Here is a 57,671-nt window from a genome sequence, read left to right as displayed (position 1 = left end):
AATCATTTACCCATGTATGAGCAATATTAAGATTTACATTTACATCACTAATTACGCCACCTGATGGAATATTCAAAGTAGAAGTAACTGTAGGTGTTCCTGAAGCAGAAATAGCCACGGGCACATTTGTAGAAGCTACATTACCACAATTTACAGAACCAGTAGTAAATTTAAATGCACCACTAAAAGTTCCATTACCACATGGGATGTTTTTAGGTAATACTCTCCAAAAGTAATCCGTATTTATATTTAATCCTGTTGCTGAATAACTTGTTGTAGTAACATTACCCGAACTAACAATAGTTGTAAAGGTATTACTTGTGGCAACTTGAACATCATAGGAAGAGGCATTAGGATTTGCAGCCCAAGTAAGTGACAATGTAGTTTGTTGATTTGTTGCATTATTAGCAGGTGATGTTAAAGTCATGGCAGGAAATGCTGCAAATAAATCCAAATAGAAAGGAACTGTTTTAGTAGTAGCACCAGATGTTGCAGTTACTAGTATAGAATAAAACCCTGCAGGACTAGATGCTGTGTTGCTTATTGTCATTACTACAGTACCGTTTGCACTTATTGAAGACGGAGCAAAAGTTGCTGTTGCACCTGCTGGCAATCCAGAAGCTGTAAATGTTGTTGCAGCACTAAATCCTCCAAGTGCTAAATATGAAATATCAAAAGTAACATTTGTCCCTTGACAACTGGCTTTGTTTTGTTGTTCTGCAACTCCTGAAAAAGCAGCTGAAAAAGTTGCTGGTGCAGCTGTAATAGTAAAGTTAGTATTAGAAATATCATAAAAAATATGCTTGTATCCTCTAATCATTATTCTTTTAGTAGTTCCAGCATTATTAGGAACAGTTATTGTTTCAGAACCATCATTAGGCACTTTACTAGCTAAAATAATTGGATAAGTATTACCGCCATCATTAGATAATAAAATATCTACAAAAGCAGCATTGATATTGTTAGCAGTGGTTCCTGCAACTGTCCAAGTAACTGTTTGATTTGATCCAGCAGCCCATGAAACAGCAGTATTTGGAACATTAACTAAGAATGGTCCAACAGCAGCAGTTGTTACAACCATATCATCTCTATTAGTTTGTCCACCATTTGGAGATCTATTATCTCTAACTGTTAAAGCAAAATTCATTGTTCTTGCAACAGATGGCACAACCTCCCATGTTGGTGTTAAATTATTAGCAATTACACTAGTTAATACTGGCATATATCTTTGAGGCGAAGCAATTGGATCTTTAGATCTAAAATTAGGTCCAGAAGTAGAAGTTGCTATAGGAGATTGAGTTGAAACTTCATTATTTGTTTGTTCCCAACAATACGTTAATGAATCATTATTTGCATCAGTTGCAGCTCCAGTAAGTATAAAAGCTGTTGATCTTGGAATCGTGTAATCTAATCCAGCATCAACAACAGGGGCAAAATTACCGTTAGCAGTTGAAACTGGACATGATGTCCCTTGAATAACTGCTTGTGCTTCCGCTAAACTAATGAAGCTAAAATAGTCATCAGAATTTGATTGTACATCTTGTGGCGCACATAACCCTGCATAACCCATTACTGTCGAACCACTACCTGGTTCTACGGCAGTTCCATTATTTCTGTTTCCAAAGCCACATTCACCCTGATCTCCATTAAAAGTATGGTTACACCCAAATTGATGCCCCATTTCGTGTGCAACATAATCAATGTCAAAAGGGTCTCCAACAGGAGCTGGAGAACCAGTAATTCCGCTTGCTTTTTGTGAATTATTACATATTACACCTAAACCAGCTAATCCACCACCACCAGTACTTACTGTGTGACCAATATCAAAGTTTGCAGAACCTATGATATTAGTAATTGTAGTTTGACTTTGGGTAATTAATGTTCCTGCATTGGTGTTATCAAATGGGTCAGTCGTGGCATTTGTATATATAATCGAAGTGTTATTAGCCACTAAAACTAACCGAACTGATAAGTCACGTTGGTAAACTAGGTTAACTCTGTTAACAGTAGTAACAATAGCCGCTTGTGCTAAAGCAACTGTTCCACCATAAAAAGCAGCATATTCTCCAGTACAAGCCACCGCTAATCTGTATGTTCTAAAAGTACTGTCGTTTGTTCTTTGAAGAGGCATATTTCTCTTAGAAACAGCATCAATTGTTTTAGCACTTTCTTCATTAAATTCACATTGGAAAATTCTTGAAGCAGTGATATCAGACTTTCTATAAACTATAAAATTATTTAAATCTCTAGTATAGGTGTCAATATATACACTACTTGACTTTCCAGAAAGTGTCATAGCATGTAATCCAAATGCTGTAAAGCTAATTCTCATACTAGCAGTAGGATCATCAATCCCAAAAGCACTATAGGTTTTAATATCTGGGAATTGATCTGCCAATCCTTTTTCCATGATTGGTGACTCATAAAATGCATATCTATCAAATCCACCGTCAGGGTTTGGAAAAGATAAAATAACATTTGAATTTTGTCCCGAACTGTCTAAAGGCGCAGCAACTAATTGATTTTTTAATGAATTCAAATTAAGAGAATACAATTGGTATTTACTTGGCATACTGGCACGATCCATTTTTGGCAAATTATTTATTTTACTTTGTGAGACTTTTTCCCAAAGCGAATTTTGCCCATTACTGTTAGTGAAAAATAAGACAGCAATAAATGTTAATAGTAACGTTTTTTTCATAATATTATTGGTTTGTTATAAGCTTTCAAAGATAGCTATCTTTTAATTATTTGCAAGTTACGATGCTGTTTTTTAGATTAAGACCTATAAACTTTAACAAATTCCTATTTATTCGTGTTTTTTAGGTGAAAATTATTATATTAAATTTCTAAAACATATTTTTGCCGAATACATTTTACCTTTGAAAATATTCAATTCCATAAAGTCATTCAATGCCGTTAAGCCAACAATTGTAACTATTGGCACCTTTGATGGTGTACATCTAGGACACAAAAAAATCTTAGCGCAAATTACCAAAAGCGCTTATGATTTAAATTGTGAGAGTTTGGTTCTTACTTTTTTCCCGCATCCCAGAATGGTGCTTCAGGAAGACACTGAGATGAAACAACTCAACACCTTAAATGAAAAAATCGAACTACTTGATAATTTAGGAATTGACAATCTCGTTGTGCATCCATTTGATAAAGAATTTTCCAGACTAACCGCTGAAGAATTTGTCAAAGAAGTTTTAGTTGATGTTTTCAAAATCAAAAAAATAATTATTGGTCACGACCATCGTTTTGGTAGAAACAGAACAGCCAACATTGATGATTTAATTAGTTTTGGTGAAACCTATGGTTTTGAAGTAGAACAAATATCGGCAGAAGAAATTAATGAAGTTTCTATTAGTTCCACCAAAATAAGAAATGCGCTTTTAGAGGGAAATATTGAATTGGCTACTACTTATTTGGGCTACAATTATTCGCTAAGCGGAATCATTTCTAAAGGCAAACAATTGGGAAGAACTATTGGCTATCCAACAGCAAACATCAAAATAGAAGAAGAGTATAAACTCATCCCACTAAATGGCGTTTACATTGCCCAAAGTATCTTAAACGAAAAAACTGTTTTTGGCATGATGAATATTGGTACTCGACCAACTGTAGATGGGACGACTCAAACCATCGAAATTAATTTTTTTGATTTCAAACAGAATCTATACGGACAAAAAATCACGGTTTCTCTTTTACACCGAATGCGCACTGAACAAAAATTCGAATCTTTGGACGCATTAAAAAGCCAATTAAGCAAAGACAAAATCAACGCCCAGAGTTATATCCGTAAAATACAATAATCGAATAATTTCTTATTTTCGGTTTGTCATTTTTTTCCTTTTTTGTTAAATGATTAAGATTGTAAAAGATAATTTCTTAAATTTGGTAGACTACTATAGTATTCACTTAAACGCTACCAACATGAAACTGCCAAAAGAACTTATCAATGCAATTATAATATTTGCCGGAATTTCTATTTATTTCTTAGTTATAGATTTCTTAGGATTATCAGACGTACTTTGGTTGAGAATGGTAAACGTCCTTTTTGTATTTTATGGGGTTACCCGAACCCTGAGTTCTAACATAGCTGAAGGAAAAACAGGATATGTTGCCAACTTACTTTCTGCAGCTACAACTGCGTTTGGAGGCGTTTTCTTAAGTGTCATAAGCTTAGTAGCTTATATCCATATAAGAGGTGGTGATGAATATGTTAGTAATCTTTCGGCAGACCTACTATTTGGCGGAAAACCAGCAGCCAATCAGTATTGTATCGGGATTTTGTTTGAAGGTATTGCTTCTGCCTTAATGGTTGTTTTTGTTTCAGTACAGTTTTGGAGAAGAAAAATGGCTGCCCAAGACTAAAAAATACAATCCTATTAATGTATTACAAAATTGTAACTTACATACAATTTAACTACTTTTGGTGCACGATAAAATTGCATCTATGAGCATCACAAAACACAATTGGACTAAAGAAGAGATTATTGCTATTTATAACAAACCTTTGATGGATTTGCTGTATGAAGCAGCAACAATACATAGAGAACAACACGACCCAAATGTTGTTCAGGTTTCCACTTTACTATCTATAAAAACTGGTGGTTGCCCCGAAGATTGTGGCTATTGCCCACAAGCTGCTCGTTATCATACCGATATTGAAGGCAATGATTTAATGTCGGTAAGCCAAGTAAAAGCTCAGGCTTTACGTGCTAAATCAAATGGTTCATCTCGTGTTTGTATGGGTGCTGCATGGCGTAATGTAAAAGATGGTGAAGAATTTGACCAGGTTTTGGAAATGGTACGCACCATCAACAAGCTTGATATGGAAGTATGTTGTACATTGGGAATGATAACCGAAAATCAGGCGCAACGTCTGGCGGAAGCGGGTTTATATGCCTATAATCACAATTTAGACACATCCGAAGATTATTATAAAGAAGTAATTTCCACCCGAGGTTTTGAAGACCGATTGGAAACTATCGAAAATGTTCGTAAGACCAATGTTACGGTTTGTAGCGGTGGAATTATCGGAATGGGAGAAAGCATTGAAGACAGAGCCGGAATGTTAGTGGCACTTTCTACTTTAAACCCACAACCGGAATCCGTGCCAATAAATGCTTTGGTAGCTGTAGAAGGAACTCCGATGGAAAATGAAAAGCCAGTTGAAATTTGGGAAATGATCCGAATGGTAGCTACTACTCGAATTGTAATGCCTGAAACTCAGGTTCGCCTTTCTGCCGGAAGAATGGAAATGTCTCGCGAAGGACAAGCTATGTGTTTCTTTGCCGGAGCGAATTCTATTTTTGCAGGCGATAAATTATTAACTACACCAAATCCGGATGTAAATGAAGACATGAAGATGTTTGAAACTTTAGGTTTGGTAGCTCAAAAACCATTTATAAAAATCATGCAACCTACAACTGTAGAAGCGGCAGATTCTCAATATCAGGCTTTGGGAGAAAAACCAAAATGGTCTCGACCTGGTCATGCGATTGAAAGAAATTTAGAAGCCTCAACAAAAGGAAAGTAATATTACCTACTCTTTTTAAGCTTTTCAAATAAAAAAAACGGTCTCGTTATTAGTAACGAAACCGTTTTTTTTATTCTTTGTTCTTTTCTCTTTGTTCTTTTCTCTACTCTTACAGAATAATTTTTCTTGAAATCGTCACACCATTTTCCAGCTTAATTTTGACAATTAATGTTTGTTGTTTTGCGTTAATAATGGACGTCACAAAATTAGTGCTGTTTATGGCTTTTGCGAAGAACAATTGTCTACCTAATACATCATATACCGTTACCTCATCAATGTTTTCAATATAAGACTTGATAGTCATTTCACCATGATTGGTGGCTAATGCAACACTACTGGCAAGATTTCCAAAATCCGGATTACCCAATGCAGTGTTAGTGTATCGCAATACAAATCTATCGTTGATTATCCCTGCAGCAGAGGTGAAACTATATGGGCTTTGTCTTAAATTATAAATTATATTTAATGCTTTATCTTCTAAATAAATTGGTTGGTCATGTTCAAACAATCCATCAACAGCAGCTATCCCTATTTTATAGTCTCCGGCTGACATAATACGAACTCCCATTGGGACTTGATCATTTTGGTCAAAGGGCATTGGACGCCCTTGTATAATTAAAGTAGAATTGTCTACTAAAGTATAGATGCTCTTTTCGTTATCGATATTTTTAAATGCATCATACATTCTGTCTAAGCCTAACGTAGCTTCTGCTGCGTAACCAACTAAAGCGGAAACGGAATTGTTATCTACATCTATTAAATCAAGCCAAATTCTGTGTTTCTCATATTCTAAAGCACTATCGCTATGTGATGAATTTTTATAAAACTGAGAATTATCATTAATAACATTAGTCGTTTTGTCTTTGCGCATGGTGTTTTTAAAAATAACTGTTTGATTGGCAAGCGGGTCTGGTGCGCCCGGTCCGTCAACCATGCTGACAAAGAAACTTTGCCCAGCAGCTATTTTACCATTAAATCCAGCTGGACTAGAACCCAGGGCATTGTATGATATATAGCCGTTAGTATTATAATTACTAGTAGAAGTTCCGTAAAATACATTACTTACCGTTGTTGGGGTAGAGTTGTGCCTCCATAACCATACAAATCCGTTTAGAGTTAAATTACTGTTATCGGCTAAAAAACTCAATGCATCAATCGCTGATGGATACGGATTTGCAACTAGATTCCAATTATCATCAAGATTAGTGATTGAAGCTAAATTTATTCCTGTTTGACTTGCTATTGTATTACCACCCCTTGATATAGGAGTCAAAATCTGTCCATTGTTCGGAATACCTGTGAAAACAGCAGGTATATTCGTTGCCACCATTCCATAAGAACTTGACCCTCTTATTATATAGCCTGTTGCAGGAGTCATTAAACCAGATGCTGGTCGCCAATTTCCTGATGTACCTGTACTTAGTGTATTGATATTTGCCCATATAGGATTCCAAAAATATTTATACCCAGGTGATGGGCTACTATATATCGTACTTATATCCTGCCCTGTCACTGGTGAGCCCCAGTATACATAATCGTAACCCTTAATGGATGAGGCTGTTCTATTATAAATAATATTACCGGTATTACTGCCATTATAAATGTTGGCACCATTTACAATATCATCAACTTGAACCAGTTGTCCTTTGTCCTTAATTTCAAAAGTAGCTCCTGTTGCTGAGGCGACAGTAACCGCTTTTTTTACCTCAATTACTTCACTTGTTTTTATCACTAAATTACTGGCATTTACATTCAAATTACCAGTCAAAACAGTAGGTGTGCTTAATAATGATTTTGTGCCTGTGCCTGATATGGTTACATTATTGTAGGTCATTGCTACTCCTGAGTTAATGACATTTATAAACGTTTGATCTGCCCCCCCATATTCAACAGTGCCTGTTGTGTTAACCACTGCATTCATAGAAAATCTTGGAAGTGCACCGGTTAGTTTCAATGTACCAGCTATAGTCAAGGTACCAGCTCGAGAACCTCCAGTCCTTTGAAATACATTTGTTCCTGCTGTCGAATCCGCGCTAGATATCAAGGTGGTCCCAGCTCCTATTGTTACATCCCCTACAGCAATTGTTCCAGTATCCGCGCTTATTAGTGCGCCGGAAACTGTTCCCGTTACTAGACTGAATGAAGTGGTTTTAATATTGGTTGCGAATGTAGCTATTTGACTATTGTTTGTCATATTAATTTCTAGTGGAAATACCCCTGAAGATGAATTAGTTATAGACGCACCCCATTCTCCAGTATTTAGAACCGTTCTTGTAATTCCTACAATACTCACTTTGCCGGTTGTTGCTAAAAATGGATAGCCATAATAGCCATTGCCTTGATTTGTACCTGGAACAGTTCCAACGGTGCCCCAGTAATCTCTCATCTTTCCATTAACACTTAACCCAAAAGAAGCGAGGTCGATTTTGCCGGGAATTGCTGTCATTGACACTCCCACTGTGGCTCCTGAAGCTATATTCAAATCATTGCACGCTTCATTTTGTGTTAATGTTACAGTGTATCCGCTTTGAATATATACCGTATTATAAGCATTTGGTGTAAGAGTTGCATTTCCCCAACCTGTTGAACCGTTTACAGAACTTTCCCAAGTTGTGGCTACATTCCAATTCCCCGATGCTTTACTTCTATAAAAATCAGTGTTATTTGTTATCGTTATATTGCCACTAGTATCAGTAGTCAAACTTCCTGAACTTGTGATTAAAGTATAAACGGTCGCAGTATCAAATTGTGCGGTGCTAAAAGTAGCTACTCCCGCAACAGCAGCAACAGTCAACGTTCCGGATAAAATCCCAGATCCTGTCACAATAGCAATAGTTATATTCCCGGTAAAGGAAGTATCTACAGAATTATCCGTTCTCCGGGCTTCCACAGTAAAAGAGGCTATAGGAACCCCTACATAACCCGTTGCCGGCACTCCAACAAATGCCAATTTTGAAGCCGGTGGTAACACAGTAAATAAACTACTGGTTCCTGCGGTCAAAGTGTCTCCGCTTGTTCTAGTAGCGGTAAGCGTTACTGTATTTACTGCACTTGCAGTAGGAAGAATTACGCCTGTTACTGTAATAGTACTTGTTCCTGCCAGGATTGTACCGGTTATAGTTCCTGCAATTGCACCTGCAGCACCGTTTGTACTTAAGGTAAAAGCAGTATTAGCGGCTACATTTGAAAAATCGTTATAAACATCCTGAGAACGAACCGTTACGCTAAATCCGATACCGGCAGTTGGCGAGGTTGGAGATATAGCTGTAATTACCAATTTGGTTGCAACGGATATAAACGCATTGTCTTTACCAATAGCAAAATATTGAGTTCCTGTTGTTAAATCGCTCGGCGAAGTGTTAGCTGTTGATGTTGCAGTAAATGGATTGGAGCCTGCTAAAGTTGCCCCAACTTGTGACCATGTTGAACCATTGTAAAATCCAATATAAGGTGTCGTTGCTGCTGCAAAACCGGTATCGGGTTCGCCAGTATTATACTGTGCAACCACTGATAAGATGCTATTTCCAGCAACTGCTTCAGTCGTTACCCAACTTCTTTTAACTGTTTTTGTATTACTTGATCCTGTGGTGATAGCACCATCAAGTACTCGAACCCCATAAGTATCAGACGTTCCTGTGTTGGTAAAAGTAATTGGATTATAAGCTGAATTTCCAACAGGAAACAAAACTGCACTTCCGCCAACAATTTTTTTAAACTGCCCTGTGTTATTGGTTACCACATAATTTGAAGTAGTAGCTCCGGAAACAGTTCCAACAAGCGTCAAATTGGATGTGCCTAAAGTAATTTTACCCGAAGTAAATACTAAATTTTGATTGACAGTTATGTTGTTATTTAATGTTAATCCACCCGTTCCATTCATGGTTACAAAATCAAAGGCAGTTGCACCTGTAAGGGATTGTGCTGATGAACCTATAAAATTTACGGTGCGAGAATTTGGCGTAAAGGTTCCTGTTCTGGTCCAGTCGCCACCTACAAATAAATCACCATTAAGAGCATTCCCTAAAGATAAATTCCCTGAAATCGTTATATTTCTTCCAACTGTTAATGACCCACTCTTGTTAAAACCACCATAATCCATGTAGAGGAAAGAGCCCGCGTCAATAGTTAAATCTCTATTCAAACCAAGATTAGAAGAAAATGCTGCCGCTCCTGTGTTTGGGAAATCTAAAGTAGTAGTATTTGTGATTTGAATATCATTAGGATAACCGGGAGTGGTTCCTATAGTCCCTGCTGTGGTTGTCCATTCAAATCCTCTTCCATAAGTACCATTAATATTGTATCGCAATAATGATGAGGCACCATAAATAGGAGAATTATTAAAATATCCTCCTGAATTAATCTGACAGGTTCCGTTGAGAGTCAATGTAGAAGAAGTCAAAGTAACCGCAGCTGCGGTAGCGAAAGTTCCGGAAACTGCCCTGCTGGCGGAGTTCATAGTTAAACCACCTTGCAGCACATTCACATTTACCGGGCTATTGCTTGAAGGCCAAAAAACGTCTGTATTATTTACCGTGTAGGCTGAACCCGCATTAAAATTTAACGTTCCTGCAGCTCCATAAGTAAAATTAGTACCGTTACCTGTAGTAGCCCAACCGCCTGTTTCTATTTGAAAAGTACCATTTACAGTAGTTGCTGCATCACTGCTATAAGTAAAAGCTCCAGTTGATAAACTTCCGTTTATAACGGTTGTTTTTGTACCTCGCGAGATAGTAGCGCCGCTAGTAACATTGGTAACAGTGTGATTAACTATAACATTATCAGCGTTGGTTGGTACAACCAAACCTGTCCATGTGTTGGTATCATACCAAGGTCCATTTTGTTTGGTAATTTTAGCAGTTGCAGCAGTTGTCCCATTTAATTGAACATTGACAACGCTAATGGATACATCAAAACCTCCGCTACCTGCAGTTGCTGTTGCCCCATAACCATATAATCTAAAGGTAGTGACAACTGTTATATTTGTTAGTCCAGATATGGTTATAGTGTTACCTGTGGTTATTGACGCTGCTAATCCTGTAACAGCTCCTAAATCAGCTACATAACCATCCGCAGAGGAACGAAGCGCTAAACTATTTGGACCAGTAGCTGAATGATCCCAACCAAAGACTAATGAAGTTGGTGTAAAAGAAAATCCGGCATTTGGTGTTACAACAAATTGAATATAATCATTACCTGCTATAGACTCTGCCAGAGTTGTGGGATTGGTGTCTCCTGTATCAAACCAGTTTGTCCCACCAAAGCGGTTACTATTTGCAGCTGTTGTAACACCTGCTCCTAATGTTAAATTAGCAGCAGCAATATTAGCGTCATTAGCAACACTTGGTTCAGTAGTTTCTGTTCCTAAATTTCCAAAAGTGTTCCATTGCAATAATTGAGCACTGGAATAATTAAAGTTTAACAAAGCAAAAAGCGCAACAAGTAATTTTTTATAATTCATAATATGATATATCGTATTTATTTCCATAGTATTATCGTTTCTTTTGAGTGCGCAAAAAAAGGTCAAGACATTTTAGTAGAAATGGGGAAACAAACTTACATGTAAATTACTAAATTACAATGGGTTTAAGTTATTAAAACATTATGATTTTAAACTATCTTTTATTAATTGACACCAATTCTTTGAAAGAAGACTTTATAGTTCAGATTTTCTTTACTAAAAATGACCTCCGATTTTATAAACAAAATCTTAAAATAGTATTTTCTTAGTAACTATCTCATTGTTTTCCAAGGTTATTTTTAGAATTACGGGTTGATGATTTATGCTAGTTAAATTAACCGTAACTTCCTGATTATTTAAATCTATTTCTTCGTCTATTGCTCTTCCCAACATATCAAATACTTTGATGTTGGTTATTTTTTCTGAATAGGAATACGCTGTAATTGTATTTTGATTGGAGTAAACTAAGACTTTTTCAATAGTAATATCGCTTGGTTTATTCTCTTGTGATTGATTACGGTTTTGATAACGCAATTTGAATCGGCTTGTGAATTTTCCGGTTTCTGAAGTAAATACATAAGGTGCTGCTTTTAAATCATGAATAATACCTGTCATAGTATCCTCTATGTATATATTTTTACCAGCACTTTCGAATAAACCATCAATAGCTCCCAAAGCAATAGAATGGGTTCCTGCAGAACTAATTTTAACACCAATAGGAACTACATCGTCCTTTTTAAAAGGTACTGGTCTTCCCTGAATATCCATCGCTTCCTCATTTATCATCGAAAAAATACTCATGCTGTTTCTCACTTGAAAAAAAGCATCATATAATCTGTCCTTTGCTAAAGTTGCTTCTGGTATGTAACCCACTAAAGCTCTACTAGACTTGCTTGTACTAGTATTGATAAGGTCAAGCCAAATTCTTCCTTTTTGATTAGAAAAGGAATTGTTAGTATTATTTCTATAAAAGTAAGAGTTGTCATAATAAGTGTTTGCTGTTGCTACAGTTGCTCTCAATGAATTATTGAAGGTTACTTTTTGAGTAGTATCAGCGGGACCATCATTCATAATTACAAAAAAACCTTGGCCCGAAGCAATATACCCATTGAAAGCACTTGGCCCACTACTTGCGCCGGTAACGTTATAAGTAATGTAATCACTTGGTTCATAGTTGTAAACGAAGTTTCCATAAAAAGGATCTAATACAGCAGCACTTGGCAATGTACCATGAGTCCATAATCGGATATTGCCATCAATATTGGTGTTAAGTGTCAAAAACTTAATGGCGTTGATGGAACTGGGGTATGGATTTCCGAGTAAGTTCCAATTATCGTCCTTTATAGTCCTCATAATTCCATTCGGTCCAGCGGAACCGGCATTAGTATCATTACCTCTGTAAATAGTTGGTTGGCACTCTCCGTTAAAAGGAGTTCCGGTAAATGTAGCCATGTAATCAGCCGCGGTGGTATTATTATAACTATCAGGACCGCGTACAATGTAGCCTTTGCATTCCTGCATTGTTTCATTGGTGTTTTGCCAGTTGCCTTCTCCACCATTAGAATTGATTTGTGTAGTGTTCCATTTCCAAATAAGGGAAGCGGGAGAACCTGGCGATATGCTTTGAACTCCGAATCCTGAAACCGGTGAAGACCAATACACGTAATCAGTTTTCTTAATTGTTGCCACTCTCTTTACATCAATACTTCCTGAATTAACTCCAGAATCATCTATCTGAATTAATGAGCCATTGTCATTTACAATAATATTCCCTGTTGGCTTTACCGTTAAATTATATTGGATAGCTACATATTGATTAGCAGTAATCGTAAGTGTTTTTGCGGCCTTAACAATAAGGCTGCAAGCTTCAAAACTGCCGTTTGAGGTCGTATTATAAGCGCCGTTAATAATAGTTAATTTAGACAGTGTCGGCGTTCCGTTAGACCAAGATGTCCCGTCCCAAGTAGTTGAAGAAGTCGGGGTATAATTGTAAATGCCGATATCTGAGTAATCATTTGTTGAACAAGCTCCGGAACCAGTACCTACCCAGTTTATTACAGTCCAGTCAGAATTACTATAAGTGGTGCTTGGTAAAGTTGTAGCAGTGGGATTTCTTCTAAAATCAGCGCCTTCAGTACTAATGCCTAAAGAAGAGGACCAGTTACCGGTGGCATCGCCCCAGCTGTCTATTTTTGTAATGCCTTTGTAAAGAACTATTTGGTCATCTGCACCGACCCCAAAATTAACGCCATTTACAGTAGTAATTAAATTAGCCAGAGAGCCATTTCCTCCTGTTATCCCGCATTGAGAGGCACTGGGTGCTGTACTTACCGTATAGGTTTGATCGTTGGCAAGCATCCCGGAAAAAGCGGGAACTCCACTAAGCCCTGTTGTGGCGTATGGAGAACTTGCACCGTTAGAATAAAATTGTAAATTATAAGAAGAAAGATTAACCGAAACTCCGGTTCCGTTATAAATTTCAATATAACTAAGTCCACCATAATTTGTATCTGTAACCTCACTTATTATTAAATCCGAAAGAACTCCGCAGGCTGATGCAGTTGACAGAACAGTAAAAGTTGTACTAGTTGAGCAGGGTTGTGTATCAGTAATAACTAAACTTCCTGAAGTAGCACCTGTAGGAACGATAACGACCAATTGAGTAGCAGAACTTGAAACAGTGGTTGCAGCTACGCCATTAAAAACAGCTGTAGCTCCACTAAGACTGCCTGAACCAGCAGTAATAGTAACCTGACTGCCAACAATTCCTGCAGCTGGTGATAAAGAAGCAATGGTAGGTGGAGTGCACGAAGCAGTTGTTGTTCCGTTTAGGGTTACATTGACTATATTAGTGCTAATATCAAACCCTCCCGTACCAGAAGTACCTGTAGCGCCATAACCATACAATCTGAATGTAGTTGCAACTCCGATATTAGTTAAACCTGAAATAGTGATAGTGTTGCCTGTAGTTATTGATGCCGCTAAACCCGTAATCGTACCTAAATTAGCTGCATAACCATCTGCAGAGGAACGCAGTGCTAAACTACTTGGGCCGGTAGCTGAACGATCCCAACTAAACACAAAAGAAGTTGGGGTAAATGTCGCGCCCGAATTAGGTGTAACAATAAATTGAATATAATCATTACCTGTTATAGACTCCGTCAGCGATGTAGGATTAGCGTCTCCGGTATCAAACCAATCGCTACCTCCTAGTCTATTGGCATTACCTATTGCAGTTATAGAACCTATTGTTAAATCAGACGCACTGACATTAGCATTATTATAGATACTAGATTCCGAGGTCTCTAAACCAGTATTCCCATAAGTATTCCACTGTAATAACTGAGCATTTATCTCACTAGAACAAAGGACATTAATCAAAAGCGTAATAAAGAATATTTTTTGTTTCATTATAAAATGAATTATGTTATCTCGTTAATTATCTAAGCAATAGCCCTTATTTTTATTTCGCAAAAAAAGGTCAAGACATAAATAGTAGAATTTGGGACAACAAATTTACATCTAAATTACTAAAACACAAGTAGTTTACCTTAATAAATTATTAATAAAACGCTATGTTTATTAATATTCACGGCTAATTGCATATAAAATGATGTTTTTATTTACGTTATCTTTATTTATTTAGATTTTTAAAGCACTGTTTCCGTGAGTTTAATCCTAATTACTATTTTAGCATGAAAGTATTCAGGGCAATTCCCTAACTTTGTTTTTGAAATTTGTACCCAAAAATGAACGAAACATTAACACTAAAAGAAGCCCAACTCAAGCTAGAATATTATTGTTCTTATCAGGAACGTTGTCATCAGGAAGTGGTTCAGAAAGCAAATGATTTGGGTATGAAATCTAATGAAACGGACGCTATACTGGTTCACTTAATTCAACATAATTTTCTAAACGAAGAACGTTTCGCCCGAAGTTTTGCTAGAGGAAAACACCGCATCAAACTATGGGGCAAAAACCGAATTGTTAACGAACTCAAACAGCGTCACATTTCGGCACCCAATATCAAATACGCTTTAACCGAAATCTTGGATGAAGAATACCAAGAAACTTTTGACAAACTAGCCGAAAGGCATTGGGAAACTATCAAAGAAACCAATGTTCAAAAAAAGAAAAAAAAGTTTTGTGATTACCTTTTGCGTAAAGGTTGGGAAAATAGTTTGATTTATGGGAAGTTGAAAGAGTTGTCTTCGACAAGCTAAGAATAAATCTTCGACATCCCGAAGCTTCGGGACAGACTGAAACCGCGATGGCAATTGTATCAAGCATTGTCACACTGAGCCTGTCGAAGTGCATTAAATCATACACAACATAAAAAATATTTAAGTAATTTAGTACAAAATAAATTTCACTATGAAAACATATTTTGTCTATATCTTAAAATGTAGTGACGATTCATACTACACTGGCTTTACAAATAATCTTGAAAGAAGAATGCAAGAGCATCTCTCGGGGAGAAATAAAGATTGCTATACTTTTGATAAAAGACCTTTGAAATTAGTTTGGTTTGAAAATTTCAACGATGTATTAAATGCCATTGCAGTAGAAAAACAAATAAAAGGCTGGACGCGAAGAAAAAAAGAAGCCTTGATAAAAGAGGACTGGGATAAATTAGTGTTATATTCTAAAAACTACACTCAGTTTGGGTCTTCGTTTGGGTCTTCGACATCCCGAAGCTTCGGGACAGACTGACATTGTGCATCTTGATTGTGTCTTCCTTAACGTTGTCACACTGAGCTAGCTTGTGCTGACGAAGGAAGTAAAGTGCAATTTGCTTAAAGAGATTGTCTTCGACAAGCTCAGACTGACAAACCTCTGTTTAATTGTAATCCCGGAAAATAGAATAAGAAGCACATTCCTCCAACCATAACAACAAATAGAATAAGAACTACAATTGTCACACTGAGCCTGTCGAAGTGCTCAACAAAATACTCACCGCATTACCCCCAAATCCAACCGCATTTATCAGAACGTTTCGAATCGCTTTGCGCGGATTTTGTTCGGTAACAAAAGGAACTCCGATAAACTGTTGGTGTTGCATCATCAAAAGCGCCATTTCAATATTAAGCATTCCGGAAGCACCAAAAGTGTGGCCTACTTTCCATTTGTTGGTCGTTACCATTGGAAGGTTAGCCTGTGCTGAGCTGGTCGAAGCACCGAAGACTTTTTGTATCGCTTTGTATTCAGATTTGTCTCCTTTAATCGTTCCCGGCGCGTGCATCACAATTACGTCAACTTCGTCTAATGTAACATTTTGCAACGCCATTTTCATTGATTTCTGAAAACATTCTGCTTCATCGGTGATGGATATACTGTGTTGTAAATCGTCAGTGGCATAACCAAATCCGGTAACATAACCTAAGGCATTTTTTTGTTCTCCGATTTCCAAACACGCCATTGCGGCGCCTTCTCCTAATACCATAGCGTTTTTGGTTTTCTCTAAATCCAATGCCTTACATGGATAATATAAAAGGTCTTCGACAGGCTCAGACTGACATTGTGCATCTTGATTGTATCTCTCCTTATCATTATCACACTGTCCCGAAGCTTCGGGATGTCGAAGTGGAGCATAAATCTTCAACGCCTGCATTTGAGCAATCGTAAACGTAGTTAAGGGTGCTTCACTTCCGCCAACCAAAAAGGCATCTGCCATGCCGGCTTGTAGCCAAGCGATTCCGTTTAACAAAGCATGAAGTGCTGTGGAACACGTTATCGAATGGGACAATTCCGGGCCATTTGATTTTAAATCATGAGCCACCCAAGTGGAAATGTTTCCTAAAGTTGTTGTTGGCGAAGCTAGCGTTGGTGTCTTTCCGGTTTCTAAAAATTCCTGATGATGCTTTTCGAAAAGTTGTGTAGCACCACGCGAAGAACCAATGTTGATGCCAAATTTTGAATCGTTCCAACCCGCTTGTTTCACCGCTTCTCTGGATGCCAAAATAGCATACAGCACCGAATTGTCAAGGGATTTATACTTTACATCCGAGTTTCGCAATGCCTGAACTTCTTTAGCCAAAGTTTCCGATAATGGTGCAACCAAAGCCGAAATATTCCCTAGTTGCTTTTCGACAATCAACGATCTTGGATTCAGATATTCCTTCCAAACATCGGCAGTGGTTTTTCCTAATGGAGAAAAAGAAGCAATGGAAGTTATGGCAATGGGTCTTTTCAATGTTTTGTTTTATTTAACCGCAAAGGTCGGGAAGTTTTGGGTTTGTTTCACAGAGATTCACAGAGAAAAAATGAAGATTCACAGAGTTTTAATAAATTATTTTTCTCCATGTATCTCTCCAAAACCTCTGTGCATCTCTGTGTAACTTAAACTATTTCGAGTGCTTTTTCGATTGTAGCGTATACTTTTTTTAATTGTGAATCTGTAATAATATAAGGCGGTAGAATGTAAACGATATTCCCAACAGGGCGCAGAATTATTCCATTTTCAATAAAGAAATTGTAGAGTTTATTGCGCATCGTTCCATAGTAACTTTCCTCATTTTCGGTCTTAATTTCTAAAGAGAAGATGACTCCGAGCACACGAGTTGTTTTTACTTTGGGATGTAATTTTATTTTGGATTCAAAAGCCAAATGCAATTGGTTAATTCTGGCGATATTGTCTTGCATTGCTGCAGTCTGCAATAAATTAATACTTGCCAAAGCTGCTGCGCAACCGGTTGGATTTGCGGTAAACGTATGTCCGTGAAAAAAGGCTTTATTGGTGTCATCGTCATAAAAGCCCTCAAAGATCTCTTGGGTAAAAGTGGTAATAGCCATAGGGATTGTTCCGCCAGTCAGCGCTTTTGAAAGACACATCATATCGGGTTTATTGTCCAGATAATCTGCGGCAAAAGTTTTCCCAGTTTTCCCAAAACCTGTCATCACTTCATCGGCAATGGTAAACACCTTATTTTGGTTGCAGATAGCAATCATTTTATCTAAAACTTCTGGAGAATACATTACCATTCCCGCCGCGCCTTGCACCAACGGTTCAAAAATAAATGCGGCAAATTCATTGGTTGCAACCAAATTCTGTAATGCTTTCAAACCCCGTTCTTCATTGCCATTTGTCGGTACCGGAATACGGATTACTTCAAGCAACGAACCTTTGAATGCTTCTGTAAAAAATGTAATGCCACTACTCGCCATGGCTCCAAAAGTGTCGCCATGAAAAGCATCTTCAAAAGCAATGATTTTTGTTTTTTTGATTCCTTTGTTATAATTGAATTGCAGGGCGCATTTCAAAGCGACTTCCACCGCAGTGGAACCGTTATCAGAATAAAAGAGTTTCTTTTGGTTTTTGGGTAAAATGGTCATCAACTTTTCAGCTAATAAAACAGCTTTGTCATGCGTGAAACCACCAAACAAAACATGCTCCAAAGTGGTTAACTGTTTGTAAATAGCATCCGCAATAACTTTGTTAGAATGCCCATACGGATTCACCCACCAAGAAGCAATCGCATCGATATATTCGGTGCCGTTTTCGTCCCAGAGCAAAGCACCTTCACCTTTGACAATCGCCGGAAAGTTAGCAGCGGTTTTGTGTTGCGTGTAGGGATGCCAGTTATATAGTTTGTCTCTTTCGGAAAGGGTCATTTTTTTTAGATAATAGATGATAGACTAAGAGATGATAGATGACTATAGATAAAATGTCTATTATCTATCCATCTATTATCTCTCATCTCTACAAATTTAAAAGATTGTCACGAAATTTATCCGCATAATATCGAATAACATTTTGGTCAAAATAAGGTTCGTTATCAATACGCCCAATGAATTTAACACCAGTTTTATTCAATATAATTTCTTCTGTCGCTTTGTTTTCGTCGCCTGAAAATATAATTCCGGCTACTTTTATTTTTCTGTTTTGTAATGCTTCTATTGTCAGCAATGTATGATTTATACTTCCCAAATAATGACGCGAAACAACAATAACTTTATAGTCTTTTTGGATTATATCAATAATACAATCCTTGTCATTTAAAGGAACTAGAACGCCACCTGCACCTTCAATAACCAGATGATTATCAGTTTTTGGTTCTTTGATTTGTTTTAAACCGATAGTAATCCCGTCAAGCTGCGCGGCCAAATGTGGACTTGCTGGCGTGTTTAGTGCATAAGCATTTGGATGTCCTTTCGACTTTCGACTTTCGACTTTTGACATAACCTTATGGCTATCCGAATTGTCTAGATCTCCGGCTTGTATGGGTTTCCAATAGTCGGCTTCCAAAGCTTCGACTACTATTGCTGATGCTATCGTTTTCCCGACATCGGTTCCAATTCCTGTGATGAATAGTTTCATTTTTTTAATTCTGTAATCTGGTTTCTGGCAAAAGTTTTAATTTCTTCATCTCCAAATTGAATAGTTTTCTCGTAATATTCAATAGCCTTGGCTTTATTACCTGTTTGTTTGTAACCATTAGCAATATTTGATAAAACAATGGAATCTTTTGGATTGATTTTTTCTGCCTTAAAAAGCGCGTCCAGACCTTTATCAAATTCTCCCCATAGGAAATAGGTAACTGAAAGATTGGACAAACTTTCGACACTCTCAGGATAATATTTTAAGATTGTCAAGGCTATTTCTCTCATATTAGGGAGTAAGTTATCATTTTCAGTGTCATAAATCTGCACCTGATAACTTTGGAGTGATGCTAAAAAGAACTTCTTTCCATCGTCTTTTTTTATGTTATTTGTCCAGGTCCAATTGTTTTGGTTTGTTGCCGAATAGTTTACTGCCTTTATAATTTCAGAAGTGAAATTTGCCCAATCCTCAACTTTTCCAAGAGCATAAATTTTTCCAAATCTCATGTCAAGCCTATCCGGATAAAGGCTTATTCCTTTATCGATTTTAGCAAACGCATTTTTTAAATCTGTGTCGCCATAGTTTATAGTACTGCCTAAATAACCCTCCGTTTGGTTGATGCTGTCTTTCAAAATCAAAGCTTCCCCTTCAGGCTCTTTCTTAGTTAAACTTAAAATTTCTCTTTTTGATTTTTGAAAATAGTAATTAAAATAAGAAGTGAACAATTCTGCATCATTTGGTCTGGCTTGTTCCCATTTTAGAAGTGTTTCGTTTTGCTTTATAATATCCTTTTCCTGAAAATATTTTCCAAAGTCTGATTTATAATCTTGTGAAAATGAATGGCTCGTAAGCAATATTAAAATTAATGCGAGAAGGTTTTTCATAATGTTATTTGCATTTAATCAAATTCGAATTTACAGTTTTGACATTTGTATTTATACTTTGAAAAGAATTGAGCGAACGCACCAAGAATTGCAATCTGAAAAAAGGATTTTACACCATCAATAGAAGTTTCCATATCCACTTGTTCGGCACCACATTCCGGACATTTCATGAGCTCATTGTCATCATCAACAGAATAAAGACTTACGTCACCCAAGATTTCATTAGCCTTATCAAAATCTTCTGTTTTGACAAACATTTTCACGCCACCAACTGCATTACTATACAACGGATTGGAATCAACAATATTGTTGTCTCTCATAAACACTTCAATACCTTGGCTTTCTAATTTACCTTGGTAAATTATAGCTTCACTAGAATATTGAAATCGGCGTAAAAATGTAAATTTTTCTTCTTCCATAATTAGAAAACATTTCTGTTTTAATTTTTTGAACACAGATGACACAGATTTTTTAAGTTTCACAGAGATGCACAGAGGTTTAGCAGAGATTCACAGAGTTAATTTATTGCTCAGTGTATCTCCTTTTTTCTCTGTGTGTCTCTGTGTAATCCTTATTTTTAATTTATATCGAACACAAAAGTACTTAACAATTCCAAGACATTAGCAATTTCGGATTCCGAATTGAAGCTGTGTAGACAAAAACGCAAACGCTCTTGTCCTTCGGGAACCGTTGGTGAAAGAATTGGTCTGACATCAAATCCCTTTTGCTGAAGTTGGTTTGCAATATTTTTCACCCTTTCATTTCCCGGAATGATAGCGCATTGAATGGCAGATTTGCTATAAACAAACATTGGTTTCAAACCTAATCGCATTTTCTCTTGATTGAAGAATATGATGTTGTCTTTCAATTTTTGTATGGCATTTTTTTCTTTTGTCAAATTTTTATACGATTGCAAAATAGTAGCAACGCTATGGGGCGAAAGTCCTGTGGTGTAGATAAAACTTCGAGCAAAATTGACCAAATAACTTTTCAGATTTTGACTTCCTAAAACTGCCGCACCATGACAGCCTAATCCTTTTCCGAAAGTCATAATTCGGGCAAAAACTTTGTCTTGCAATCCTAAACTTTGGACTAATCCTTCGCCATGTTGACCAAAAACTCCAAGCGCATGCGCTTCGTCAACGACTAAATAAGCGCCATACTTTTCGGAAAGATTTGTAAGCTGTTCCAAGTTAGGGCAATCGCCATCCATAGAGAAGACGCTTTCGGTTACTATATAGACTTCGACAGGCTCAGTCTGACATCGCTGTAATAAGCGCCCTAAATCTTCAAAATCATTATGCTGAAACTTATAGGCTTTGGCATGGCTCATTTGGAGACCATCTCGAATAGAAGCGTGACATAATTCGTCGTACAAAATCACATCATTTCGTTGCGGCACTGAGCTGAAAAAGCCAATATTGGCATCGTAACCCGAATTGAAAATGAGTGCGGCATCAGCGTGATGAAATTGGGCAATAAAGTCTTCTGCTTCAGTATATAAACCATGATTCCCCGAAAGTAGGCGCGAACCTGTTGCTCCATTTACTTTTATATTTTTATCTAAAAGAAATTGGTGCGTTTCATGAAAGAGGATTTCGTTTTTGGCAAAGCCGATATAATCATTGGAAGCAAAATCGATTAAATCATTGGCAACAGGCAATTGGCGTAAAGCATTGTTAGCTTTGCGTTGCTCGAGTTTTTGTTGGAGTGATTTTGGGAGTTTCATTACTACAAATATAAGGAACGATTTTTTATATAAATTCAAATTAATTATTGTTTTTAGAATATTTATTATTGTTTATCAATAATTTTTATATATTTGCTGTCAACTAAAACTATTTTACCATGAAAAAATTACAAATTTTAAAGAACCTATTGGATCTATTTTGGCTGTTGTCTATGATTAGTTTATTAGCCATATTGCTTTTCGTTCCTTTTTTACTAACCGGAAACATCGGTGATTATCCGGTAAAAATAAAAGGACAAGAAATCTTGAGTACCGATTTTTTTTCCAAAACTGTTATTTTAGTTAATGTTGTTTCTGGAATTTTATTCATCTATAGTGTTTATTTATTACGAAAAGTGGTAAACCATTTTCAGCGAAGAGATATTTTTAACGAGGAGGTGATTCGCTATTTTAACTTAATAGGTAAATTAATCATTGCTTCTTCATTAATTAGCAATGTAAGCTTATCTGTTTTTAATGCAGTAAAAAGAAATCATATAGGATTGTCTTTAGATTTTGGTGGCTATGACTCATTTATTTTATCCATTTGCTTAGGATTGTTTTTTATGGTTATTAGTGAGGTCTTTAAAATTGCCAAAAACATAAAAGAAGAAAACGAATTAACTATTTGATTATGCCTATTATCTTAAATCTTGATGTGATGCTGGCCAAACGCAAAATGCGTTCCAATGAACTGGCAGAAAAAATAGGAATTACAACTGCCAATCTTTCCATACTTAAAACCGGGAAAGCCAAAGCCGTTCGCTTTTCTACGCTCGAATCCATTTGTGATGTATTGGAATGTCAGCCCGGTGATATATTAGAATATGTAAACGAAATAAAATAGTAATTATGAAAAAGGAACTTATCTTATTAGTACTTGGAATGCTCTTGGTTATAATTGGAGCTCTATTAAAGATTTGCCACTATGAATTTTCAAAATTTGTATTGATTGCAGGACTGGCGATTGAGGCATTAGTATTAGCCTCGTTAGTGATTAAGTCACTAAAAAAAGTAAAATGATTTTAGCCCGGATGGCAGCGGCATCCTTTTTCTTTTTTGGAAGAAAAAGATAGAGCGAACAGCCGGAATAGCTTCTAATAAAAAAAGCCCAATCTCGTTTTGTGACGAGACTGAGCTTTCTTCTTTTATTTTACTGCGTACAATTCGCTACGCTTGGGTTGAATTGTCTTAGTCTGCTAATACAATTACCTTATTGTCTTTCATTTCAATAGTTCCTGAATTGATTTCCAAAAGGTAGTTTTGCTCGTTTACTTTGGTAAACTTGGCTGCTACTTCTTTATCAAATTTAAAACTTGCCGCCTCGATTTTTACGACGCCATGTTTTAAAATAGAAACTATTGGTGCGTGGTTATTCAAAATTTGGAATGAACCTGTTACGCCTGGCAAAGAAACCGAAGTAACTTCTCCTTTGAATAATGTAGCTTCTGGTGATACTATTTCTAAAATCATAAATTTATATTTAGGATTCAGGATTTGGGATTTAGGAATTAGTTAAATCCTAATTCTTAATTCCTAATTCCTAATTCTATTACGCTTCCGCTAACATTTTTTGTCCTGCTTCTATAGCTTCTTCGATTGTGCCTTTAAGATTGAAAGCAGCTTCTGGCAAGTGATCTAATTCTCCATCAATAATCATGTTGAATCCCTTGATTGTTTCTTTAATATCAACCAATACTCCAGGAATACCTGTAAATTGCTCTGCCACGTGGAAAGGTTGCGATAAGAAACGCTGTACTCTACGTGCTCTTGATACGGATAATTTATCTTCTTCTGATAACTCTTCCAAACCAAGAATTGCGATGATATCTTGAAGTTGAATCCAATGGATCCACCGCAGGATAAATACCAAGCTCAGCAATTTTACGTGACAATACTGTTGTTGCATCTAAGTGAGCAAACGTTGTTGCCGGTGCCGGATCCGTTAAGTCATCCGCAGGAACGTATACCGCTTGTACCGATGTAATCGAACCTTTGTTTGTTGATGTAATTCTTTCTTGCATCGCACCCATTTCTGTTGCCAATGTTGGTTGATACCCTACCGCAGATGGCATACGACCTAGCAGCGCCGAAACCTCAGAACCTGCTTGTGTAAAACGGAAGATATTGTCAACGAAGAAAAGTACGTCTTTACCTTGATCTGAACCTGCACCATCACGGAAATATTCAGCGATAGACAATCCTGATAAAGCAACACGTGCTCTTGCTCCAGGTGGCTCATTCATTTGTCCGAAAACGAAAGTAGCTTTAGAATCTCTCATTCCTGGTTTATCCACTTTAGATAAATCCCATCCTCCATTTTCCATAGAGTGCATGAAATCATCACCATATTTTATAATTCCAGATTCCAACATCTCACGAAGTAAATCGTTTCCTTCACGTGTTCTTTCACCTACTCCTGCGAATACAGAAAGTCCACCGTGACCTTTAGCGATGTTGTTAATCAATTCCTGAATCAATACTGTTTTACCAACTCCAGCTCCACCGAACAATCCAATTTTACCACCTTTTGAGTAAGGCTCAATCAAATCGATTACTTTAATTCCGGTGAATAACACTTCTGTAGAAGTTGATAGATCTTCAAATTTTGGTGCCTGACGGTGAATAGAAACTCCGTTAGCTCCGTCTTTTGGCAAATCTCCTAAACCATCAATGGCATCACCAATTACATTGAACAAACGTCCGTAAATATCGGCACCGATTGGCATTTGTATTGGAGCACCTGTAGCGTTTACAGCAGTTCCTCTACTCAAACCATCTGTTGAGTCCATAGAGATTGTACGTACTGTGTTTTCACCAATATGTGATTGCACTTCAAGTACTAATATTGAACCGTTTTTGTTAATGATTTCAAGTGAGTCATAGATTTTTGGTAGTTCAACATCTTTAGTATCAAATACTACGTCTACTACTGGGCCAATGATTTGGGAAACTTTTCCTATTGCTTTTGACATTGTTTATGTATTTATTAAATAGCTGTTTAGGTTTGAATAAAACATTCTTTTTTCAGAGCGCAAAGATAATTTTTATAAATCGAATAATCAATAATTATTTTATAAAAAAAGGAAGATTTTTTGAATCGTCATAAAAACAAAAAGCCATCCCAATTAATCGGGATGGCTTTTATAAATTTAACTAATTTAATTTTTATAAAACTGGAGGGAACATAATTCTAAAATCTGAAAAATTATACCCTTTAAAATTAGAACCATATCTGAGATTTATGGCTTTTAAAAATTCATTTGCAATCAAAGAATAACCTCTTGGACTTGGATGAACTCCGTCAAGAGAGAAAGCACCGCCTGTTGCATAGGTTGAATTTACTGTATAACCACCATTGGATATCCCAAAATTTGCAACTTGATTTAAAATCGCATTGGCGTCTACGAAAGCCAAATTCTTAGCAGTTACTGATGCTAATGACTGAATAGTAGTATTATAAGCAGTAGTTGCTGTTTTTACCTGCAAAGTTTCGTCTGCTGTTAAAGTAGTTGAATCTTTCATTGGATAGGTAACACCAATAACACTAAATGAAGCTGGTACTGCAGGTTGTGTTGTTCCAATTACAGTTCTTGCCGTTAATAAAATATAATCTCTGTCTCCAACTGTCTTTCTGGCATGTCTTGCTCTTCCATATAAATTTCCCAAATATCCAGCGGTTGGAGCTCCTAAAGCTGGAGTTAGCGCTCCTGTGATGTATGCTGCCAAATTAGGTAAAGATTCATCAACAATTAATAGTGGATTTTTTTCAACTGTAGCAGAATTTCCATCGTCTGAAACCAAAACTGAAAATCTACTAGGCTGACTTAAAGCAGTTGTTATTTGATTTATAGCGCCAAACAATTGATTTAGTTGCGCAGCACTTGCTGGTGCTAATCCTGGTATTGGATCAGTTGGAACCGTAGTAAAGAAAGGTGCAGAGGTTACGTCTGGTATATTCGCTACAACACCTCCAGCACCGTTAGCGGTTAATCCGTCTAACAATGTGGAATAAACATTTGCAAATACAGTCGGATCCGTAATGTCGTTAGCACCATAGGTTGCTGGATTATAATTCCCTAATTGATTTACACCTGTACCACCAGAAGTAGCGTAGGCTAAAACGTCATTATTTCCAATCCATAAAGAAAAGAATGTTGGGTCTTGCGCCACAGCGTCACCTAAAACAGATGCTGTTGGGGAAGAAGCAAATCGAACAAAATAAGGATTTGCTTGTCCGGTTAAAACTCCGGCAACATTACCATATCCTGACGCTAATAAGTGAAAACTTTTTGCTCCAGGAACTCCCATATTATTAAAGGGTCCAGTTAAAACATTTGTGATTTCAGTAGTTACTGTTCCTGTAACTGATGTTGGAGTAGGCGAAGCTCCAGGTGCTGAAGGCGGAGCTAAGTATAATCTAGGCCCTTGAATTTGGAATCCTCCAAGCAACAAACCTCCAATATTATCACTAGTGTAAGGGATTTTGAATTCCCCACCACCAACTAAAGCAAATTGTTGGGATAATAAATTAGGATAGGAACCTTTTTGCCCTTCCATAAAAAGCGCGCTATCAGAATAACCTGCAGTTAGAGAATTTCCTAATGCAACATATTTAGAAAAGTCGGCCGTACCTGCTGTTAAAGGCAATCCATCTGATGAGTTAGTTTCAACAACCGTTTCATCATCACTGCTACATGCTACAAAGGTTAGCGAAACCAATAATAGCCATTTGAAATTTTTTATCATAATATTTTAAATTTATTAGTATTGATTTTTTAAGGCGTGATTGTTAAAGAAACAAAATATTGTTGTCCAATAAGTCCTGATCCTATTACCTGTCCGTATTCTTTTCCACCGATATTTGTTGCTCCAACTTTAAGTATTGATTTCAATGATTTTATAGTATAGTTCGCTTGCACATCAATAACAGTTGCTTCATCTATCATTCCATCGGCAAAAGAAGATTCCCATAAATATTCTGAATTCCATCTTGCACTAACTGAAAAACCTAAATTTCCAAACAATTTATCATTGCTTAAAGAACCCTTTACTCTGTGTTTAGGTGTGTTGAAACTTGACTCAAAATTTGGGTCTTCAGCTTGATCAAAATCAAACGCTGAATAATTGTAGTTTCCACTAAGTTCAAAATTCTTGTAGATTTTTTTTGTTAATCCTAAACCAAAACCATATGATTTTACTTCCACATCGGTATTAGTATATAGTTGATACTCTCTCGAATCTCTGTTAGCAAGCGCAGCTGAAGCCGAGCCTGCTGAAACATCTGCCGGATTCGTTTCTGCAATTCCATAATAAGGTGTGAAAACATTCACATTCCCAATAAAATCATTGTAAATATTATAGTATCCATTAATATCTAATGAGAATCCTTTTACGTTGGCTCTATATCCTAAATCAAATGCTTTTACTTGTTCTGGTTTTACTAAAGCTACATCTGCTTTTACTAACAAGTCTGCTGCTGCATCTATTCCTGCAGGAGGTCCTGATCTATAGGCAGCATCAAACAATAAATAAGATTCTTTTGTAAATGAATTATGATAAGCCATATCACCATTTAAGGTTGTTGTACCACCACCACCAGCAGGAGAGATTGTCAATGTTTCCGTAAATCTTAACAAGTTGTCTGGCGCAGAACCTATTAGCACTCTGCTTCCAATATTAAATCCGATGTATTGATCTTGTGTAGTTGGGTTTCTGAAACCTGTTTGGAAGGAACCTCTAAGGTTATGGTTTTTCTCTTTATCTAAAGCATAAACAAATGAAAGTCTAGGCGAAAAATTACCGTCGAAATTTTTTGCTTTGTCATATCTGACAGATCCTGTTAATTTCAATCTGTCTTCCATTAGCTTTTTCTGAACTTGAGTATAAACCCCATATTCATTGTAATTGATTGCACTTTCTGCATCAGTATAAATTCTTCCAAAAGAGTTCAACTCATACACTCTGTAAGAACCTCCTACTTGGATTTCGGCTGGTTTAAATAAGTCTTTGAAGTTATAATTGGCATCTGAATGATAAATTTTTGAATTATCTACTAGTTTAGATCCTGTTAATACACTTGGATCTGCTATTACCTGATTGAAGGCGTCTTTGAATTCTTGAGTTCCCGGTCTTAATCTTCCAATGTCAGCTCTGCTTCTTGCGTATGCGTGTGCCTCAGCAGGAGTTGTTCCAACGCCGGGAACAAACCCTAAAGTTGCAGCCCCAAACGCACCTCCATAATCAGCAAACCATTGTTGATCTGACTTCCATAATCTATTGATATTGATTGCGGTAAATGTCATATCGTATGATTTCCCACCATCCTCAGAAGTTGTATATCCTCTAAGAAAGAAGTTCTTCCCTTTAAGCTCAATTTTATGTTGCTGCATGAAGAAACCATTCAAATTATATCTACTTGCACCTTGGTAAACTGAATTTCCAAAACCAAATTTAGATTGCCAAATAATTTCGATATCGTTTGCCCAAGGTTTAAAATGTAAAGAGAAATCAATTTTTGCATTTTTAACCTTACTTTCGGTTAAATCAGTTTCGTTATATCCTGTTCTAGAAATGTCGAAGTTAGGCAAAATATTATATGCTGATGATCCAAAAGCATTTCTGCTTTTAAGATTAACGGCAACCTCATCTCCGTAGATGTTTATACCGTTATAGCTTGGGTTATTTCTGTCTATTCCTGAAACTTCATCGCCGTTTGCGTCAATACCATTATAATTAGTAGCATACCAGTCTGTACCTTTCATAAATGTAAAGTTGGCTTTCCCGGCAAAATGTTTTGAAAATGCATGAGCCACTCTTATTCCGTAATCATAAAAATTATTTACTCCCGCCGCTTTTTGTGATGTTTGCCCGAATTTAGCATAAGCAGTAATTCCTTGATTTGTCCATGGATCCCGACTATTCATAAATAGAATTCCGTTAAATGCATTCGCACCATATAATGCTGAAGAGGCTCCTGGAAGCAATTCTACACTTTGAACATCTATTTCTGAAATTCCTATAAGGTTCCCCAAAACAAAGTTTAATAGCGGAGAAGCATTATCCATTCCGTCAACTAACTGTAAAAATCTTGTGTTGGCAACTGTAGCAAATCCACGAGTATTAATCGATTTGAACGACAAACTACTCGTATTCATTTGAACTTCTTTTAGATTTTCCAAACCGTCATAAAAGGAAGGAGCTGCCGCTTTTTTGACATCTTTTATAGTAAATCTTTCAATAGTAACTGGCGACTCTCTAATTCGTTCTGGTGCTCTAGATGCCGAAACAACGATTTCATCTAGTTTATTTTCTTCATCATCTAATGCTACACTAACATTTTGATTGTTTGATGTGACGTTAACCTTTTTGACCCCCAACCCTACACTCGAAATTTCGACATCAAAAGGAGGCTTTTTTGTGGTTGTTAATGTAAAATTTCCATCACTGTCCGTCACTGTTCCTAAATTTTCGCCAGCTACTTTGACATTAGCCCCAGGAACTGGTTGGTTCTTACTGTCTTTTACCGAACCCGATATTGAAGTTTGCGCAAAGGTTATGCCGCAAAAAAACAATGAAACGATAAATAAATAAATCTTCATTTGGTTATAATTTTGTTGGTTTATGATGCCAAAGTACAAATATTTTTTTTACATTATCAAAAAACCTTTGGTATTTTTATTAATAATTTATTTTTTAGTTTTCTTAGTGATAATATGGCATTGGGGCGTTTTTTAAGTTTTTATTAACGATTTAGCATTATTACTAAAAAAAATACTATGCACACATACAAAATGAAACTTTCATTAAATTAATCCTAAAATTTTAAGCAAAAAAAAGCGAGACAATGTCTCGCTTTTTAGCTATTTTATGTTGATAACTATTCTACCGTAACCGATTTTGCCAAGTTTCTTGGTTGATCCACATTGCATCCTCTCATTACAGCGATATGGTAAGATAATAATTGTAAAGGAATTGTTGTAATTAGTGGTGATAATGCATCCGAAGTTTCAGGAATTTCAATAACGTGATCCGCTAATCCTTTTACCTGTGTGTCACCTTTGGTAACAACAGCAATGATTTTTCCACTTCTTGATTTAATCTCTTGGATATTACTTACCACTTTGTCATAATGCCCTTGTTTTGGTGCAATTACAATTACAGGCATTTGTTCATCTATTAAGGCAATTGGCCCGTGTTTCATTTCAGCTGCAGGATATCCTTCAGCGTGAATGTATGATATCTCTTTAAGTTTCAATGCGCCTTCCAAGGCTACTGGAAAATTATAACCTCTTCCAAGGTACAAACAGTTGGTGGCATCTTTAAATTTTGCTGCTATTTCTTTTGCTTTTTCATTAGTTGATGCTAATGCTTCCGCTACCTTCTCCGGGATAACTTCTAATTCTTGCAAATAACGATGAAAGTCAGAATTTGATAATGTCCCTTTGGCTTTTGCCAAACGCAAAGCTATCATTGTTAATACTGTTATCTGAGTTGTAAAAGCTTTAGTAGATGCTACCCCAATTTCTGGTCCGGCATGAGTATATGCACCTGCGTTTGTTTCTCTTGAAATAGAGGAACCAACCACGTTGCATACTCCAAATACAAAAGCCCCTTTTTCTTTGGCTAACTTAATTGCTGCCAAAGTATCGGCTGTTTCTCCCGATTGTGATATGGCAATCACCACATCATTTTTATTGATTATCGGATTTCTATATCTAAACTCGGAAGCATATTCAACCTCAACAGGTATTCTTGCAAACTCTTCTATAACATATTCGGCAACTAATCCGGCGTGCCATGATGTACCACAAGCTACGATTAGGATTCTGTCGGCATGAAGAAATTTTTCTAAATTGTCTTCTACACCTGCCATTTGAATAATACCTTGATTGGCCAAAAGTCTTCCTCTATAAGTATCCTTTATAACATTAGGTTGCTCGTAAATTTCTTTCAACATGAAATGATCATATCCGCCTTTTTCAATTTGCTCCAAATTCATTTGAAGTTCTTGAATGTATGGGTCGACCAAAGAATCATCTTTGATTTTTCTAATCTTCAATGGTTTGTGCAATCTTACAATAGCCATTTCCTCATCCTCTAAATAAATAGCATTGGAAGTATATTCAATAAAAGGAGAGGCATCTGATGCAATAAAAAATTCATCTTCTCCAACTCCAATTGCAATTGGGCTTCCCAATCTTGCCACGATAATTTCGTCTGGATTTTCTTTGTCAAAAACACAAACAGCATACGCCCCAACAACTTGGTTTAAAGCAATTTGAACCGCTTTTCCGAGTTTAATTTTTTCTTTCTTTTTTACGTCTTCAATTAAGTTAACCAAGACCTCTGTATCTGTATCTGAAGTAAAAGTATACCCTCTTTTTAGTAATTCTTTTTTTAATGGCTCGTAATTTTCAATGATTCCATTGTGAATGATTACTAAGTTCCCTGAATTGGATACATGCGGATGTGAATTGATATCATTTGGAACACCGTGAGTTGCCCAACGAGTGTGTCCCATTCCAATAGTAGCTTTAGAGGAAGCAATTGCCTTTGCCTTTTCTTCGAGGTCAGAAACCTTTCCTTTGGTTTTAACAATTTTAAGGTCATTGCCATCACATAACATGACTCCGGCACTGTCATAACCTCTATATTCTAATCTTTTTAACCCTTTTATTACAATTGGGTACGCTTCTCTAAATCCGATATAACCAACAATTCCACACATAACATTGAATTAATTAGGTTTTGTATAATAAATTTTTAGCTTCAATTTTTTATCATCTGGAACTACAGGGCTAGTTCCGTATAATACAGTTCCTAGCTGATTCAATACCGACATTGAGGGTGCGCTATCGAAGTTAGTGTTTGGAGTTCTTAGCTTAGAAAGGCCAATACTGTTGATGTTTTCGGTAACAGATAATCCCAAACGAACATTGGTTGAATCATTTTTAATTAAATTTCTAACATAGTTCGTTATTCTTATTCTATATCTTTTGCCTCTGGCTCCTCTTCCATCACTTACATCTTCAGTATGAAGAATTCCGTCATGAATAAATTTACTGAATTTAGGAGAACTCCCGTTACTTGTATAATCATAAGTATAATCTACCAAGACATTTTTATTTGTCAGGTCATATAGAAAAATACGATTCGGTTCCACAGGCAGATTAGTTGCCGGGAAATTGTTTGACATTGCTGCTTTATCTACATAAAAAGTTAGATTTGCTTCATTAATTAACCAACCATTAAATTTAATGTCATCAATCTCATCTGAAATACCATTTGGTCCTGTGAGGTTATATTTAGGATTGGTAGCACTAATCGGAAGATTCTCATTATAACTGTTATTAAGAACATATCCTTTCAAATCAGTTGAACCAAATAAATCTATAAAGGCCATTGCCCCTTCTCCTCCTTTTAAATATAGTCGCGACGCTTCTTGTGAACTATTGGCGGCATTCAAATAATCAATATTTTCATTAGAATTTTGTAATAAACTAATCGTATTTCCACTTAGGTTTAACGGAAATGATTTACTTACTCTTTCCTTTCTGTATTCATTTACATCCGGCGTAGTTACATTATCAGGAGTAATTTGGTCTTCTTTGTAAAATATAGTAATTTTCCCTGCTTTGAAATTAATCATAGACATGTTGCCAGGACTTCCGTTTTCAACTTTAAAATAAATCCCTCTAAAATAATTTTTAAATAACGCATTGTTAGCCAATTGACCTGATGGAGCATTTAAAATTTTATCATGAAAAACATCTGTTCTCAAATGCAGTCGCATTGAAGGCACTGATCTTGGGCTCGGAGTTATCTTGGTAACACCATCCGATTCATAGGTTGTTAATGCATGTTCTCTTTTGTCGAAATAAAAATTCTCGTTTTCACGCCCATCGGCATTATGTGTTCCTTCAGAGCCAACAGGCGGATCCGTAAGAGGTGCATTGTTCAACAAAACCGGAATTTTATTATTATCAATCAGACTGTTTTGATCGGTATAAAACAATTGTTGTTCTGCTAAAGATTGATTGGGATCCAAATCTCTCAAGTAATAATTAGATTGATAAACACTCAACTTAAACTTCGAATTCGCCGTAGCAGAAGTTTGATCATATGGTTTTGCTCCATAAATTGAATCTAACTCATAGTCATTAGTGTTATTAGAATTCGCTGTTTTTAAGGTTTTGAAATACGGAATATCCATAACCACACTATCAATAACTGGAAGATCTTCATAAAGTGTAGTATCGGTGTTGTTGAAAACAGGATTAATACTCGAGAGTTCTAACTGAGTTACAACGTTGGCTTGTGTATTCCCAAAAGCAGGATTCGAATAAAAACCAAGTGGATTTATAGGTAAATTATTTGAGGCAATAGCGCCAAGTTTTTGATTGTATGCTTTTACGGTCAAAGTACTGTCAACCTCAAAACCGAAGTGGTTATCACCCACAATGTCAGTTCCTAATTCATTAAAATCTTTATCGCAAGAGGCGAAAATTATAGTTATTATTCCAACAATTAAAATTGGGCGTAAAAATGTTTTTTTGTACATAAAAATTATCTATTTTTTAAGAAAGCATCCCTTTATAAAAGTTTGTATATGCTTCGATCATTTTGTCTTTCGGGGTGAAAGATAAAAAAGGTTTTCCTGAAGATTCTATAAATTTTGTTAAACTTGACGACACATTTTCAGAGGCAATTATAACACCATCTGAATGGTTTACAGCAGATTTAATTAGGTTTTCATAATTAGGCAATTCTAATTCCTGAATAGCATTTTGAGGTACGCCGTCAAACTTTATTTTGTTTATCATTTCTGTATCTAAACTACCATCAAACGACTGGCTGTATACTGAAGTAACGATTTTAGTTTCAGAAAACAAAGCTTCATCTTTATAATAATGCTTCATGTAAATAGGCAACAAACTCGCCATCCAGCCGTGAACATGAATAATATCCGGAACCCAATTTAATTTCTTAACGGTTTCTACAACACCTTTGGCAAAAAATATCGCTCTTTCGTCGTTATCAGGATATAACACACCTTCTTCATCACTAAAAGTGGCTTTCCTCTTGAAATACTCATCATTATCTATAAAATAAACCTGAATTCTTTCTTTAGGGATAGACGCTACTTTGATTATCAAAGGCATGTCCAAATCATTCACTACTAAATTCATTCCCGACAAGCGAATTACCTCGTGTAATTGATGTCTTCTTTCATTAATATTGCCATATCTTGGCATAAAAATTCTAATCTGTCCTCCTTGATCATTTATCATTTTGGGGACATCATATGATAGTAAAGAAACCTCATTTTCAGCCAAATACGGCACCACTTCAGATGATACATACAATATCCTCTTATCTTCCATAATCTAATCTACTTTATTTATTGGCAATAAAAAACAGGCAAAAGTACAAAAATTTATGCAGTTATTTATGAAAATGGTAAGTTTGCAACTCATTTACCGAAAGCCAATGCTCCTTTTTAACACTCAAAACGAATTAGTATCGCATCTTAATTCTGTTTCCAACAAACAAACTTCTATTGGTTTTGTGCCTACAATGGGTGCGCTTCACGAAGGACATCTTTCTTTAGTGGCAGAAGCGCTTCAACACAATTCATTGGTTGTCGTAAGTATTTTTGTCAATCCAACACAGTTTAACAATGCTGAGGATTTGACAAAATATCCCAAAACATTAGACAAAGACATCGAAAAAATAAAAAAGGTTTCCAGTGACGTTATCGTCTTTGCACCTAGCGTCGATGATATTTATGAAGGGAAAACAGTTTCACAACATTTTGATTTTGATGGATTAGAAAATCAGATGGAAGGTAAGTTTCGTCCCGGACATTTTGACGGTGTTGGCACTATCGTAAAACGACTTTTCGAAATAGTAAAACCTACCAATGCCTACTTTGGCGAAAAAGATTTTCAGCAGTTGCAGATTGTCAAAAAAATGGTGGAAAAAACCAAGATGCCTGTCACTGTAATTGGTTGCTCAATTCATAGAGAATCCAATGGTTTAGCCATGAGTTCGCGCAACGAAAGATTATCAGATGCTGAACGAAAAGAAGCAGCTGTCATCTACAAAACTATTTCGCAAGCAAAGAATTTATTCAAAACCAAATCGGCTAAAGCTGTAACCAAATATGTTTTAAAAACATTCGAGAAGCACAGTCATTTTGAATTAGAATATTTTCAAATTGCCGACGAAGCAACCTTATTGCCATGTGTCAGAAAAAACAAATCCAAAAAATATCGCGCTTTCATCGCAGTTTTTGTTAACAAAATCAGATTGATTGATACGATTTCATTAAATTAATTTACTTTAGCGCCATGCAAATTGAAGTAGTAAAATCTAAAATTCACAGGGTAAAAGTTATTGGTGCCGATTTAAATTATATTGGAAGCATCACTATTGACGAAACTTTAATGGAGGCAGCTAATCTGATTGAAGGTGAAAAAGTTTCCATTGTAAATGTCAATAACGGAGAACGTTTTGATACGTATGTTATCAAAGGCACAAAAAATTCGGGTGATATTACACTTAATGGTCCGGCAGCACGAAAAGTTCACAAAGGCGATATCATCATCATTATGTCGTATGCTTTAATGGATTTCGAAAAAGCAAAAAATTTCAAACCTTGGTTGGTTTTTCCAAACGAAACTACTAATTCCCTGACCTAAAATCTCTTGAAAAAACAAATCGGCAAATGGTTGACTATTCTCATTCCTCTTTTGATAGGAATCGGAATCATATACTATCAATTTACGACTTTGACTGCTGAAGAAATTGAAAAGATAAAAATCAGTTTTGAAAAAGCAAATTACTATTATATTTTACTCTCACTTATGATTGCCTGTGTGGGCTATTGGTCGAGAGCTTATCGTTGGAAATTTGCACTAAATCATTTGGGTTACCAAACCAAATTCTCCAACAATTTATCTACCGTTTGTATTTCTTATTTGATGAATCTGACTGTTCCTCGCTCTGGCGAAATTTCGCGTGCTGCCTTATTAAAAAAATATGAAGATGTCCCTTTTGACAAGGCATTTGGAACCATAGTTGCCGAAAGAATCGTCGATTTACTTATCTTTTTTCTTTTTGTTTTTATTGGTTTTGTTTCACAGTTTGACAAAATTTATCTATTCCTTTTGAGTCAGCATGTGTCGTTGCAATCCCTAATTATTACAGGATGCGTTGGTATACTAATGTTCTTTATTTTTATCTTAATTTGGATTTATGCCGAATGGAAAATCATCTTAAAGCTAAAGAAAAAATTGTCCGGATTGGTGGAAGGCATTACCACTGTGTATAAAATGAAAGACAAATGGAAATACATTTTTCATTCGTTTTTTATATGGCTTTCGTATCTGGCAATGTTTTACGTAGCCATTTTTGCCTTGCCTGAAACTTCTGGAATCAGTTTTGACATCGTAATCATGGGCTTCATTTTTGGTAGTCTGGCTGTAGGTTTTTCGAACGGTGGATTAGGTGCTTACCCGTTTTCCATTGCTTTGATTTTTTCCCTTTACGGAATTACAAAAGATGTCGGCACCGCTTTTGGATGGCTGGTTTGGACTTCACAAACCATTTTGGCAATTCTTCTCGGATTGATTTCGTATGTTTTGCTTCCTGTTTTAAATAGAAATAGATAATTTTGTTATATTGCTAGTCCATTTAACAAAGTCCTATTTTATTCCTACTGTCATGAAAAGAACTATCCTGCTTTTATTTTTCATTTGTTCCAATGCTGTTTTTTCTCAAAAAGTAACCGATACTATAGCGTCTAAAAGACTTAACGAAGACCGGGAAATTACTATTGGTTTACCGCCATCATACGAAAAACATCCAAACCAAAAATATCCTGTTTTAGTATTATTGGATGGTGATTTTCTTTTTGATGCTTTTCAAGGCGCATTGAGTTATGGCAATTATTGGGACGATTTGCCTGAAGTTATTATAGTCGGGATTTCTCAAAATAAAAATAACGAACGCGAAACCGACTGCGCTATAGATGCAGAATCAGGTTTACCAACAGAAAAAGGGGAAGCTTTTTTTGAGTTTATTGGATTGGAGTTGTTGCCTTACATAGAAAAAAAATACAGAACAGCACCATTTAAAATGATTGCAGGATTAGACACAACAGCTACTTTTTTGAATTGTTATCTCTACAAAGACATTCCTACTTTTGATGCCTATATTTCAATGAGCCCGGAACTTCCGCCAGGAATGGAAGAACAAATTCCGGAGAGATTAGCCGCCATCCAAAAACCTATTTTTTACTATCATTCTTCAGGTGATGGTGACATGAAAAGAATGCGAAACCGAATTATCGCCTTGGACGAAGTGGCAAAAAAAATCAACAAACCAACACTCAATTACAGATTTGACGATTTCAAAGGAGCGTCGCATTACTCATTGGTTTTGAATTCTATCCCAAGTGCTTTATACCAAGTATTTGCTGTTTACCAACCTATTTCAACTACAGAATTTAATGAAAAAATTGCGGTGTTGCCTTCAGGATACGTAGATTATTTAGCACAAAAATATGATGTAATTGAAAAGTCTTTTGCACTAAAATTACCGATTCGTTTAAATGATTTTAAAGCGATAGAAGCCGCCATACTCAAAAACAAAGCCTACAACGAGTTTGATAAATTGGCGCAATTAGCCAAAAAAAATTATCCGAAATCAATGCTTGCCGATTATGAAATGGGTCAGATGTATGAAAAAACAGGGGAGAATGCAAAAGCTGTTAAATCGTATATGACCGCTTTTCAACGCGAAGAGATTGGCGATTTGACGAAAGACATGATGATGGATAGAGCCGATGAATTGAAAAAATCATTGCCTAAGAAAGGGAAAAAAGGAAAAGAAGAACCTGTAGTAGAAGAAACGCCAACAACAGACGCGCCAACTGAAGTAGTTCCATCCGATACGCCAGCAACCGAAGAGAAAAAGCAAGAGTAATGTCTAAAGTAAAAACTACCTTTTTTTGTCAAAATTGCGGCGCTCAATATGCCAAATGGCAAGGCCAATGCAATTCGTGCAAAGAATGGAATACCATTGCTGAAGAAATTATTCAAAAGGAAGAAAAAACGAGTTGGAAGCCTTCGAGTTCCGATTCTAAACGAGTTTCCAAACCACTGCGAATAAAAGAAATCGATTCCACACAAGAGGTGCGAATGGACAGCACTGATGGCGAATTAAATCGCGTGCTTGGTGGCGGAATTGTTCCGGGTTCACTTATCCTTTTGGGCGGAGAACCAGGCATTGGAAAAAGCACATTACTGTTGCAGATTTCTTTAAAATTGCCTTATAAAACCTTATATGTTTCGGGCGAAGAAAGTCAGAAGCAAATCAAAATGCGCGCCGAAAGGATTAATCCGAATAGCGACAATTGCTACATTTTGACCGAAACCAAAACCCAAAATATCTTTCGGCACATTGTAGAAACCGAACCCGATATTGTCATCATCGATTCGATACAAACATTGCACACCGATTATATAGAATCAACGGCGGGAAGCATTTCTCAAATTAGAGAAACAACCGCTGAGTTAATAAAATTTGCCAAAGAAACCAATATTCCTGTTATCTTGATTGGTCATATCACCAAAGACGGAAACATTGCCGGGCCAAAAATTTTGGAGCACATGGTCGACACGGTTCTCCAATTTGAAGGCGACAGGAATCATGTCTACCGAATACTTCGTTCACTCAAAAATCGATTTGGTTCTACTTCGGAATTGGGGATTTATGAAATGCAAGGTTCAGGTTTGCGCGAAGTTTCGAATCCTTCTGAAATTTTAATTTCCCATCGGGAAGAAGAACTTTCGGGAACAGCCATTGCTTCAACACTGGAAGGAATGCGACCGTTAATGATAGAAATCCAAGCTTTGGTTTCGACCGCAGTTTATGGAACTCCGCAACGAAGCACAACAGGTTATAATGCCAAACGACTGAATATGATTTTGGCCGTATTAGAAAAACGTGCTGGTTTCCGTCTCGGAACTAAAGATGTTTTCCTAAATGTAACTGGCGGAATTTCCGTTGATGATCCTGCGATTGACTTGGCTGTTGTGGCTGCTATTTTGTCTTCCAACGAAGATATTGCTGTGGGCAAAGATGTATGTTTTGCAGGCGAAGTTGGTCTTTCGGGAGAAATTCGTCCAATAAATCGTGTTGAGCAACGCATTCAAGAAGCTGAAAAATTAGGGTTTTCTACGATTTTTGTTTCCAAATACAATAAAATTGCAACCAAGTTTCCCGGAATAAAAATCGTTTTGGTTTCCAAAATTGAGGAAGTTGTGGAGCAATTGTTTGGTTAAATTGTTAAATGCTATAAATTCTTTCTTAAATTATATAAGTCAAAAACCTGTCTTTATAATTACTTTTAGGCGAAGCAATAAAAGTAGAAAAATAACGTTTCAAATAGATACAAATGAACTATTTATGAAAACAAAGACTTTCCTCTTACTATCCTTATTTGCGATTTTAATTTCTTGTTCCAAACAAAATCTATTCAGCCGATTTGATACGTTTGGAGAAGAAAACCGCTGGCAAAAATCCGATACTAAAGTGTATGATTTTACCATTGATGACGATTCTCAATTATACAATGTTGTATTCCGCTTTAGTCATGTTTATGATTATCAGTTTCCTAGTGTTCCTTTAAATGTTCTAATTGAAAGTCCCGATGGTAAAACAGAAGAACTCAAGATAGACGTTCCGATTAAAGACGATTCAGGAAAAGATCTTGGTGAATGCGCAGGCGATGTCTGCGATTTAAAATATACCATTGAAGAAAAAACAAAACTCCAAAAAGGAATATATAAAATTACCATTTCGCATAGTTTCGAAGGTCCATATCTTCCCAATGTAATCGGAATTGGATTGAATGTTGAAAACGTGAAATGAAAAGAACAAGACAAAAAGTAATCCTTTCTCTCAAAATAATCGGCGTTTTTTTGCTGTTGGGTTTGGTATTGCTTTTTTCATTTCGGAATACGATTTTAGACAAGGTCATTCATCGCATTGATGCTAAACTTGAACGCGAATACCAATGTAATTTTACCATCCAAAAAGCCGAATTTAATGGCTTGACTAATTTAGAATTCCATGACATTTCTCTAGTTCCTCATGAAAAAGACACTTTAGTAAGTATAGGAGAATTGAAAACCAGCGTTAGCTTCTGGAAACTTTTAGTCGGCGATATTCAACTCGGAAAACTGGAAATCAACAAAGGATTTATCCAATTGGTGAAAACAAAAAACGGCAGCAATTTCGATGCTTTTCTGCATTCCAAAAAAGAGAAAGATTCAACTGCCGAAGTGAATTATGCCAAACTTCTAAATCGTATTTCTTCTAATTTAATGGATTTGGTTCCAACAGATATGCAAGTCAAAGGCTTTGCTTTCAGAATAGATGACAAAGGCAATAAGGTGGTTTTCGATTTTAATGAATTGTCTTTGTCTGAAAAAAAACTCACCACCATAATTCAGGTAACATCCGATAAGTTTTCGCAACAATGGAGCATTAACGGTTTCGCCGACCCAAGAGATAGAAAAGCCGATTTGACGTTTGCCAATACTAAAAACGATACCATCAGAATTCCATATATTGATAAAAAATTTAATCTGAAAAGTGGTTTTAAATCCATTCATTTCAACTTGGAGAATTTAGCAATGAATAATGGTGAACTGCATATTGACGGCTATTCTTCTATAGAAAATTTATTTGTTAATCATGCCAAAATTGCCAGTAAAGACGTCATTATAAAAAAGGCCCGTTTTGATTATCACTGGATAGTTGGAGAACGTTTTATTGCTTTAGACAGTACTTCTACAGTGCAATTGAATAACATCAAATGCCAACCTTATCTATCGTATACCAACGAAAAGGATAAGGTTTATGCGCTCAAATTGAAAATTCCAAAAATGAAAGCGCAGGATTTTATATCCTCATTACCAGCAGGTTTATTTCGTCATTTTGAAGGTATGGAAGCAAAGGGAAATTTTAGTTATGCGTTGAATTTTGAATACAATGATCACAGACCAAATAATGTTGTTTTTGATAGTAAACTCAAACCTGAAGGCATAAAAATTACAAAATATGGCGAAGCCAATTTAAATAAAATCAATGGCGAATTTGTTTATCGCGCTATTGATAAAGGAGTATTGCAACGCCCGATTACTATTGGTTCGGGAAATGGGAATTATACACCTTTAAGTCAGATGTCGCCCTATTTAAAAAAATGCGTGCTCACTAGTGAAGATCCTTCTTTTATGACACATCGTGGATTTATAAATGAAGCTTTTAAAGAATCGATTACCAAAAACATCAAAACCAAGAAGTTTACACGTGGCGCCAGTACAATCAGCATGCAGTTGGTGAAAAATGTTTTTCTGACACGTGAAAAAACATTGTCGAGGAAATTAGAGGAAATTCTGTTGGTTTATATTTTGGAAAATAATCATATCAGTTCCAAAGACCGAATGCTGGAAGTGTATTTTAATGTCATCGAATGGGGACCAAACGTATACGGAATTGCCGAAGCATCGCAGTTTTATTTTCAAAAAAGGCCATGGGATTTAAACGTAAACCAATGCTTGTTTTTGGCAACTATAATTCCAAATCCAAAAGGGTTTATGGCAAAGTTTGACGCTAACAATAAATTAAAACCGGCAGCAAAACAGACAGAAAGATTCCTAACCAACCTAATGTTCAAACGCAATATTCTGATGGCTAATGACACTATTGGAAATTTTCCATTGGAAATATCCGGTCAAGCTAAATTTTTTCTAAAACAAAAACCGATGAGTATTGAACCCAATAATACTCCGGTGGAAGAATTTGAATTTTAGGTAAAACCCCACAGAATCATTGACTATCCAGATTTTTAAAAGATACTTGATCTTTTATATAACAACAGTAGGATAAGTTATAATTTCTAATTTTCGAAATATTTCTTAAAACTAGTATTTCTATGAATCTGTGTGGTAAAAAAATAGTATTTTAACTGAATTTAATACTAAATTGAATTCGTATCTAACCTTTTTACATTATTTACGATATAAAGAGTATACAACTTAATAAAAAACCCATGAAAAAAATCTTCTTCACCTTTTTGTTTTTGACTTCCGCTATAGCATTCGCTCAAAAGCCAATTTTTACAACCGCCAAAGTCAAAGCAGCAACAGTTTATTTTAATGCTGCCGAATTATCGCAAACCGCTTCTGTAAATCTTCCTTCGGGAACGAGTGAAATAGTGATAAAAAATGTCGCTGATTATTTAAACGAAAGCACTGTGCAAATTGGCGCACCCAATTCGGTAACCGTTTTATCCGTGCAGTTTACACAAAATTATATTTCAGAATATGAAATTGATGAAGCCAATCCTGTGATTAAAAAAGTGCGAGATAGTATTTCAATAGTTCAAAAAGAAATTAAAAAAGTACAGATTGAAACCTATTCAAACCAACAAACCATTGCGCTTTTAGATGCAAATCAAAATGTTGGTGGTGCCAATACGGGTTTGAATGTAACCGAATTAATGAAGTTGGTCGATTTCTACAAAACCAAACGAAGCGAACTTGACAATGCCGTTGTTGCTTTGCAGGAGAAGGAAACCAAACTAAATCTGAGACTTAAAAACCTAAACAACAAACTAGAAATCAACACCCAAAAAGAAGAGAAAAGCTCTAAAGGCAAACTGATTATACAAGTGATGAATGAAATAGCTGGCGTTGTAAATTTGGATATTAATTATATTACCAACAATGCTTCATGGACGCCTTTTTATGATTTGAGAGCTGAGAATATTACATCGCCAATCAATATGATGTACAAAGCCCAAGTAGTTCAGAATACAGGAATTGATTGGAAGAAAGTAGATTTGACTTTATCATCTGGAAATCCAAATCAGAACAATCAAGCACCAATATTGAGTTCGTGGTTTTTGAGATATAGCGAATTATATGATAAAGATATGAATTATGGAGTTCAAAACAAACTTCAGGGAAGAGCAGCTGGAGTCAAGCTAGATGAAGCCGTTGTTACTAATATGGGCTATTTCAAAAAAGAAAAATCTTCAATTTCTCAATATACAACCATCAACGAAAACCAACTCAACGTTTCTTTTGACATCGAAATCCCGTATGATATTTTATCAAATGGAAAGCCTCACAGCGTAGCATTGAAAGAAATAAAATTGCCGGCAACCTATAAATATTATGCAGCACCACGAGCGGATAAAGAAGCTTTTCTTTTGGCGGAAATCAATGATTATTCGAAATACAATTTATTACCCGGCGAAGCCAATATAATCTTTGAAGGATTGTATGTCGGCATAACGATGATTAATCCAAATCAAACTTCCGACACCTTAAACTTAAGTATGGGAAGAGATAAAAAAATCTCCATCAAACGTGAAAAAGTGGTGGACAAATCGGGAACACGGTTTTTATCTTCCAAAAAAGAACAAACATTCACGTATGATATCACTGTTAGAAATAATAAAAAAGAAGCCGCAGACCTTACTCTAAAAGACCAATATCCATTAAGCACGGATAAAGAAATTGAAATTGAATTATTAGAAAACAGTAGTGCGAAAGAAAATAAAGAAACCGGAATTTTGACTTGGGATTTAAAACTCAATCCGAACGAAACCAAAAAAATCAGGATAAGTTATAAAGTCAGATATCCCAAAGATAAAACTATAGATAATTTGTAACTCTAAAACGCAATCCTAACCGATTGCGTTTTTTGTATAACGATTTGATTTAAAAGTTTTTATTTCTAACTTTACGCAAAACCTATTTAACTATGAAAAAAATTATACTCTTTATAAATTTACTTTTTATTTCATTGTCTTTTGGACAAACCATAGCATTTCAATCCTTTGCAACTGGATTTACAACGGCTGTTGATATAGCTCATCCCGTAAATGATTCAAGACTTTTTGTGGTACAACAAGGCGGTTTAATTAGGATTTTAAACGCTAACGGAACCATTAATGCAACCCCTTTTATAAATTTAACTTCTTTAATTTCTTTAGGAAGTGAAAGAGGTTTACTTGGATTAGCATTTCATCCAAATTATGCTACTAACGGACTTTTCTTTGTTAATTACACTAACACTGCTGGAAATACAGTAATTGCTCGTTATAGCGTAAGCGCAAACCCAAATATAGCCAACACTACAGGTGTTATTTTAATGACAATTAATCAGCCCTATTCAAATCATAATGGTGGTTGTTTACGATTTGGTCCAGATGGTTATTTATACATAGGAATGGGTGATGGAGGAAGTGGTGGTGACCCACAAGGATATTCACAAAATTTGAGTTTAACTAATACCAATGTTACTGCAAATCCTAGTCGAATTTATTTAGGGAAAATGTTGAGAATAGATGTAGATACTGTTGCTGGAGCATTAAATTATGGATTTCCAGCAACCAATCCTTATATAACAGAACCTGGAAAAGAAGAAATTTGGGCTCGTGGATTGAGAAATCCTTGGCGATTTTCATTTAATAGAATAAACGGTGATTTATGGATTGGAGATGTTGGACAGACTGCGGTTGAAGAAATTAATAAAATAGCTAATCCATTACCAAATACGGGTTTAAATTTTGGTTGGAAATGTTACGAAGGAAGTGCTACTTATAGTACATCTGGTTGTCCTGCCCTTTCAACGATGACACAACCTGTTGCAGAATATACACATACTGCTACTGGCGGATGTTCAATTACTGGTGGTTACTTTTATACCGGAACTACTTATCCAAATTTTCAAAATAAATATTTCTTTGCTGATTTTTGCAATGCCCAAATCGGAACATTAAACTCTTCCAATACAATCACATGGAGTCAAAGTATAACTGGATATATTAATACTTTTGGTGAAGATTCAAACGGTGAGCTATATGTTGCAGTCGCTAATGATTATGCTACTGTAACGCCTTCTATAATTTACAAAGTTATTGACTCTTCCTTAAGTGCTTCTGAATTCGAAATAGCTGATTTTTCATTGTATCCAAATCCGGCAAAGACCGAAGTTTTTATTAAAAACAAAACTGGAAAAAAACTTTCAAAAATGAACGTTTTTGATTTGACGGGAAAATTGGTGTTGACCAAAACGGTTGAGAATAATGATGTCAGTCCTTCTGTAAATATTGCTGCTTTATCTAGCGGATTGTATATGATTACTGCGGAAGATTTAACAGGAAATCAATATAAATCTAAACTAGTTGTAGAATAATTAAGGCGCAGGATTCGGAATTAATTCCTGAATTTCATTGATTTCATTTATAATTTCCGGAGTTAAAACGGTTTCGAAAGCCGTAATGTTTTCCCGAAGTTGTTCCATAGTTGTGGCTCCAATTATTGTTGAAGTCACAAAATTTTGTCGGTTAACAAAAGCCAAAGCCATTTGGGTTAATGTCAATCCGTTTCCTTGTGCTAATTCCTGATATATTTTTGTAGCTCTATGACAGTTTTCATTCGAATATCTTGTAAACTGTGAAAACAATCCTAAACGTGATGTGGGTAAAATTCCATTCAAATGTTTGCCTGTTAAAAAGCTAAATGCCAACGGAGAATAAGCCAGCAAACCAACATTTTCACGCATTCCAATTTCGGAAAGTCCAACTTCATACAAACGGTTCAACAACGAATACGGATTTTGAATCGTAACGATTCTGGGTAAATTATGTTTCTCGCTTTCGATGATGAATTTCATTACACCATACGGATTTTCATTCGAAACACCAATATGTTTTATTTTCCCTTCTTTGATTAAACAATCATAAACGCTCAACACTTCAAAGAAATTTTCTTGCCATTGTGTATCAATTTCTGAAACGCCACGTTGCCCAAACATATTCATTACGCGTTCCGGCCAGTGCATTTGATACAAATCGATATAATCGGTCTGAAGATTTTTTAGGCTTAAATCAACCGCTTCGTGTATGCTTTTCTTTGAAAAATCCAATGGATTTCTAATATACCCCATACCTCTGTTTGGCCCTGAAATTTTTGTAGCGATAACCAAATGGTCTCTTTTTCCTGATTTCTTCAACCACGTTCCAATATATCTTTCGGTTATACCAAGGGTTGCTTCTCGAGCAGCAATTGGATACATTTCGGCAGTATCAATAAAATTAATGCCTTTTTCAATTGCATAATCCAATTGGGAATGCGCATCGCTTTCAGAATTTTGTTCTCCGAAAGTCATGGTGCCAAGACAAACTTTGCTGACTTTTATATCGGTATTAGGTAACGTAGTGTAGTTCATTTTTAGAATTTGAGGCAATTTTTTTGTGGCACAAAAGTAAAATATTGTAAGCGTTTAAATGGTTTGATTAACACATTTTTTGGAAACGTTTAGAATAAAAAAAGGTTCCAAGACAAATCTCAGAACCTCTCAAATTCATTAATACCTACAAGGTTTTGAAAACCGCAGGATAATGATAATTAAAACTCATTCAGCATTTTAGAAATCTCGTCTAATTTTGGTGTTAATATAATTTCAATTCGGCGATTTTTAGCTTTGCCTTCATTGGTGTCGTTACTCAATAATGGCGCAAATTCACCACGACCGGCAGCCGTTAAATTTTGCTTTCTGATTCCGCTATTTTCAGATAAAATATTCACAATCGCTGTTGCTCTTTTGGTCGATAAATCCCAGTTGTTTTCTATGCCGCCACCAATATTTCCCAAAATTTTATCGTTGTCCGTATGTCCTTCAATCAAGACCGTAATATCTGGATTTTGAGCCAATACTTTTCCAACTTCAACTACGGCTCTTCTTCCTTCAGAACCAACAGCCCAACTTCCGGTTTGGAACAACAATTTGTTTTCCATCGAAACATACACTTTTCCGTTCTTTTGATAAACGGTCAAGCCTTTTCCTTCAAACGCATTCAACGCTTTTGACAAAGTATCTTTTAGTTTTTTCATGGCTGCATCTTTTGCTGCAATCATACTTTCTAATTCGTTTAATCGTTTGGTGTTCGATGCCAATTGGCTGCTTAATTTATTCAATCGGTCTTGTTCTGCTGCTAATGTTTTCTCTTTAGCGTCAAGTTGTGCTAACAAATCACGGTTTTTTGCCATATTGGCTTCCAATGCATCATTACTATTTTTTTCCAAGGCTACATATGAATCTTGCAAGGCTTTCAAGTTGTTGCTTGTGGCTGTGTAATCCGCTTGCAGTTTGTCTCTGTCGGCTTTGAGTTGGTCTCGTTCCGTTGTCAATGCTCTGTTAACCGAATCAAATTCGGCATTAGCTTTATGAAGTTCCTCATTTTCATCGGTTATAAAACGGTTTTCCTTCTTTAAATCGGTGTATTTGTTTTCCAAATCGTTGTAGATTTTTTTGGAAACACAGGAACTCATCAAACTCAATATGGCAAAGCCAAAAAGTATTCTTTTTATCATCTCTATATTCTATTTTCTATGTTCTTGCTTCTTGCTTCTTTAATCTATCTCTACCAAAACCGGACAATGGTCAGAATGTTTGGCTTCAGGCAAAATTACGGCTCGGCTCATTCTGTCTTTTAAATTTTCGCTAACCAAATTGTAATCGATACGCCAACCTTTATTGTTTCCTCTAGCACCAGCACGATAACTCCACCAACTGTAATTGTGAGGTTCTTTATTAAAGTGACGGAAGCTATCAATGAAACCACTTTTCATAAATTTATCCAACCAAGCACGTTCTTCAGGTAAAAATCCGGATACTGTTTTATTCCGAATTGGGTCGTGAATGTCAATCGCCTCGTGGCAAATATTATAATCGCCACAAATGATAAGATTTGGAATTTGTTTCTTTAAAGCATCAATATGATTCTGAAAATCATTCATATACATGAACTTGTGGTCGAGTCTGTCTAAATTCGTCCCCGAAGGTAAATACAAACTCATCACCGAAATATCATCAAAATCAGCTCTTAAATTTCTTCCTTCAAAATCCATGTGAGCCACTTCAGTTCCACGAACCACCTTGTTGGGTTTTATTTTGGATAGAATAGCCACGCCACTATATCCTTTTTTTTGTGCCGAAAAATAATATTGATATGGATAACCCACAGCAGTAATAGCTTCTGTAGGAATTTGGTCTTCGGTAGCTTTTATTTCCTGAAGACAAATCACATCAGGATTGGCATGTTGTAACCAATCTAAAAATCCTCTGGCTATGGCAGCTCGAATGCCATTAACGTTATAAGAAATAATTCTCATTAAATGCTATTAAAAAAATTTTAACTTCGTTCAGTTCGGCTAAAAGGCCTTGGGTCAAATGTAAATAAAAACACAAACATTTGAAACCCAAAACTGATAATAAAAGTTCTCGATATTTTATTTTTGACGTCACTACGAGTTTTTCATCATGTTGTTTCGCAATGAGATGAAAAGTATCGAGAAATAGTTAACAAAAAACACTCGTCCCGAAGTGTCGGGAGACGTTCTTAAAACTCTGTGTGATTTCCTAATTTTGTTTAACCTATTTCAGTAGAATTGTTATCTTTGTTCATACCAAAAAAATCAAAGCTATACATGGGTTTAGTTACCGCAAAAGAAGTTGCAAAAGCAATAAACGTAGATAAGTACGGAGTTTTCGGAACTTTTTGCGGTTGGTTACTAATGAAAGCTTTAAAAATTTCGGCCCTAAACAAAATGTATGACCGGAATAAACATTTAAGTGAAATCGAATTCCTGAATGCTATTCTGGACGAGCTGCAAATCAAATTTGAAATTCCGGAAGAAGATTTTAAACGTTTGCCAAAAGACGGTGCTTACATTACCATTTCCAATCATCCATTAGGTGGAATTGATGGAATTTTGTTACTGAAATTGATGCTTGAAAGAGAGCCTGATTTCAAAATCATTGCCAATTTCCTGTTGCACCGCATTGAGCCAATGAAACAATTCATTATGCCGGTCAATCCTTTTGAAAATCACAAAGATGCTAAGTCGAGCGTAATTGGAATCAAGGAAACTTTTCGCCATTTAAGCGATGGAAAACCTTTGGGTATGTTTCCTGCCGGAGAAGTTTCTACCTATAAAGATGGACAATTAGTAGTTGATAAAGCTTGGGAAGAAGGCGCCATAAAAGTAATTAGAAAAGCGCAAGTTCCTGTTATTCCTATTTATTTTCATGCCAAAAACAGTCGCTTTTTCTATCTGTTATCCAAAATAAATCCAACGCTCAGAACCGCAAAATTACCTTCTGAACTGTTAACCCAAAAAGACAGAGTGATTAAAGTTCGTATTGGTAAATCCATTTCGGTTGCCGAACAAAATGAACATAAAAGCATTGAGGAATATTCAGAATTTTTGAGAAAGAAAACCTATATGTTGTCCAATTCCTTTAACAAGGAAAACAACATACTGAATCCACAAAACCTGAATCTGAACCTGAACCTAAAGTCTCCAAAGAGTCCAAAACAGATTGTAAAACCAGCCAATCAAGATAAAATTTTAGAAGAAGTTGAAGTTTTGAAAGGTGGTGATTACCGTTTGCTCCAAAGTAAAAACTATTTTGTTTTCCTAGCAACTGCCGAAGTGATTCCGAATATTCTTCACGAAATTGGACGACTCCGTGAAATCACTTTTAGAGCTGTTGGCGAGGGAACAAATGAGTCCATCGACTTAGATCGATTTGATTCCTATTATCAACACATGTTTTTGTGGGATGATGACTCGCAAATGATTGCGGGTGCATACCGAATGGGATTTGGTTCAGAAATTTTTCCTAAGTATGGTATCGAAGGTTTTTATCTTCAGGATTTATTCAGGTTTGAGCCAGAGCTGTATGGCATGATGGAACAATCTATCGAAATGGGAAGAGCATTTATTATCAATGAATACCAGCAGAAACCAATGCCTTTATTCCTGCTTTGGAAAGGAATTGTTCACACGACTTTGCGTTATCCGGAACACAAATATTTGATTGGCGGTGTGAGTATCAGTAACCAATTTACAGAGTTTTCGAAATCGCTTATGATTGAATTTATGAAGTCGCATTATTATGATCCTTATGTGGCTCAATACATTCATCCAAAAAAGGAATTCAAAGTAAAGCTGAAAGATGCCGATAAGGATTTTGTATTTAACGAAACTGAATCTGATTTAAATAAATTTGATAAAATCATTGATGAAGTAGAACCTGGCTCACTACGTTTGCCTGTGTTAATCAAAAAATATATCAAGCAAAATGCACGTGTAGTTGCTTTCAATGTCGACCCATTATTTAACAATGCCGTTGATGGTTTGATGTACATCCGAATTGCCGATTTACCCGAAAGTACTGTAAAACCCGTAATGGAAGAATTTCAGGCGGAACTCGAACGGAAAGAAAAGAATTATAAATAAAAAAGCCCTGATTCCTCAGAGCTTTTAAAATAAATATTTTGGCTTTTTTATTGAAGTAAACCTGCTAATTGCTCTTTTAGTTTTGGGTCTGAAGGTCTTGCAGCATCCGCATCTACAACAGTTCCTGATGGATCAATTAAAATAAATCTTGGAATTGTATTAACATTAAATGCTTTTATAAAATCCATATTCGCTCTGTCGGCATACAATTGAATTCCGGTAAGTTCTTTCTCTTTTACAAATGTTCTCCATTTTTCGTGGTCTTTTTCAGAATCCGTTGAAATGCTTACGAAAGCAATATTTTTATCGTGAAGACTTTTTTCTAATTCTTTTAGAAACGGAATTTCAGCACGACATGGTCCACACCAAGTTGCCCAAAGATCAATGTAAACATATTTCCCTTTTAAACTTTCCAATGTAGTTTTTCCACCAGCATGATTTTCAAAATCAAAACTTGGCGCTTTTAAATTGTCCATTTTTTTGCCCGCAAGCTTTTGATTGTAATATTGTTTCAAACCAAACAACGACTCTTCAATATTTTGTTTTTGCAAGACAACAAAGTTTGAATCCAATTTAGCCGACTCTAATTTCTGGAAATCTGAATTCTTTTTGGCTTCAATCATTTTATTGAAGTTGGCTTCATCCGCAGCAAGCAATTCATTATAATTAAATGTGCTTTCGTTGAGTGTAGCTTGAGCTAAAAAATTGTTTTCTATTTCTCCTTTACCTGTATATTTGATTGATTCATCAAATTGTTTTGCATCCATTTTTAAATCTAAATCATATCCAGGTTTTAAATAAAGGTCTGCATATTCAACGCCATCAAACATTTGATACAAGCCTTCTTTCGTTTCAAACGAATCGTTAAAAGCACCTTCTGTGTTTAATTTGATTTCTTTTATAATAGTGTTATTGCCTTTGATATATAGTACATCACTATTCCTGTTGGCAATTTTTCCATGAAATAAAACTTTCTGTTGCGAGAAACTAATGGTAGTAAAAACTAGCGTGATTATTAGCGAAAATATATTTTTCATAATAGATAAATATTTAAATTAATAATTCAAAAATACTTTTTTATTCTATCAAAATCAGAATTTTAACACAATTTTTCTTTGCTAAATGGATTGAAGAATTCCTCGTTAATCTAATTTTTGTTTTTACTTTTGCAAAAAAATTATTCTCAATGTACAGAAGTCATAATAACGGCGAACTTAACGCCTTACATATTAATAAAGAAGTAACGCTTGCCGGTTGGGTTCAAAAATCTCGTGATAAAGGATTTATGATTTGGGTGGATTTGCGCGACCGTTACGGAATTACACAGTTAATTTTTGATGAACAACGAACAGATAAAGCCGTTTTTGAAAAAGCAAAATCACTTGGAAGAGAATTTGTGATTCAGGTAAAAGGAACTGTTATTGAACGTGAGTCCAAAAATGCTACTATGGCAACTGGTGATGTTGAAATTCTGGTTACAGAATTAAATATTCTAAATACTGCTTTAACTCCACCTTTCACCATTGAAGACGAAACCGATGGCGGCGAAGATATCCGAATGAAATACCGTTACTTGGATATTCGTAGAAATCCGGTTAAAAATTCCTTGCTTTTCCGTCACAAAGTGGCCATGGAAGTTCGAAAATATTTATCTGATTTGGATTTTTGTGAAGTTGAAACTCCCTATTTAATTAAGTCAACTCCAGAAGGCGCTCGAGATTTCGTTGTTCCAAGCCGAATGAATTCTGGCCAATTTTATGCCTTACCACAATCACCACAAACGTTCAAACAATTACTGATGGTTGGTGGGATGGATAAGTATTTCCAAATCGTGAAATGTTTCCGTGATGAAGATTTACGTGCCGACAGACAACCGGAATTCACACAAATCGATTGCGAAATGGCATTCGTTGAACAGGAAGACATTCTAAATGTTTTCGAAGGATTGACACGCCATTTACTAAAAGAGCTCAAAGGCATCGAAGTAGATAAATTCCCAAGAATTACTTATGATTATGCCATGAAAACCTACGGAAATGACAAACCGGATATTCGTTTTGAAATGAAGTTTGGCGAGTTAAATTCGGTTGCACAACATAAAGATTTTGGTGTTTTCAATTCAGCTGAATTAGTAGTTGGAATTGCTGCTCCAAATTGCGCTTCATTTACAAGAAAAGAAATTGATGCTTTGATTGATTGGGTAAAACGTCCTCAAGTTGGCGCAAGCGGAATGGTCTATGTAAAATGCGAAGAAGACGGAACTTTCAAATCATCTGTTGATAAATTCTATGACCAAGATGATTTAAAAAACTGGGCAAAAGTAACTGAAGCCAAAGCTGGCGATATGATTTTTGTTCTTTCTGGTTCGGCTGATAAAACACGTTCGCAGCTTTCTGCTCTTCGTATGGAATTGGCAACACGTTTAGGGTTAAGAAACCCGGAAGTATTTGCACCATTATGGGTTGTTGATTTTCCTTTGTTAGAATGGGATGAGGAAAGTGGTCGTTATCATGCAATGCATCATCCGTTTACGTCACCAAAACCGGAAGATATGAAACTGATTGAAACCGAACCAGGAAAAGTTCGTGCCAATGCTTATGATATGGTGTTAAACGGAAATGAAATTGGCGGCGGTTCCATTCGTATTCACGATAAAGACTTGCAAAGCAGAATGTTTTCACTTTTAGGATTTTCTCCTGAACAAGCCGAAGATCAATTTGGTTTCCTTATGAATGCGTTCCAATTTGGCGCACCACCACATGGCGGATTGGCTTTTGGATTGGACAGATTAGTGGCAATTTTGGGCGGACAAGAAACAATTCGTGACTTTATTGCTTTCCCCAAAAACAATTCGGGAAGAGATGTTATGATTGATGCGCCATCGGCAATTGATGAAAGTCAATTGAAAGAATTGTACATAAAACTTGATTTGTAGTAATTTATATCAAATTCACAGAATTTTAAGAAGCAACTGTTCAAATAGTTAAAAACAGTTGCTTTTTTTATGCCTAAATTTAAAATACCTCAAGTATTTATCTATCAAGTTTTTAAATCAAGAATAAAATCTTAACAAATTTTTAATTATTTAATACTGAAATGCTTGTTATGTCGCAATAAAATCTATCTTTGACCATTATTAATTATTTTTACATTACAAAATGCGCACAGGAACAGTAAAATTTTTCAACGAATCAAAAGGTTACGGTTTTATCACAGATGATGAAACAGGAAAAGACATTTTCGTACATGCTACCGGAGTTAAAACTGAAAATTTAGCCGAAGGAGATAAAGTATCTTACGAAGAAGAAGAAGGTAGAAAAGGTAAAGTAGCAGCTCAAGTAGTAGCTATCGAAGACTAATATATATTATTTTTTGATTACCTAGATTAAATGACGTCCCGAATAATTCGGGACGTTTTTTTATGTTTTAAAATCTATTATTTAAAATGAATTTAAATAGGGTTTTTTAAGAAGTAAAAACCAAACGTTTATCGCTTGATTTTTGCCAATTAAATAATGCGATGTATATTTGTGCCTATTTAAATTACTTCAAATTATACCCATTATGCAATCTAATCAATTAGATTATTTACCAATCCTCATGCAAGCAGGTTTAGCAGTAGGATTTGTGGTTTTAACCATTATTGGTTCTGGCTATTTAGGGCCAAAAAGACACTCAAAAAACAAAGATAAAAACTTCGAATGTGGCATTGAATCTGTTGGTAATGCAAGGATTCCATTCTCTGTAAAATATTTCCTTGTGGCGATTTTATTTGTTTTATTTGATGTCGAAGTGATTTTCTTATATCCATGGGCAATCAATTTCAAAGCATTGGGAGTTGAAGGAATGATCAAAATGGTAATTTTCATGATGTTGCTTTTAGTTGGATTCTTCTATATCATTAAGAAGAAGGCATTGGAATGGGAATAATAAATATTAAATTTTAGATTTCAAATAGTAGGTATGTTTGAATCTTTATAGAATTAAAGTTAGCTAAAATTAACATTTGATATTTAATATCTAATATCTAAAATGAGTACAAGAACAAAAATGGTTGCTCCACCGGAAGGAGTTGTTGGTGAAGGTTTCTTCGCTACAAAATTGAACGATGTCGTTGGAATGGCTCGTGCCAATTCACTTTGGCCATTGCCTTTCGCTACTTCTTGTTGCGGAATCGAATTCATGGCTACCATGGCTTCTCATTATGACTTAGCGCGATTTGGTTCTGAAAGAGTTAGTTTCTCTCCGCGTCAAGCCGATATGTTAATGGTGATGGGAACGATTTCTAAAAAAATGGCGCCAATTTTACGTCAGGTTTACGAACAAATGTCAGAGCCTCGTTGGGTAATTGCTGTTGGAGCTTGTGCTTCTTCAGGTGGTGTTTTTGATACGTATTCAGTTTTACAAGGAATTGACAAAGTTATTCCAGTAGACGTTTACGTTCCGGGTTGTCCTCCAAGACCTGAACAAATCGTAGATGGTGTAATGCAATTACAAGAATTAGTGAGAAACGAATCGGTTCGCCGAAGAAGTTCACCTGAATATAAAGAATTATTAGCTTCTTATAACCTATAATATGGCTTTAGAAACTGCATACATACAAGAAAATCTATCCAAAAAGTTCGGTAATAATGTGCTGAATTTTGAAATGAAAAGAGATATTTTTTCCTTCGAAGCTACTTCAGAAACGATACATGAAGTAATTCAAACGCTGAAAGAAGACGAAAGTTTAAACTTCCATTTTTTAACCGATTTGACTGCAATTCATTTCCCCGACAATGATGAGGATCATCAGTTTGCCGTAGTGTATCAATTGCACAATTGGGTTGAAAATGTTAGAATTCGCGTAAAAACATTTTTGCCCGATCCTGCAGAAGTAGATACAATAATAGATTTGTTCCTTTGTGCTAATTGGATGGAAAGAGAAGCTTGGGATTTCTTCGGAATCAATTTCAAAGGACATCCGCAATTAAAGCGAATCTTAAACATGGATGAAATGGTTTCTTTTCCAATGCGTAAAGAATTCCCATTAGAAGATAGCGGAAGAACCGATAAAGACGACCGCTTCTTCGGAAGAACGCCAGTAAAAAGTCAAATGGATAATTCAACATTATAAATGTCAGATTTATTATTACCACCAGAACATCGCTATGCTAAAATCATAGAACAAAGCCGAAATGAAGACGGAAGTGAATTTTCTATCTTGAATTTAGGCCCAACACATCCAGCCACTCACGGGATTTTCCAAAATATTTTATTAATGGATGGTGAGCGTATTTTAGATGCCGAACCAACCGTTGGATATATTCACCGTGCTTTTGAAAAAATCTCCGAAAACAAGCCATTTTACCAAATCAATGTGTTGACTGACCGTATGAACTATTGTTCGTCGCCAATTAACAATATGGGGTGGTGGATGACCGTAGAAAAATTATTAAATATCGAAGTGCCGAAACGCGCGCAATATTTGAGAGTTATTGTAATGGAATTAGCGAGAATTACAGACCACTTGATTTGTAATTCCATCCTTGGAGTTGATACCGGAGCGTATACTGGTTTCCTTTACGTATTCCAATTCAGAGAAAAAGTATACGAGATTTACGAAGAAATTTGTGGCGCTCGTTTAACAACAAACATGGGGAGAATTGGCGGTTTCGAAAGAGATTGGTCACCAAAAGCTTTTGAATTGCTAAACATTTTCCTTGAAGAATTTCCGGTTGCCTGGAAAGAATTCGAAAACCTTTTTGAAAGAAATAGAATCTTTATAGACAGAACCGTTAACGTTGGTCCGATTACTGCCGAAAAAGCGATGCAATACGGATTAACCGGTCCAAATTTACGTGCGGCGGGAATTGATTATGATGTTCGTGTGGCACAACCTTATTCTTCTTATGACGATTTTGAATTTTCAGTTCCTGTTGGAAAATCAGGAGATACTTACGATCGTTTTTGCGTTCGTAATGCCGAAGTTTGGGAAAGTTTAAGCATTATCAAACAAGCCTTAGCTAAATTACCGGAAGGTCCAATCCACGCTGATGTTCCCGATTATTATTTACCTCCAAAAGAAGACGTATACAATAACATGGAAAGTCTAATCTATCACTTCAAAATTGTGATGGGTGAAGTTCCGGTTCCTGTGGATGAAATTTATCATGCTGTCGAAGGTGGAAACGGTGAATTAGGATTCTATTTAATTACTGACGGTAGCCGAACGCCATACCGATTGAAATTCAGAAGACCTTGTTATATCTATTATCAAGCGTATACTGAAATGATTAAAGGCGGAATGTTATCCGATGCAATCGTAATATTATCAAGTTTAAATGTAATTGCCGGCGAATTAGACGCTTAAAGTATAAAGATTGCAGAATACAGATTTTAGAATGCAGATTGAAAAATCTAAAATTTAAAATTTAATATCTAACATTAGAAATGGAAAGATCACACATTAAACAAGAAATAAATATCACTGACGCTTTGATGAATCGCATCAATGAGCTAATCAGTCATTATCCTGCCGATAAAAGAAAATCAGCTTTATTGCCGGTTTTGCATGAAGTACAGGATGCTCATGACAATTGGTTAAGCATTGAACTGCAAAACAAAGTAGCCGAGATTTTAGAAATACAACCAATTGAAGTCTATGAAGTGGTTACGTTTTACACGATGTACAATCAAAGACCAATTGGAAAATACATGTTTGAATTCTGCCAAACTTCTGCCTGTTGTTTAAATGGTGTAGAAAATTTGATGGATTATACTTGCGCTAAATTAGGTGTTGGCGTTGGCGAACCAACAGCAGACGGACTTTTTGAAGTGCGTGGTGTGGAATGTCTTGGAGCTTGTGGCTATGCGCCAATGATGCAGTTGGGTGATTTCTTTCAGGAACATTTGACAGAAGCAAAAATCGATCAGTTAATTGCTGATTGCAAAGACGGAAAAATCACTTTACACGATAAATAATATCATGGGAAGAAAAATATTATTAGACAAAATAAACGTTCCGGGAATTAGAACCTACGAAGTGTACCGCAAAGAAGGCGGTTATGCTTCAGTAGAAAAAGCCCTGAAAAAAATGACTCCGGATGAAGTGGTCGAAGAAGTAAAAACTTCAGGACTTCGTGGTCGTGGTGGTGCTGGATTTCCATGTGGTATGAAATGGAGTTTTATCGACAAAAAATCAGGGAAACCACGTCATTTGGTTTGCAATGCCGACGAGTCGGAACCGGGAACTTTCAAGGACAGATATTTGATGGAATTTATTCCTCATTTATTGATTGAAGGAATGATTACCTCAAGTTATGCCTTGGGCGCCAACCTATCCTATATCTATAT

The 57,671-nt window shown here is 35.9% G+C and carries 45 protein-coding genes and 1 pseudogene (2 of these 46 running past the window's edge); 26 read left to right on the top strand and 20 right to left on the bottom strand.

The features are described 5' to 3' along the window. On the bottom strand, positions 1-2,701 hold the 5' portion of the coding sequence (locus RMN97_RS10535) for a reprolysin-like metallopeptidase (RefSeq protein ID WP_309614476.1). The gene continues 563 nt to the left of window position 1, outside the view; only the first 2,701 of its 3,264 coding nucleotides appear in the window; the start codon lies at positions 2,699-2,701; the stop codon falls past the left edge of the window. 181 nt (positions 2,702-2,882) lie between these two features. Here RMN97_RS10535 and RMN97_RS10530 point away from each other — a divergent pair, with 181 nt between their 5' ends. The 3 genes from RMN97_RS10530 to bioB all read left to right on the top strand — a co-directional run bounded on the left by RMN97_RS10530 (position 2,883) and on the right by bioB (position 5,545). Beyond that, the gene (locus RMN97_RS10530; protein ID WP_309614475.1) at positions 2,883-3,815 is read left to right on the top strand and encodes a bifunctional riboflavin kinase/FAD synthetase; all 933 of its coding nucleotides are present in this window, start codon (positions 2,883-2,885) and stop codon (positions 3,813-3,815) included. A gap of 121 nt (positions 3,816-3,936) precedes the next feature. Next, entirely contained in the window at positions 3,937-4,377 is a 441-nt protein-coding gene (locus tag RMN97_RS10525) for a hypothetical protein (RefSeq protein ID WP_309614474.1), read from the top strand. A gap of 82 nt (positions 4,378-4,459) precedes the next feature. After that, positions 4,460-5,545: a biotin synthase BioB gene (gene bioB, locus RMN97_RS10520; protein WP_309614473.1), complete on the top strand. Its 1,086-nt coding sequence runs from the start codon at positions 4,460-4,462 to the stop codon at positions 5,543-5,545. 109 nt (positions 5,546-5,654) lie between these two features. Here bioB and RMN97_RS10515 read toward each other — a convergent pair whose 3' ends face one another. Together RMN97_RS10515 and RMN97_RS10510 are read right to left on the bottom strand one after the other, a co-directional pair. Continuing rightward, positions 5,655-11,030: a T9SS sorting signal type C domain-containing protein gene (locus RMN97_RS10515; protein WP_309614472.1), complete on the bottom strand. Its 5,376-nt coding sequence runs from the start codon at positions 11,028-11,030 to the stop codon at positions 5,655-5,657. A 222-nt stretch (positions 11,031-11,252) separates the two neighbouring features. Continuing rightward, positions 11,253-14,414 carry a lamin tail domain-containing protein gene (locus RMN97_RS10510; RefSeq protein WP_309614471.1) on the bottom strand — a complete coding sequence of 1,054 codons (3,162 nt, stop codon included), beginning with the start codon at positions 14,412-14,414 and terminating at the stop codon, positions 11,253-11,255. 338 nt (positions 14,415-14,752) lie between these two features. Between RMN97_RS10510 and RMN97_RS10505 the strand changes: the two genes are divergently transcribed. Together RMN97_RS10505 and RMN97_RS10500 are read left to right on the top strand one after the other, a co-directional pair. Then, positions 14,753-15,226 carry a regulatory protein RecX gene (locus tag RMN97_RS10505; RefSeq protein ID WP_309614470.1) on the top strand — a complete coding sequence of 158 codons (474 nt, stop codon included), beginning with the start codon at positions 14,753-14,755 and terminating at the stop codon, positions 15,224-15,226. Positions 15,227-15,377: 151 nt separating this feature from the next. After that, a complete protein-coding gene (locus RMN97_RS10500) occupies positions 15,378-15,716 on the top strand; it encodes a GIY-YIG nuclease family protein (RefSeq protein WP_309614469.1) in 339 nt (112 codons plus the stop codon). Between the two features lie 205 nt (positions 15,717-15,921). Here the strand turns inward: RMN97_RS10500 and RMN97_RS10495 are convergent, their stop codons facing one another. From RMN97_RS10495 to RMN97_RS10470, 6 genes are all read right to left on the bottom strand, one after another. Continuing rightward, entirely contained in the window at positions 15,922-17,196 is a 1,275-nt protein-coding gene (locus RMN97_RS10495) for a beta-ketoacyl synthase N-terminal-like domain-containing protein (RefSeq protein ID WP_309614468.1), read from the bottom strand. Positions 17,197-17,342: 146 nt separating this feature from the next. Further along, the gene (bioA, locus tag RMN97_RS10490) at positions 17,343-18,614 is read right to left on the bottom strand and encodes an adenosylmethionine--8-amino-7-oxononanoate transaminase (RefSeq protein WP_309614467.1); all 1,272 of its coding nucleotides are present in this window, start codon (positions 18,612-18,614) and stop codon (positions 17,343-17,345) included. An 88-nt stretch (positions 18,615-18,702) separates the two neighbouring features. Then, positions 18,703-19,320, bottom strand: coding sequence for a dethiobiotin synthase (gene bioD, locus RMN97_RS10485; RefSeq protein WP_309614466.1), 618 nt, complete (start codon positions 19,318-19,320; stop codon positions 18,703-18,705). Further along, entirely contained in the window at positions 19,317-20,207 is an 891-nt protein-coding gene (locus tag RMN97_RS10480) for a tetratricopeptide repeat protein (RefSeq protein WP_309614465.1), read from the bottom strand. The genes bioD and RMN97_RS10480 overlap by 4 nt, the downstream gene beginning before the upstream one ends. Positions 20,208-20,221: 14 nt before the next feature. After that, the gene (locus RMN97_RS10475; protein WP_309614464.1) at positions 20,222-20,626 is read right to left on the bottom strand and encodes a DUF2007 domain-containing protein; all 405 of its coding nucleotides are present in this window, start codon (positions 20,624-20,626) and stop codon (positions 20,222-20,224) included. A 158-nt stretch (positions 20,627-20,784) separates the two neighbouring features. Continuing rightward, the gene (locus RMN97_RS10470; RefSeq protein WP_309614463.1) at positions 20,785-21,936 is read right to left on the bottom strand and encodes a pyridoxal phosphate-dependent aminotransferase family protein; all 1,152 of its coding nucleotides are present in this window, start codon (positions 21,934-21,936) and stop codon (positions 20,785-20,787) included. Between the two features lie 119 nt (positions 21,937-22,055). On the opposite strand from RMN97_RS10470, the gene RMN97_RS10465 reads away from it, so the two are divergent. Genes RMN97_RS10465 through RMN97_RS10455 form a run of 3 tightly spaced genes read left to right on the top strand, consistent with a single transcriptional unit; the run spans position 22,056 to position 22,959 of the window. Further along, complete coding sequence (locus tag RMN97_RS10465) at positions 22,056-22,568, top strand: DUF2975 domain-containing protein (protein ID WP_309614462.1); 513 nt, start codon at positions 22,056-22,058, stop codon at positions 22,566-22,568. Between the two features lie 2 nt (positions 22,569-22,570). Next, on the top strand, positions 22,571-22,783 hold the full coding sequence (locus tag RMN97_RS10460; protein WP_309614461.1) for a helix-turn-helix transcriptional regulator: 213 nt from the start codon (positions 22,571-22,573) through the stop codon (positions 22,781-22,783). 5 nt (positions 22,784-22,788) lie between these two features. Then, positions 22,789-22,959 carry a GldL-related protein gene (locus RMN97_RS10455; protein WP_309614460.1) on the top strand — a complete coding sequence of 57 codons (171 nt, stop codon included), beginning with the start codon at positions 22,789-22,791 and terminating at the stop codon, positions 22,957-22,959. Positions 22,960-23,127: 168 nt separating this feature from the next. Here the strand turns inward: RMN97_RS10455 and RMN97_RS10450 are convergent, their stop codons facing one another. The 7 genes and pseudogenes from RMN97_RS10450 to RMN97_RS10420 all read right to left on the bottom strand — a co-directional run bounded on the left by RMN97_RS10450 (position 23,128) and on the right by RMN97_RS10420 (position 34,322). Continuing rightward, entirely contained in the window at positions 23,128-23,409 is a 282-nt protein-coding gene (locus RMN97_RS10450; RefSeq protein ID WP_309614459.1) for a F0F1 ATP synthase subunit epsilon, read from the bottom strand. 79 nt (positions 23,410-23,488) lie between these two features. Further along, a pseudogene (atpD, locus tag RMN97_RS10445) lies at positions 23,489-24,911 on the bottom strand (F0F1 ATP synthase subunit beta). A gap of 193 nt (positions 24,912-25,104) precedes the next feature. Beyond that, positions 25,105-26,685 (bottom strand): G-D-S-L family lipolytic protein, encoded by a 1,581-nt coding sequence (locus tag RMN97_RS10440; protein WP_309614458.1) that lies wholly within the window; start codon positions 26,683-26,685, stop codon positions 25,105-25,107. Between the two features lie 29 nt (positions 26,686-26,714). Then, a complete protein-coding gene (locus RMN97_RS10435) occupies positions 26,715-29,537 on the bottom strand; it encodes a TonB-dependent receptor domain-containing protein (protein ID WP_309614457.1) in 2,823 nt (940 codons plus the stop codon). A gap of 278 nt (positions 29,538-29,815) precedes the next feature. Beyond that, complete coding sequence (gene glmS, locus RMN97_RS10430; RefSeq protein ID WP_309614456.1) at positions 29,816-31,666, bottom strand: glutamine--fructose-6-phosphate transaminase (isomerizing); 1,851 nt, start codon at positions 31,664-31,666, stop codon at positions 29,816-29,818. 9 nt (positions 31,667-31,675) lie between these two features. Continuing rightward, positions 31,676-33,499 (bottom strand): DUF4270 domain-containing protein, encoded by a 1,824-nt coding sequence (locus RMN97_RS10425; protein ID WP_309614455.1) that lies wholly within the window; start codon positions 33,497-33,499, stop codon positions 31,676-31,678. 16 nt (positions 33,500-33,515) lie between these two features. Next, on the bottom strand, positions 33,516-34,322 hold the full coding sequence (locus tag RMN97_RS10420) for a glycogen/starch synthase (protein WP_309614454.1): 807 nt from the start codon (positions 34,320-34,322) through the stop codon (positions 33,516-33,518). A 106-nt stretch (positions 34,323-34,428) separates the two neighbouring features. Here RMN97_RS10420 and panC point away from each other — a divergent pair, with 106 nt between their 5' ends. From panC to RMN97_RS10375, 9 genes are all read left to right on the top strand, one after another. Further along, positions 34,429-35,277, top strand: a complete 849-nt coding sequence (panC, locus tag RMN97_RS10415) for a pantoate--beta-alanine ligase (protein WP_309614483.1) — start codon at positions 34,429-34,431, stop codon at positions 35,275-35,277. Positions 35,278-35,291: 14 nt separating this feature from the next. Further along, positions 35,292-35,642, top strand: a complete 351-nt coding sequence (gene panD, locus RMN97_RS10410) for an aspartate 1-decarboxylase (RefSeq protein ID WP_309614453.1) — start codon at positions 35,292-35,294, stop codon at positions 35,640-35,642. 6 nt (positions 35,643-35,648) lie between these two features. Then, positions 35,649-36,614 carry a lysylphosphatidylglycerol synthase transmembrane domain-containing protein gene (locus tag RMN97_RS10405; protein WP_309614452.1) on the top strand — a complete coding sequence of 322 codons (966 nt, stop codon included), beginning with the start codon at positions 35,649-35,651 and terminating at the stop codon, positions 36,612-36,614. A 52-nt stretch (positions 36,615-36,666) separates the two neighbouring features. Beyond that, positions 36,667-37,929: an alpha/beta hydrolase-fold protein gene (locus tag RMN97_RS10400; protein WP_309614451.1), complete on the top strand. Its 1,263-nt coding sequence runs from the start codon at positions 36,667-36,669 to the stop codon at positions 37,927-37,929. Continuing rightward, positions 37,929-39,290: a DNA repair protein RadA gene (gene radA / locus RMN97_RS10395; RefSeq protein WP_309614450.1), complete on the top strand. Its 1,362-nt coding sequence runs from the start codon at positions 37,929-37,931 to the stop codon at positions 39,288-39,290. The genes RMN97_RS10400 and radA overlap by 1 nt, the downstream gene beginning before the upstream one ends. A gap of 124 nt (positions 39,291-39,414) precedes the next feature. Next, positions 39,415-39,879, top strand: coding sequence for a hypothetical protein (locus tag RMN97_RS10390; protein WP_309614449.1), 465 nt, complete (start codon positions 39,415-39,417; stop codon positions 39,877-39,879). Continuing rightward, the gene (locus tag RMN97_RS10385) at positions 39,876-41,825 is read left to right on the top strand and encodes a transglycosylase domain-containing protein (protein WP_309614448.1); all 1,950 of its coding nucleotides are present in this window, start codon (positions 39,876-39,878) and stop codon (positions 41,823-41,825) included. The genes RMN97_RS10390 and RMN97_RS10385 overlap by 4 nt, the downstream gene beginning before the upstream one ends. 239 nt (positions 41,826-42,064) lie before the next feature. Beyond that, positions 42,065-43,693, top strand: coding sequence for a DUF4139 domain-containing protein (locus RMN97_RS10380; RefSeq protein ID WP_309614447.1), 1,629 nt, complete (start codon positions 42,065-42,067; stop codon positions 43,691-43,693). Positions 43,694-43,785: 92 nt separating this feature from the next. Beyond that, the gene (locus tag RMN97_RS10375) at positions 43,786-45,222 is read left to right on the top strand and encodes a PQQ-dependent sugar dehydrogenase (protein WP_309614446.1); all 1,437 of its coding nucleotides are present in this window, start codon (positions 43,786-43,788) and stop codon (positions 45,220-45,222) included. On the opposite strand, the gene RMN97_RS10370 is transcribed toward RMN97_RS10375, so the two are convergent. The 3 genes from RMN97_RS10370 to RMN97_RS10360 all read right to left on the bottom strand — a co-directional run bounded on the left by RMN97_RS10370 (position 45,223) and on the right by RMN97_RS10360 (position 48,203). Continuing rightward, positions 45,223-46,257 (bottom strand): NADP(H)-dependent aldo-keto reductase, encoded by a 1,035-nt coding sequence (locus RMN97_RS10370; protein ID WP_309614445.1) that lies wholly within the window; start codon positions 46,255-46,257, stop codon positions 45,223-45,225. It abuts the gene before it with no gap. A gap of 179 nt (positions 46,258-46,436) precedes the next feature. Then, the gene (locus RMN97_RS10365) at positions 46,437-47,402 is read right to left on the bottom strand and encodes an OmpA family protein (RefSeq protein WP_309614444.1); all 966 of its coding nucleotides are present in this window, start codon (positions 47,400-47,402) and stop codon (positions 46,437-46,439) included. Positions 47,403-47,441: 39 nt separating this feature from the next. Then, positions 47,442-48,203: an exodeoxyribonuclease III gene (locus tag RMN97_RS10360; RefSeq protein WP_309614443.1), complete on the bottom strand. Its 762-nt coding sequence runs from the start codon at positions 48,201-48,203 to the stop codon at positions 47,442-47,444. Between the two features lie 315 nt (positions 48,204-48,518). Here RMN97_RS10360 and RMN97_RS10355 point away from each other — a divergent pair, with 315 nt between their 5' ends. Further along, entirely contained in the window at positions 48,519-50,336 is a 1,818-nt protein-coding gene (locus RMN97_RS10355) for a GNAT family N-acyltransferase (protein ID WP_309614442.1), read from the top strand. Between the two features lie 47 nt (positions 50,337-50,383). On the opposite strand, the gene RMN97_RS10350 is transcribed toward RMN97_RS10355, so the two are convergent. Beyond that, positions 50,384-51,373, bottom strand: a complete 990-nt coding sequence (locus tag RMN97_RS10350; protein ID WP_309614441.1) for a TlpA disulfide reductase family protein — start codon at positions 51,371-51,373, stop codon at positions 50,384-50,386. A 149-nt stretch (positions 51,374-51,522) separates the two neighbouring features. Here RMN97_RS10350 and aspS point away from each other — a divergent pair, with 149 nt between their 5' ends. The 8 genes from aspS to nuoF form a co-directional block, all read left to right on the top strand. Then, entirely contained in the window at positions 51,523-53,271 is a 1,749-nt protein-coding gene (aspS, locus tag RMN97_RS10345) for an aspartate--tRNA ligase (protein WP_309614440.1), read from the top strand. Between the two features lie 223 nt (positions 53,272-53,494). After that, positions 53,495-53,695: a cold-shock protein gene (locus RMN97_RS10340; RefSeq protein ID WP_293872363.1), complete on the top strand. Its 201-nt coding sequence runs from the start codon at positions 53,495-53,497 to the stop codon at positions 53,693-53,695. Between the two features lie 205 nt (positions 53,696-53,900). Further along, the gene (locus RMN97_RS10335) at positions 53,901-54,266 is read left to right on the top strand and encodes an NADH-quinone oxidoreductase subunit A (protein WP_293895080.1); all 366 of its coding nucleotides are present in this window, start codon (positions 53,901-53,903) and stop codon (positions 54,264-54,266) included. Positions 54,267-54,368: 102 nt separating this feature from the next. Then, positions 54,369-54,911 carry an NADH-quinone oxidoreductase subunit B gene (locus RMN97_RS10330; protein WP_309614439.1) on the top strand — a complete coding sequence of 181 codons (543 nt, stop codon included), beginning with the start codon at positions 54,369-54,371 and terminating at the stop codon, positions 54,909-54,911. A 1-nt stretch (position 54,912) separates the two neighbouring features. Then, the gene (locus tag RMN97_RS10325; RefSeq protein WP_309614438.1) at positions 54,913-55,452 is read left to right on the top strand and encodes an NADH-quinone oxidoreductase subunit C; all 540 of its coding nucleotides are present in this window, start codon (positions 54,913-54,915) and stop codon (positions 55,450-55,452) included. After that, positions 55,453-56,688 (top strand): NADH-quinone oxidoreductase subunit D, encoded by a 1,236-nt coding sequence (locus RMN97_RS10320; RefSeq protein WP_309614437.1) that lies wholly within the window; start codon positions 55,453-55,455, stop codon positions 56,686-56,688. 80 nt (positions 56,689-56,768) lie between these two features. Then, positions 56,769-57,299, top strand: a complete 531-nt coding sequence (locus RMN97_RS10315; RefSeq protein ID WP_309614436.1) for an NAD(P)H-dependent oxidoreductase subunit E — start codon at positions 56,769-56,771, stop codon at positions 57,297-57,299. Between the two features lie 4 nt (positions 57,300-57,303). After that, positions 57,304-57,671, top strand: the 5' end (the start) of a protein-coding gene (gene nuoF, locus RMN97_RS10310; RefSeq protein WP_309614435.1) for an NADH-quinone oxidoreductase subunit NuoF. It continues 1,000 nt past the right edge of the window; 368 of the gene's 1,368 nt are visible here — the first part of the coding sequence; the start codon lies at positions 57,304-57,306; its stop codon lies beyond the right edge, outside the window.

Origin of the sequence: Flavobacterium sp., assembly GCF_031381455.1 — a bacterium.
Classification (GTDB): Bacteria; Bacteroidota; Bacteroidia; order Flavobacteriales; family Flavobacteriaceae; genus Flavobacterium.
Note: the sequence above shows the minus strand (reverse complement) of the source record. Positions and strands in the feature narration are given on the sequence as shown.

Coding starts and splice junctions, on each gene's coding strand:
- RMN97_RS10385 (WP_309614448.1), top strand. CDS start 39,876: ATGAAAAGAACAAGACAAAAAGTAATCCTTTCTCTCAAAATAATCGGC.
- RMN97_RS10365 (WP_309614444.1), bottom strand. CDS start 47,402: ATGATAAAAAGAATACTTTTTGGCTTTGCCATATTGAGTTTGATGAGT.
- radA (WP_309614450.1), top strand. CDS start 37,929: ATGTCTAAAGTAAAAACTACCTTTTTTTGTCAAAATTGCGGCGCTCAA.
- panC (WP_309614483.1), top strand. CDS start 34,429: ATGCTCCTTTTTAACACTCAAAACGAATTAGTATCGCATCTTAATTCT.
- RMN97_RS10370 (WP_309614445.1), bottom strand. CDS start 46,257: ATGAACTACACTACGTTACCTAATACCGATATAAAAGTCAGCAAAGTT.
- RMN97_RS10420 (WP_309614454.1), bottom strand. CDS start 34,322: ATGGAAGATAAGAGGATATTGTATGTATCATCTGAAGTGGTGCCGTAT.
- RMN97_RS10525 (WP_309614474.1), top strand. CDS start 3,937: ATGAAACTGCCAAAAGAACTTATCAATGCAATTATAATATTTGCCGGA.
- glmS (WP_309614456.1), bottom strand. CDS start 31,666: ATGTGTGGAATTGTTGGTTATATCGGATTTAGAGAAGCGTACCCAATT.
- RMN97_RS10480 (WP_309614465.1), bottom strand. CDS start 20,207: ATGAAAAACCTTCTCGCATTAATTTTAATATTGCTTACGAGCCATTCA.
- RMN97_RS10355 (WP_309614442.1), top strand. CDS start 48,519: ATGGGTTTAGTTACCGCAAAAGAAGTTGCAAAAGCAATAAACGTAGAT.
- bioA (WP_309614467.1), bottom strand. CDS start 18,614: ATGACCCTTTCCGAAAGAGACAAACTATATAACTGGCATCCCTACACG.
- panD (WP_309614453.1), top strand. CDS start 35,292: ATGCAAATTGAAGTAGTAAAATCTAAAATTCACAGGGTAAAAGTTATT.
- RMN97_RS10515 (WP_309614472.1), bottom strand. CDS start 11,030: ATGGAAATAAATACGATATATCATATTATGAATTATAAAAAATTACTT.
- RMN97_RS10375 (WP_309614446.1), top strand. CDS start 43,786: ATGAAAAAAATTATACTCTTTATAAATTTACTTTTTATTTCATTGTCT.
- RMN97_RS10455 (WP_309614460.1), top strand. CDS start 22,789: ATGAAAAAGGAACTTATCTTATTAGTACTTGGAATGCTCTTGGTTATA.
- RMN97_RS10315 (WP_309614436.1), top strand. CDS start 56,769: ATGGAAAGATCACACATTAAACAAGAAATAAATATCACTGACGCTTTG.
- RMN97_RS10380 (WP_309614447.1), top strand. CDS start 42,065: ATGAAAAAAATCTTCTTCACCTTTTTGTTTTTGACTTCCGCTATAGCA.
- RMN97_RS10510 (WP_309614471.1), bottom strand. CDS start 14,414: ATGAAACAAAAAATATTCTTTATTACGCTTTTGATTAATGTCCTTTGT.
- RMN97_RS10470 (WP_309614463.1), bottom strand. CDS start 21,936: ATGAAACTCCCAAAATCACTCCAACAAAAACTCGAGCAACGCAAAGCT.
- RMN97_RS10460 (WP_309614461.1), top strand. CDS start 22,571: ATGCCTATTATCTTAAATCTTGATGTGATGCTGGCCAAACGCAAAATG.
- RMN97_RS10505 (WP_309614470.1), top strand. CDS start 14,753: ATGAACGAAACATTAACACTAAAAGAAGCCCAACTCAAGCTAGAATAT.
- bioD (WP_309614466.1), bottom strand. CDS start 19,320: ATGAAACTATTCATCACAGGAATTGGAACCGATGTCGGGAAAACGATA.
- RMN97_RS10450 (WP_309614459.1), bottom strand. CDS start 23,409: ATGATTTTAGAAATAGTATCACCAGAAGCTACATTATTCAAAGGAGAA.
- RMN97_RS10350 (WP_309614441.1), bottom strand. CDS start 51,373: ATGAAAAATATATTTTCGCTAATAATCACGCTAGTTTTTACTACCATT.
- RMN97_RS10320 (WP_309614437.1), top strand. CDS start 55,453: ATGTCAGATTTATTATTACCACCAGAACATCGCTATGCTAAAATCATA.
- RMN97_RS10400 (WP_309614451.1), top strand. CDS start 36,667: ATGAAAAGAACTATCCTGCTTTTATTTTTCATTTGTTCCAATGCTGTT.
- RMN97_RS10360 (WP_309614443.1), bottom strand. CDS start 48,203: ATGAGAATTATTTCTTATAACGTTAATGGCATTCGAGCTGCCATAGCC.
- RMN97_RS10335 (WP_293895080.1), top strand. CDS start 53,901: ATGCAATCTAATCAATTAGATTATTTACCAATCCTCATGCAAGCAGGT.
- RMN97_RS10425 (WP_309614455.1), bottom strand. CDS start 33,499: ATGTACAAAAAAACATTTTTACGCCCAATTTTAATTGTTGGAATAATA.
- RMN97_RS10435 (WP_309614457.1), bottom strand. CDS start 29,537: ATGAAGATTTATTTATTTATCGTTTCATTGTTTTTTTGCGGCATAACC.
- RMN97_RS10465 (WP_309614462.1), top strand. CDS start 22,056: ATGAAAAAATTACAAATTTTAAAGAACCTATTGGATCTATTTTGGCTG.
- RMN97_RS10330 (WP_309614439.1), top strand. CDS start 54,369: ATGAGTACAAGAACAAAAATGGTTGCTCCACCGGAAGGAGTTGTTGGT.
- RMN97_RS10500 (WP_309614469.1), top strand. CDS start 15,378: ATGAAAACATATTTTGTCTATATCTTAAAATGTAGTGACGATTCATAC.
- aspS (WP_309614440.1), top strand. CDS start 51,523: ATGTACAGAAGTCATAATAACGGCGAACTTAACGCCTTACATATTAAT.
- RMN97_RS10390 (WP_309614449.1), top strand. CDS start 39,415: ATGAAAACAAAGACTTTCCTCTTACTATCCTTATTTGCGATTTTAATT.
- bioB (WP_309614473.1), top strand. CDS start 4,460: ATGAGCATCACAAAACACAATTGGACTAAAGAAGAGATTATTGCTATT.
- RMN97_RS10340 (WP_293872363.1), top strand. CDS start 53,495: ATGCGCACAGGAACAGTAAAATTTTTCAACGAATCAAAAGGTTACGGT.
- RMN97_RS10440 (WP_309614458.1), bottom strand. CDS start 26,685: ATGATAAAAAATTTCAAATGGCTATTATTGGTTTCGCTAACCTTTGTA.
- RMN97_RS10325 (WP_309614438.1), top strand. CDS start 54,913: ATGGCTTTAGAAACTGCATACATACAAGAAAATCTATCCAAAAAGTTC.
- RMN97_RS10475 (WP_309614464.1), bottom strand. CDS start 20,626: ATGGAAGAAGAAAAATTTACATTTTTACGCCGATTTCAATATTCTAGT.